Annotated in this window: 43 protein-coding genes and 1 tRNA gene (1 of these 44 running past the window's edge); 20 read left to right on the top strand and 24 right to left on the bottom strand. The window is 67.7% G+C overall.

The annotated features are described in order from the left end of the window. The 3 genes in view from AB0H61_RS33390 to AB0H61_RS33380 are tightly spaced (at most 19 nt apart) and all read left to right on the top strand, a layout consistent with a single transcriptional unit that may run on beyond the window. On the top strand, nt 1-620 hold the 3' portion of the coding sequence (locus AB0H61_RS33390) for an aminodeoxychorismate/anthranilate synthase component II (RefSeq protein ID WP_357311743.1). The gene continues 25 nt to the left of window position 1, outside the view; 620 of the gene's 645 nt are visible here — the last part of the coding sequence; its start codon lies off the left edge, out of view; the stop codon is at nt 618-620. Next, a complete protein-coding gene (locus AB0H61_RS33385) occupies nt 617-1,372 on the top strand; it encodes a RibD family protein (RefSeq protein ID WP_357311742.1) in 756 nt (251 codons plus the stop codon). Before AB0H61_RS33390 ends, AB0H61_RS33385 begins: the two co-directional genes overlap by 4 nt. Before the next feature lie 19 nt (nt 1,373-1,391). Beyond that, nucleotides 1,392-1,865: a deaminase gene (locus tag AB0H61_RS33380; RefSeq protein ID WP_357311741.1), complete on the top strand. Its 474-nt coding sequence runs from the start codon at nt 1,392-1,394 to the stop codon at nt 1,863-1,865. Between the two features lie 27 nt (nt 1,866-1,892). Here the strand turns inward: AB0H61_RS33380 and AB0H61_RS33375 are convergent, their stop codons facing one another. The 8 genes from AB0H61_RS33375 to AB0H61_RS33340 form a co-directional block, all read right to left on the bottom strand. Further along, nucleotides 1,893-2,312, bottom strand: a complete 420-nt coding sequence (locus AB0H61_RS33375) for a CBS domain-containing protein (protein ID WP_357311740.1) — start codon at nt 2,310-2,312, stop codon at nt 1,893-1,895. 101 nt (nt 2,313-2,413) lie between these two features. Continuing rightward, entirely contained in the window at nt 2,414-4,321 is a 1,908-nt protein-coding gene (pknB, locus tag AB0H61_RS33370; RefSeq protein ID WP_357311739.1) for a Stk1 family PASTA domain-containing Ser/Thr kinase, read from the bottom strand. Then, a complete protein-coding gene (locus AB0H61_RS33365; protein WP_357311738.1) occupies nt 4,318-5,829 on the bottom strand; it encodes a protein kinase in 1,512 nt (503 codons plus the stop codon). Before AB0H61_RS33365 ends, pknB begins: the two co-directional genes overlap by 4 nt. A gap of 37 nt (nt 5,830-5,866) precedes the next feature. Further along, nucleotides 5,867-7,333, bottom strand: a complete 1,467-nt coding sequence (locus AB0H61_RS33360) for a penicillin-binding protein 2 (RefSeq protein ID WP_357311737.1) — start codon at nt 7,331-7,333, stop codon at nt 5,867-5,869. Then, a complete protein-coding gene (locus tag AB0H61_RS33355; protein ID WP_357311736.1) occupies nt 7,330-8,802 on the bottom strand; it encodes an FtsW/RodA/SpoVE family cell cycle protein in 1,473 nt (490 codons plus the stop codon). Before AB0H61_RS33355 ends, AB0H61_RS33360 begins: the two co-directional genes overlap by 4 nt. Further along, a complete protein-coding gene (locus tag AB0H61_RS33350; RefSeq protein ID WP_357311735.1) occupies nt 8,802-10,319 on the bottom strand; it encodes a PP2C family serine/threonine-protein phosphatase in 1,518 nt (505 codons plus the stop codon). Before AB0H61_RS33350 ends, AB0H61_RS33355 begins: the two co-directional genes overlap by 1 nt. Beyond that, nucleotides 10,316-10,783 (bottom strand): FHA domain-containing protein, encoded by a 468-nt coding sequence (locus AB0H61_RS33345; protein WP_357311734.1) that lies wholly within the window; start codon nt 10,781-10,783, stop codon nt 10,316-10,318. The genes AB0H61_RS33350 and AB0H61_RS33345 overlap by 4 nt, the downstream gene beginning before the upstream one ends. Before the next feature lie 219 nt (nt 10,784-11,002). Next, nucleotides 11,003-12,412, bottom strand: a complete 1,410-nt coding sequence (locus tag AB0H61_RS33340) for a DUF3662 and FHA domain-containing protein (protein ID WP_357311733.1) — start codon at nt 12,410-12,412, stop codon at nt 11,003-11,005. Between the two features lie 247 nt (nt 12,413-12,659). On the opposite strand from AB0H61_RS33340, the gene AB0H61_RS33335 reads away from it, so the two are divergent. Further along, nucleotides 12,660-12,742 (top strand) — tRNA-Leu (locus tag AB0H61_RS33335). A gap of 141 nt (nt 12,743-12,883) precedes the next feature. Here the strand turns inward: AB0H61_RS33335 and AB0H61_RS33330 are convergent. Further along, nucleotides 12,884-13,204 carry a hypothetical protein gene (locus tag AB0H61_RS33330; RefSeq protein WP_357311732.1) on the bottom strand — a complete coding sequence of 107 codons (321 nt, stop codon included), beginning with the start codon at nt 13,202-13,204 and terminating at the stop codon, nt 12,884-12,886. A gap of 575 nt (nt 13,205-13,779) precedes the next feature. Here AB0H61_RS33330 and AB0H61_RS33325 point away from each other — a divergent pair. From AB0H61_RS33325 to AB0H61_RS33315, 3 genes are read left to right on the top strand one after another with little or no spacing between them, the layout of a single operon-like run. Then, on the top strand, nt 13,780-14,829 hold the full coding sequence (locus tag AB0H61_RS33325) for a helix-turn-helix domain-containing protein (protein ID WP_357311731.1): 1,050 nt from the start codon (nt 13,780-13,782) through the stop codon (nt 14,827-14,829). Next, the gene (locus tag AB0H61_RS33320; protein WP_357311730.1) at nt 14,826-16,322 is read left to right on the top strand and encodes an aminotransferase class I/II-fold pyridoxal phosphate-dependent enzyme; all 1,497 of its coding nucleotides are present in this window, start codon (nt 14,826-14,828) and stop codon (nt 16,320-16,322) included. The genes AB0H61_RS33325 and AB0H61_RS33320 overlap by 4 nt, the downstream gene beginning before the upstream one ends. Beyond that, complete coding sequence (locus AB0H61_RS33315; protein ID WP_357311729.1) at nt 16,319-17,293, top strand: hypothetical protein; 975 nt, start codon at nt 16,319-16,321, stop codon at nt 17,291-17,293. Before AB0H61_RS33320 ends, AB0H61_RS33315 begins: the two co-directional genes overlap by 4 nt. 74 nt (nt 17,294-17,367) lie before the next feature. Here the strand turns inward: AB0H61_RS33315 and AB0H61_RS33310 are convergent, their stop codons facing one another. Next, on the bottom strand, nt 17,368-18,564 hold the full coding sequence (locus AB0H61_RS33310) for an NADH:flavin oxidoreductase (RefSeq protein ID WP_357311728.1): 1,197 nt from the start codon (nt 18,562-18,564) through the stop codon (nt 17,368-17,370). A gap of 92 nt (nt 18,565-18,656) precedes the next feature. Between AB0H61_RS33310 and AB0H61_RS33305 the strand changes: the two genes are divergently transcribed. After that, on the top strand, nt 18,657-19,424 hold the full coding sequence (locus tag AB0H61_RS33305; protein ID WP_357311727.1) for an SDR family NAD(P)-dependent oxidoreductase: 768 nt from the start codon (nt 18,657-18,659) through the stop codon (nt 19,422-19,424). Here the strand turns inward: AB0H61_RS33305 and AB0H61_RS33300 are convergent, their stop codons facing one another. Next, nucleotides 19,425-20,057: a methyltransferase domain-containing protein gene (locus AB0H61_RS33300; protein ID WP_357311726.1), complete on the bottom strand. Its 633-nt coding sequence runs from the start codon at nt 20,055-20,057 to the stop codon at nt 19,425-19,427. Between the two features lie 157 nt (nt 20,058-20,214). Here AB0H61_RS33300 and AB0H61_RS33295 point away from each other — a divergent pair, with 157 nt between their 5' ends. Next, a complete protein-coding gene (locus AB0H61_RS33295; RefSeq protein WP_357311778.1) occupies nt 20,215-21,609 on the top strand; it encodes a hypothetical protein in 1,395 nt (464 codons plus the stop codon). 342 nt (nt 21,610-21,951) lie between these two features. Here AB0H61_RS33295 and AB0H61_RS33290 read toward each other — a convergent pair whose 3' ends face one another. Continuing rightward, the gene (locus AB0H61_RS33290; RefSeq protein ID WP_357311725.1) at nt 21,952-22,617 is read right to left on the bottom strand and encodes a TetR/AcrR family transcriptional regulator; all 666 of its coding nucleotides are present in this window, start codon (nt 22,615-22,617) and stop codon (nt 21,952-21,954) included. 91 nt (nt 22,618-22,708) lie between these two features. On the opposite strand from AB0H61_RS33290, the gene AB0H61_RS33285 reads away from it, so the two are divergent. After that, nucleotides 22,709-24,874, top strand: coding sequence for an MMPL family transporter (locus AB0H61_RS33285; protein WP_357311724.1), 2,166 nt, complete (start codon nt 22,709-22,711; stop codon nt 24,872-24,874). Nucleotides 24,875-25,592: 718 nt separating this feature from the next. On the opposite strand, the gene AB0H61_RS33280 is transcribed toward AB0H61_RS33285, so the two are convergent. After that, the gene (locus tag AB0H61_RS33280) at nt 25,593-26,645 is read right to left on the bottom strand and encodes a stage II sporulation protein M (protein WP_357311723.1); all 1,053 of its coding nucleotides are present in this window, start codon (nt 26,643-26,645) and stop codon (nt 25,593-25,595) included. A 42-nt stretch (nt 26,646-26,687) separates the two neighbouring features. Here AB0H61_RS33280 and AB0H61_RS33275 point away from each other — a divergent pair, with 42 nt between their 5' ends. Beyond that, a complete protein-coding gene (locus AB0H61_RS33275) occupies nt 26,688-27,464 on the top strand; it encodes an RDD family protein (protein WP_357311722.1) in 777 nt (258 codons plus the stop codon). Between the two features lie 113 nt (nt 27,465-27,577). Here AB0H61_RS33275 and AB0H61_RS33270 read toward each other — a convergent pair whose 3' ends face one another. From AB0H61_RS33270 to AB0H61_RS33250, 5 genes are all read right to left on the bottom strand, one after another. Beyond that, on the bottom strand, nt 27,578-28,873 hold the full coding sequence (locus tag AB0H61_RS33270) for a DUF58 domain-containing protein (RefSeq protein WP_357311721.1): 1,296 nt from the start codon (nt 28,871-28,873) through the stop codon (nt 27,578-27,580). 2 nt (nt 28,874-28,875) lie between these two features. Further along, nucleotides 28,876-29,859, bottom strand: a complete 984-nt coding sequence (locus AB0H61_RS33265; protein ID WP_357311720.1) for a MoxR family ATPase — start codon at nt 29,857-29,859, stop codon at nt 28,876-28,878. Between the two features lie 34 nt (nt 29,860-29,893). Further along, nucleotides 29,894-30,949: a DUF4129 domain-containing protein gene (locus AB0H61_RS33260; protein ID WP_357311719.1), complete on the bottom strand. Its 1,056-nt coding sequence runs from the start codon at nt 30,947-30,949 to the stop codon at nt 29,894-29,896. Then, nucleotides 30,946-31,737: a hypothetical protein gene (locus AB0H61_RS33255; protein WP_357311718.1), complete on the bottom strand. Its 792-nt coding sequence runs from the start codon at nt 31,735-31,737 to the stop codon at nt 30,946-30,948. The genes AB0H61_RS33260 and AB0H61_RS33255 overlap by 4 nt, the downstream gene beginning before the upstream one ends. Before the next feature lie 144 nt (nt 31,738-31,881). Further along, on the bottom strand, nt 31,882-32,427 hold the full coding sequence (locus tag AB0H61_RS33250) for a TetR/AcrR family transcriptional regulator (protein WP_357311717.1): 546 nt from the start codon (nt 32,425-32,427) through the stop codon (nt 31,882-31,884). Nucleotides 32,428-32,514: 87 nt separating this feature from the next. Between AB0H61_RS33250 and AB0H61_RS33245 the strand changes: the two genes are divergently transcribed. The 3 genes from AB0H61_RS33245 to AB0H61_RS33235 all read left to right on the top strand — a co-directional run bounded on the left by AB0H61_RS33245 (nt 32,515) and on the right by AB0H61_RS33235 (nt 38,165). Then, nucleotides 32,515-34,056 (top strand): MFS transporter, encoded by a 1,542-nt coding sequence (locus AB0H61_RS33245; protein WP_357311716.1) that lies wholly within the window; start codon nt 32,515-32,517, stop codon nt 34,054-34,056. 379 nt (nt 34,057-34,435) lie between these two features. Beyond that, the gene (locus tag AB0H61_RS33240) at nt 34,436-36,565 is read left to right on the top strand and encodes a hypothetical protein (RefSeq protein WP_357311715.1); all 2,130 of its coding nucleotides are present in this window, start codon (nt 34,436-34,438) and stop codon (nt 36,563-36,565) included. A 22-nt stretch (nt 36,566-36,587) separates the two neighbouring features. Beyond that, a complete protein-coding gene (locus AB0H61_RS33235; RefSeq protein WP_357311714.1) occupies nt 36,588-38,165 on the top strand; it encodes a hypothetical protein in 1,578 nt (525 codons plus the stop codon). A gap of 161 nt (nt 38,166-38,326) precedes the next feature. Here the strand turns inward: AB0H61_RS33235 and AB0H61_RS33230 are convergent, their stop codons facing one another. Beyond that, nucleotides 38,327-40,090 (bottom strand): DUF4407 domain-containing protein, encoded by a 1,764-nt coding sequence (locus AB0H61_RS33230; RefSeq protein WP_357311713.1) that lies wholly within the window; start codon nt 40,088-40,090, stop codon nt 38,327-38,329. Nucleotides 40,091-40,281: 191 nt separating this feature from the next. On the opposite strand from AB0H61_RS33230, the gene AB0H61_RS33225 reads away from it, so the two are divergent. The 4 genes from AB0H61_RS33225 (at nt 40,282) to AB0H61_RS33210 (ending at nt 49,319) form a co-directional block, all read left to right on the top strand. Beyond that, nucleotides 40,282-40,875 (top strand): chorismate mutase, encoded by a 594-nt coding sequence (locus AB0H61_RS33225; RefSeq protein WP_357311712.1) that lies wholly within the window; start codon nt 40,282-40,284, stop codon nt 40,873-40,875. A gap of 873 nt (nt 40,876-41,748) precedes the next feature. Then, entirely contained in the window at nt 41,749-46,401 is a 4,653-nt protein-coding gene (gltB, locus tag AB0H61_RS33220; RefSeq protein ID WP_357311711.1) for a glutamate synthase large subunit, read from the top strand. Between the two features lie 59 nt (nt 46,402-46,460). Further along, entirely contained in the window at nt 46,461-47,930 is a 1,470-nt protein-coding gene (locus tag AB0H61_RS33215) for a glutamate synthase subunit beta (RefSeq protein WP_357311710.1), read from the top strand. Nucleotides 47,931-48,422: 492 nt separating this feature from the next. Then, nucleotides 48,423-49,319 carry a cutinase family protein gene (locus AB0H61_RS33210; RefSeq protein ID WP_357311709.1) on the top strand — a complete coding sequence of 299 codons (897 nt, stop codon included), beginning with the start codon at nt 48,423-48,425 and terminating at the stop codon, nt 49,317-49,319. Between the two features lie 64 nt (nt 49,320-49,383). Here AB0H61_RS33210 and AB0H61_RS33205 read toward each other — a convergent pair whose 3' ends face one another. Further along, nucleotides 49,384-49,719: a hypothetical protein gene (locus AB0H61_RS33205; protein ID WP_357311708.1), complete on the bottom strand. Its 336-nt coding sequence runs from the start codon at nt 49,717-49,719 to the stop codon at nt 49,384-49,386. A gap of 118 nt (nt 49,720-49,837) precedes the next feature. Next, complete coding sequence (locus AB0H61_RS33200) at nt 49,838-50,461, bottom strand: histidine phosphatase family protein (protein ID WP_357311707.1); 624 nt, start codon at nt 50,459-50,461, stop codon at nt 49,838-49,840. Between the two features lie 153 nt (nt 50,462-50,614). Between AB0H61_RS33200 and AB0H61_RS33195 the strand changes: the two genes are divergently transcribed. Then, complete coding sequence (locus AB0H61_RS33195) at nt 50,615-51,193, top strand: Uma2 family endonuclease (RefSeq protein ID WP_357311706.1); 579 nt, start codon at nt 50,615-50,617, stop codon at nt 51,191-51,193. A gap of 31 nt (nt 51,194-51,224) precedes the next feature. On the opposite strand, the gene AB0H61_RS33190 is transcribed toward AB0H61_RS33195, so the two are convergent. Next, entirely contained in the window at nt 51,225-51,941 is a 717-nt protein-coding gene (locus AB0H61_RS33190) for a helix-turn-helix domain-containing protein (RefSeq protein WP_357311705.1), read from the bottom strand. A gap of 124 nt (nt 51,942-52,065) precedes the next feature. Here AB0H61_RS33190 and AB0H61_RS33185 point away from each other — a divergent pair, with 124 nt between their 5' ends. Then, nucleotides 52,066-53,577: an MFS transporter gene (locus tag AB0H61_RS33185; protein ID WP_357311704.1), complete on the top strand. Its 1,512-nt coding sequence runs from the start codon at nt 52,066-52,068 to the stop codon at nt 53,575-53,577. 79 nt (nt 53,578-53,656) lie between these two features. Here AB0H61_RS33185 and AB0H61_RS33180 read toward each other — a convergent pair whose 3' ends face one another. Further along, on the bottom strand, nt 53,657-54,112 hold the full coding sequence (locus tag AB0H61_RS33180) for a hypothetical protein (RefSeq protein WP_357311703.1): 456 nt from the start codon (nt 54,110-54,112) through the stop codon (nt 53,657-53,659). Nucleotides 54,113-54,175: 63 nt separating this feature from the next. Further along, on the bottom strand, nt 54,176-57,460 hold the full coding sequence (lysX, locus tag AB0H61_RS33175) for a bifunctional lysylphosphatidylglycerol synthetase/lysine--tRNA ligase LysX (protein WP_357311777.1): 3,285 nt from the start codon (nt 57,458-57,460) through the stop codon (nt 54,176-54,178). Between the last annotated feature and the right edge of the window lie 211 nt (nt 57,461-57,671).

Genomic DNA, 57,671 nt, shown 5'->3' with positions numbered 1-57,671 from the left:
ACGACAGCTTCGTGTTCAACCTGGTGCAGTATCTCGGCCAGCTGGGTGCCGAGGCCGTGGTCTGGCGCAACGACGACTCGCAGCTCGCGGACCTGGACGCCGTGGTCGCCGACTTCGACGGGATTCTGATCAGCCCCGGCCCCGGATCCCCGGATCGGGCCGGCGCCAGCATCGACCTGGTGCATGCCTGCGCCCGCTCGAGCACCCCGTTGCTCGGGGTGTGCCTGGGCCATCAGGCGATCGGCGAGGCATTCGGCGGCACCGTCACCCGGGCGCCGGAACTGCTGCACGGTAAGACCAGTTCGGTCTTCCACATCGGCTCCGGTGTCCTGGCCGGACTGCCGGATCCGTTCACCGCCACCCGGTACCACTCGCTCACCGTGCTCGAGGACACCCTGCCCGCGGAGATCGAGGTGATCGGGCGCACCGAGTCCGGCATCGTGATGGCCATGCGACACCGCAGCCTGCCCATCCACGGTGTGCAGTTCCATCCGGAGTCGGTGCTCACCCAGGGCGGGCACCGGATGCTGGCGAACTGGCTCGAGGTGTGCGGCGAACGGCCCTCCGAGGGACTGGTGGCGATGTTGGAGGCGGAGGTCGCTGCGCTGGTGTTGCAGTGACCGAGCGCCCCGGCGCGGGCTCGGTCGAGCCCGGCGGCGCACGGAAGCGTCCGTATGTGCTGCTCTCGGTGGCGGTGAGCCTGGACGGCTACATCGATGACGCGAGCGCGCAGCGGCTGCTGCTGTCCGACGACGCGGATTTCGATCGGGTCGACCGGATCCGCGCCGAATCCGACGCGATCCTGATCGGCGCCGAGACGCTGCGTCGCGACAACCCCCGGCTGCTGGTGAACAGTGCCGAGCGCCGGGCCGCGCGCGTCGCCGCGGGCAAGCCGGAGTATCCGCTGAAGGTGACCGTCACGGCCAGCGGCGACCTGGATCCCGATCACAACTTCTGGCACTACGGCGGCGCCAAGCTCGTCTACGCCACCGCCGAGGGCACCGAAAAGCTGGACGATTCGCTGGTCGGCCTCGCCGAGGTGGTCACGCTCGGTTCCGAACTCGACTTCGCGGCCATGCTGGATGACCTCGGTGAACGCGGTATCGACCGTCTCATGGTGGAAGGTGGGACCCGTATCCACACCGCCTTCCTGGCCGCCGACCTGGTCGACGAACTACAGGTCGCGGTGGCTCCGATCCTGGTCGGCGATCCGGCGGCGCCGCGTTTCGTCGGTCCGGCCGACTATCCCGGTGGCCCGCATCGCCGCCTGCACTTGGCCGAGGTATCCCAGGTCGGCGATATCGCCGTGCTGCGCTATCTGTCGAAGTTCGAATCGGTTAGGACCGTCGGTGGGCACATCGCAGGCGAATGACGCGAACCGGGAGGCACCCATGTCCGCTGACGATTCCGCGCAGGCAGCCGCCGACCGGCAGTTCATGCTGCGTGCGATAGATCTCGCGCGCCGGTGCCCCCCGAGCCCGACCGCGTTCTCGGTCGGCGCGGTGGTCGTGGCCGACGGTGTCGAGATCTCGACCGGATACTCGCGCGAGACCGACGAGAAGGTCCATGCCGAGGAGTCCGCGCTGAACAAGCTGGACGCGGACGATCCCCGGCTGACCTCGGCCACCATCTACAGCACGCTGGAACCCTGTTCGCAGCGCGCCACCGCGACCCGGCTGCCCTGCACCGATCGGATCCTGGCGGCCGGTATCGCGCGGGTCGTCATCGCCTGGCGGGAGCCGACCACCTTCGTGACCAACTGCGTGGGGGTGGAGAAGCTGCGGCAGCACGGCGTCACGGTGCTCGAGCTGCCGGAGCTCGCGGCCGAGGCCATGTCGATGAACCGGCATCTGGATCTGTCCTAGCACCAGGTGCCGGGAATCTTTTCCGAGCTACGGCCTTCCGTATACCGCCGTCACGAATTCGCCGAGCTGATTGTCGTTGAGATGCCGGGCCAGATCGGCCTCGCTGATCATCCCGACCAGGCGTTTGTCCTCGATCACCGGCATCCGCTTGATGCGGTGGCTCTCCATTTCATCGAGCACCTCGTCGATATCGGCGTCGGCGTCGATCCAGCGCGGCGTCGCTTCGCACAGTTCCTCGGCCCGGGTGGTCGCCGGCGGGCGGCCCTGGGCAATGCACTTCACCACAATGTCGCGGTCGGTGATGATCCCGCACATGCGCTCGTTCTCATCGGCGATGACCAGTGACCCGACGCCGAGTTCGGCCATCACGCGCGCGGCCTTCCCGACGGTCTCGTCCTTGGCTATCCACTGGGCGCCGGGCTTCATGATGTCCCTGGCAGTGGTCATAGGGGGCTACCTCCTCGTTCAGCAGTGCTGGTTTGGGATGAAGCAGCCCCAATTCTTCCGCTAAAACACCGACTGGTCTGTGTTTTGAGGTCTCGTCCCGATCACGGCGGACCCAGTACGGCCGTCGTAATCGTGATAATGGCGGTCTTCGAGATCGATGAGCCGGAGCCGGGCTGCTGCCCGATGATCCGGCCGACACTGCCGGTATCGAAGGTGCCCTGGGTGTTCTGGGTGATCTGGCTCGGGCTACCGGTCCAGCCCGCCTGGCGCAGCTTGTCCAACGCCTGCGACGGAGTCAGCCCGACCAGACTCGGCATGGTGATCTGGTCGCCGGAGGAGACCTGCACCGTCACCGTGGAACCCTTATCCGCCATGGTGCCCCCGGCCGGACTGGTGGAGATCACCTCGCCCTTCGGCTTCGAGGATGCGACCTCCTGAACGGAGATCTTGAATCCGGCGCTGTCCACCAGGTTCGGCTGGGCGACACTGATGTCCTGGCCGACCACATTGGGCACCCGGATCTGGTCCGGGCCCTTGCCGACGACCACCACGACGGGCTTGTCGATATCCACGCGGGAACCTGCGGGCGGCTCGGTGGCGATCACCTTGTCGGTGTCCTGCACGCTGGATTCGCGGCGCTCCACATTCGGATCCATCCGCAGCCCCATGGCGTTGAGCTTCTGCTCGGCCTCCTGCGCGGTCAGTCCGTCCAGCTTCGGCACCGGTATCTGGGCGGGCCCGGTGGAGACATGCATGGTGACGGTGCTGCCCTCATCGATCCGGGATCCGCCGAGCGGCTGGGTGGAAATGACATTGCCGGTGGCGATCTTGCTGTCCGCCTTCTGCTGGATGGCCACCGTGAAGCCGAGCCTCTGCAACGCGTCCTGCGCCTGCTGCTGTGATTTGTTCGAGAGATCGGGCACCGCAACCTGATCCGGTTTGCTGCCGGGTCCGATCAACACCCAGAACAGCGCGAAGGCCACCGCCACCGCGGCGACGGCGCCGAACACCATATACAGGGTGCGGCGTGGGCTACCGGGTTCGGTGGCCTCCTGCTCGGCGGTGTCGTCATTGCGTTCGACGGTGCGGAAGCTGCGCGGCGCGGGATCATTGGCGCCGAAGACGGTGGTGCGATCCTCATCGGTCATCACCATCGGCGCGCTCGGCTTCTGCCCACCGAGCACCCGGATCAGATCGGCGCGCATCTCGGCCGCGGTCTGATAGCGGTTGGCCGGATTCTTGCTCATCGCCTTGAGCACCACGGAGTCCAGCTCGCGCGGCACACCCGGGTGGACGTGCGAGGGCAGCCGCGGGTCCTCCCGGACATGCTGGTAGGCCACGGCGACCGGCGAATCACCGGTGAAAGGCGGTTCGCCGGTGAGGATCTCGAACAGCACGCAACCGACCGAATACACATCGGAGCGAGCGTCGACGGTCTCGCCACGGGCCTGTTCCGGTGAGAGGTATTGCGCGGTACCAATGACCGCCGCGGTCTGGGTCATCGGGTTGGAGCTGTCGGCGAGGGCTCTGGCGATGCCGAAGTCCATCACCTTCACCGCACCCGCCCGGTTGATCATGATGTTGGCGGGCTTCATATCGCGGTGCACGATCCCGGCCTTATGGCTGAAATCCAGTGCGGCGCAGACATCCGCGATGATCTCCATGGCGCGTCGTGGCGGCATCGGGCCCTTGCCGCGCACCAGATCGCGCAGCGTGTCGCCGTCCACATACTCCATCACGATGTATGGCAGCGGGCCACCGTCCACCTCGGCCTCGCCGGTGTCATAGACCGCGACGATGGCCGGGTGGTTGAGCGCCGCGGCGTTCTGCGCTTCACGCTTGAAGCGCAGGTAGAACGTGGGGTCACGGGCCAGGTCGGCGCGCAGCACCTTGATGGCCACATCGCGGCTCAGCCGTAGATCGCGGGCCTTGTGGACCTCGGACATGCCGCCGAATCCGATGATCTCGCCCAGCTCATAGCGGGAGGAGAGATTCTTCGGGGTCGTCATTGTTGTCCTTGCGACGTAGCGGGCGCGCTGCGAGTGACCGAGGGGCCTCGGGCACCGGGATTCTCCGAGAATGGTAAGTCGAGAGTCGGGAACCAGGTGTGGCCAGTGCTCGGACTCGTCGTCTTGGTCGTCTTGGTCGTGCTCGGAGCCGTGGTGGTCGGCGACGGCGTTGTCGTGGTGGGCTCGGGCGTGGTGGTCGGCGGTTCCGTCGTGGTCGGCGCCACGTACGTGGTCGGCGGCGGTACCGGCGCCTGGGGCCTGGTCGTGGTGGGCTCCGGAGGCGTGGTGGTCGGAGGCAACGTGGTCGGCGCGATCTGCGTGGTGACGGGCGAGCGCGATGGGTTGGGATTGGTGTCGCCACCGAACAGCAGCCAGATCGCCGCGCCGCCGAGCAGTACCGCCCCGATACCGAGGCCGGCCAACCACTTCTGAGTGTTGGTCCAGCCCTTGTCGTCCCCGTGCGGCGGTCCCGTCGGTGCCCCGTGGTTCATGGCGGTGGCCGCCACACCCGCGGCGCCGGCCGTGCCCGCGGGCGCGCCGTACCGCATGGTCGATCCGTCGTGCTGGCCCGTGGGCAGCACCACGGTCGGTCCCGGCGGCAGCACCCGGGTGGCGCCCTCGGTGAGCGGACCGGCCGTGGCCGCGCCCGCTCCCGCGCCCATCGGCGCCGGCGGACGGTGTCCGGCCCGCACCGCCGCCACGGCGTCGGCGAATTCGCCGCCGCTGGCGTAGCGCAGATTCGGATCCTTGCCCATGGTGATTTCGATCAGCTCGCGCACATTGGGCGGTAGATCCGCGGGCATCGGCGGCGGGGCGTCGCGCACATGTTTCATGGCGACCGTGATCGCGCCGTCCCCGCTGAACGGCCGCTGCCCGGCGAGGGCCTCGTAGCCGACCACGCCCAGCGAGTAGACGTCGCTCGCCGCGGTGGCGTCCTCGCCGACCGCCTGCTCAGGAGCGATGTACTGCGCGGTGCCCATCACCATGCCGGTCTTGGTGACCGGCGAGGCGTCCACCGCCTTGGCGATGCCGAAGTCGGTGATCTTCACCTGCCCGGTCGGCGTCACCAGGATATTGCCCGGCTTCACGTCGCGATGTACCACGCCCGCGGCGTGCGCCACCTCGAGCGCGCGACCGGTCTGCTCCAGCATGTCGAGGCCCTGCATCACCGAGAGCCGGTTCAGCCGGTTGAGCACCGTGTTCAGCGGTTCGCCCTGCACCAATTCCATGACCAGATAGGCGGTTTCCCCCGCCGACGGGTCGTAGGTCTCGCCGTAGTCGTAGATCCCGGCGATACCGGGATGGTTCAGCTGCGCGGTGGTCTTGGCCTCGGTGCGGAACCGATGCCGGAAGGTGGGATCGGCGGAGAACTCCGCCTTGAGGACCTTGACCGCCACCCGGCGGTCGAGCCGGGTGTCCAGCGCCTCCCAGACCTGACCCATGCCACCGGTGGCGATGAGCCGTTGCAGGCGATACCGGTCCGCGATCAGCGCTCCGTTGTTCAGCATCGGGGCCCCCGTACCTTCACTCGTACGTTCATATCGTTCAGCCCCCCTGCAGACCGGCGTCCAGCACTGCACGGGCGATGGGCGCGGCCACCGACCCGCCGGTCGCCGCCAGCGCCCGGTCGCCGCCGTTCTCCACGATCACCGCGATGGCGATCTTCGGATTCTGGGCGGGGGCGAAGGCGATGTACCAGGCGTGCGGTGGGGTGGTGCGCGGATTCGCGCCGTGCTCGGCGGTACCGGTCTTGGACGCGATGGTATAGCGGGACTTGCCTCCTCCGGCGGTGTTCTGCTCGGAGGCGATCATCATATTCGTCAGCGTCGATGCTACGTCGGCGCTGACGGCTTGGCCGACCGAAACGGGCTTGGTCTTGGAGAGCTCGCTCAGATCAGGTCCCTGTAGTTGGTCGACGAGATACGGCTCCATCCGGACGCCGCCGTTGGCGATCGTGGCCGCGATGACCGCGTTGTCCAGCGGGGTGAGGGCCACATCGCGCTGGCCGATGCTGCTCTGGCCGAGCGCGGCGTTATCGGAGATGGTGCCGACCGTACTCTCCGCCACCGGGATGGGAATACCGCGGTGCGGTCCAATGCCGAATGCGGCGGCCTCGTCCTTGAGATTCGCGGCGCCGACCCGGAGCCCGAGCTCGACGAATGCGGTGTTGCACGAGAACTTGAAGGCGTCGAACAGCGAGGCGGTCGGGCCGGAACCGCAGGTGGAGCCGTTGTAGTTCTCCAGGGTGGTGGTGGTGTCGGGCAGCGTGATGTTCGGCGCGGCGGTGAACTGGTCCTCCGGTGTCGCGACCCGATTGGCCAGCGCCGCGGCGGTGACCACCACCTTGAAGGTGGAGCCCGGCGGATAGGTCATCGAGACGGCGCGGTTGAGCATCGGCTTGTCCGGATCGCTGTTGAGGGTCTCCCACGCCTGGGTGGTCGCGGCGGCGTCGTGCCCGGTCAGCTGGTTCGGGTCGTAGCTCGGCGCCGAGACCATGGTGAGGATCTTGCCGGTGCTCGGCTCGATCGCCACCACGGATCCGGTGAAGCCCTTGGCGGTCAGCTGTTCGTAGGCGACCTGCTGCATCACCGGATTCAGGGTGGTCAGCACATTGCCGCCGCGCGGATCGCGGCCGGAGATCATATCGACCAGCCGCCGCCCGAACAGCTGACTGTCCGAGCCGTTGAGCACCGAATCCGCGGCGCGCTCCAGGCCGGTGCTGCCGTACTGGATCGAATAGAAGCCGGTGGCCGGTGCGTAGGCCTCGGGATCGGTCGGGTAGGTGCGCAGGTACTTGTAGCGGTCGTCGGTCGCGACCGAACTGGCCAGCACCGTGCCGCCCGCCGAGATCTGCCCGCGCTGGCGCGCGTACTCATCGAGCAGCACCCGCGAGTTGCGCGGGTCGGTGCGATAGTCGTCGGCCTTGATCACCTGTACGTAGGTGGCGTTGAGCAGGAGCGCGACGATCATCAGCATCACCGCCACCGCGACCCGGCGTAGTGGAGTGTTCATTCCTGCGGCCTCGTCTCCGAGCGACGCAACAGCTCAGTCGGGGCATCGGCAATGGGGGCCGGGTCTTTCTTGCGAACCGGGGCCGGGGCGCGGGCGGCGTCGGAGACCTTGATCAGCAACGCGAGCAGCGCGTAGTTGGCCAGCAGCGAGGAGCCGCCGTAGGACATGAAGGGGGTGGTCAGACCGGTCAGCGGGATCAGTTTGGTGACACCGCCGACGACGACGAAGAGCTGGATCGCGATGGTGAACGAAAGGCCGGCGGCGAGCAGCTTGCCGAAGCTGTCGCGCACGGCCAGCGCGGTGCGCAGCCCGCGCATCACGAAGACCAGGAACAGGATCAGCACCGCGGTCAGCCCGATCAGGCCGAGTTCCTCGCCGATGGTGGTGATGATGAAGTCGGTCTTGGCGAAGGGCACCTGGTTCGGTCGTCCGCTGCCGAGCCCGGTGCCCGCCAGCCCGCCGGTGGCGAGTCCGAACAGCGACTGCGAGATCTGGTAGCCGGTGTTGTTGTAATCCGCGAACGGGTCGAGCCAGGTGTCGGTACGCACCCGGACGTGGGAGAACGAGTTGTACGCGAAGATGAAGCCGATCGCGAGCAGTCCGCCGCCGATGATCAGCCAACCGACCCGCTCGGTCGCGATGTAGAGCATCACCAGCACCGTGCTGAAGATCAGCAGCGATGTGCCGAGATCCTTTTCGAAGACCAGCACCACAATGCAGACGACCCAGACCGCCAGGATCGGACCGAGGTCGCGGGCGCGCGGGAATTCCATGCCGAGCATATGCCTGCCCGCGGTGGTGAACAGATCGCGCTTGGCCACCAGCACCGATGCGAAGAAGATGATGAGCAGGATCTTGGCGAACTCGCCCGGCTGAACACTGAACCCGGGCAACCGGATCCAGATCTTCGAGCCGTTGGTCTCCGAGAACCGGTCCGGCAGCAATGCCGGAATCATCAGCGCGACAAGGCCGATCAGGCCTAATGTGTAGCTGTAGCGGGCCAGCGTGCGATAGTCGCGCAGCACGATCAGCACCGTGATGAAGACGACCATCCCCAGGCCGGTCCACATGATCTGCTGATTCGCGTCGGGGGAGGGGATCGACACCGAATTGAACTCGGCGTTCTGCGCGGCGCCGAGATCGAGCCGATGGATCAGCACCAGGCCGAGCCCGTTGAGGATGGCCACGATCGGTAGGAGAAGCGGATCGGCGAAGGGTGCGAAACGGCGCACCGCCAGATGTGCGATCCCGAAGAGGGCGAGGAAGGCGAAGCCGTACTTGGCGATATCCGAGGTGATCGACTGTTCCTGGCTGGCCTCGACAAGGAACAGGGAAACGGTCGTGATCAGTGCCGCGAAGGCCAGCAGGAGCAATTCGGCATTGCGTCTGGTGGACGGTGGCGGCGCGGGAGCGAATCCGCCCGGGGGACTGGGAAAGGCCCCAGCGGACGGCGGTGCCGGTGCGGACATCAGTCCGTCACCCGGCAGTTCTCCCCCGCGATCTGGGGGTTCGGCGACGCGGTCGACGTCGGCGCGGTGGGCTCCACCTTCGTCGGTGTCTTGACGTCGGTTCCCCTGTTGTCACCCGGAATCGGCTCGCTCGGCGGTGCGGGCGGCGGCGTTGTGGTCGGAGCCTCGGAAGCCGCGGGCTGCTGCCCCGGTTCGTTCGGCACCACTCCCGGCTGCGAACCCGGCTGTGTCGGCTGCGCCGGCTGTTCCTTCTGCGGACACACCGGCAGCAGTTCCTGCTTGGCGAGCAGCCGCATCTGATCCTCGGCCTTGCCGAGCGCGCCCGGCGGTAACGCCTTGACGACCTGATCGCGTCCCGTCTGCTTGAGATCGTTGACCCGCAGCATCTTGCACGAGGACGGCAACTGGGTTCCGGCCTTGAGAATGGTGAGCTCACCGGACTTGTTGACGCAGCCGATGGTGTCGACCTCGTGGATCGAATACCCGAGGATCGACCCCGGCAGCCCACGCAGAATCACGACCTGGCCGTTGTCCGCGCCGACGTAATAGTTGTTGCGGATCATCTTGTAGCCGACCAGCAGTCCGACGCCGACGGCGAGTACCAGCGCCACCGCGAGCAGGATCCACCGCAACTTATGCGATTTGCTCGGCGGGGGAGGCTCCGGTGCGGCGGCCCGGCGCGGCGGTGCGGCCCGCGGCGGGCGCATGGCGGCGGCCCGGCCCGCGGCGGTATTCGGCGGCGGGGTGTCCTCATCCTGACCGGAGGCGGCGCCCGCCACGATCGGGTGGCTCTGTCCGTAATCCAGATCGATGACGTCGGCCACCACTACGGTGACGTTGTCGGGTCCACCGCTGCGCAAGGCGAGCTCGATGAGCCGGTCGGCGCATTCGTCGGTGGTGCCCTCACGCATGGTGTTGGCGATGGTCTCGTCGCTGACCACATCGGACAGACCGTCGGAGCACAGCAGGTAGCGGTCGCCCGCCCTGGCCTCGCGCATGATGAGCGTCGGCTCGATCTCGTTGCCGGTGAGGGCCCGCATGATCAGCGAACGCTGCGGATGGGTGTGCGCCTGCTCGGGTGTGATCCGCCCCTCGTCGACCAGCGACTGCACAAAGGTGTCGTCCCTGGTGATCTGCGCGAGCTCACCGCCGCGCAGCAGGTAGGCGCGTGAATCGCCGATGTGCACGAGGCCGAGTTTCTTGCCCGCGAACAGGAAGGCGGTGAGCGTGGTGCCCATGCCGTCGAGTTCGGGCTCCTCCTCGACCTGATCGGCGATGGCGGCATTGCCCTCCCGGGTGGCCGCGTCGAGTTTGCCGAGAAGATCGTCGCCCGGTTCGTCGTCGTCGAGATGCGCCAGCGCGGCGATCATCAACTGGGACGCCACCTCGCCGGCGGCGTGGCCGCCCATGCCGTCGGCCAGTGCGAGCAGTCGCGCACCCGCGTAGACGGAATCCTCGTTATTGCCTCGGACGAGACCGCGGTCGCTGCGCGCTGCGTAGCGGAGAACAAGTGTCACGATCGCAGCTCGATCACTGTCTTGCCGACACGAACGGGAGTGCCGAGGGGAACACGGACGGCGGTGGTGACTTTCGCGCGATCGAGGTACGTGCCATTCGTCGACCCGAGGTCTTCGACGTACCAGTCGTCACCACGCGGGGAAAGTCGCGCATGTCTGGTGGAGGCGTAATCATCGGTGAGTACCAGCGTGGAATCGTCAGCCCGTCCGATCAGCACCGCTTGGGTGCCGAGCGAGATACGAGTGCCGGCGAGTGAACCTTGAGTCACCACAAGATATTTGGCGCCCTTCTGGCCTCGGCTGAAGGAAGGCAGCACCGCGGAACCGCGTGCGGCCCTGGGCTGGATCCGAACGCCGGATGCCGCGTAGATGTCGCTGCGCAAGGTCCGCATAACCGCCCATACGAACAGCCACAACAGCAATAGGAACCCCGCACGGGTCAGTTGCAGGATCAATCCCTGCACGGCGTTCCACCTCCTGTTCGACTGGATATACGTCGGTGCCGTAGGTGCGGTTCGACCCACCCCCACCGGCCTGCTGGTCTTGCCCGGCCCCGATGTGGCGCCGTGCGTGTTGGCAGCATCATAGGACCGTCAGTCGATTCCGATCACGATACGACCACAGAATCCCTGATTGCCATCATGACCGCGCCATGTTGTGACCTGCACCGCGAGCTTACGGGATCACACGATACGGATCAGGATCTCGGAATGCCCGGCGCGGATCACATCGCCGTCGGCGAGCTGCCAATCCTGCACCGGGGAGCCGTTGACCAGGGTGCCGTTGGTGGAGCCCAGATCCGAGAGCATCGCGGTCTGGCCGTCCCAGCGCACCTCGATGTGGCGGCGCGAAACACCGGTATCGGGCAGCCGGAAGTGCGCGTCCTGCCCGCGGCCGATGATGTTGCTGCCTTCCCGTAGCTGGTAAGTCCGGCCGCTGCCGTCGTCCAGTTGCAGGGTTGCCGAATAGCCCGAACCGGCCTGTGCGCCACCGGCATACGCGGCGGGGGCGGGTGCGGAATAGCCGGGCTGGGCCGCGCCGTAGCCTGGCTGTTGCGAGTAGGCCTGACCGTAGCCGCCCTGCTCCTCTTGGGCGTACCCGCCCTGATCGGGGTAGGGCTGCTCGCCGTAGCCGGGTTCGGCATAGCCCTGCTGGCCGTACCCCTGCTGCCCGTAGCCCTGCTGGCCGTAGCCGGGTTCGGCGTAACCCTGGTCACCGTAGCCGGGCTGCTGGCCGTAGCCTTGCTGGCCGTAGCCCTGCTCGCCGTAGCCGCCCGCCTGGCCGTAGCCCGGCTGCTGGCCGTAGCCCTGGTCCCCATAGCCTTGCTGACCGTAACCGCGATCGGCGTAACCGCCGCCCTGCTGGCCGTAGCCCGATTCCTGGTAGGCCTGCTGTCCGTAGCCGCCCTGGCCACCCTGCTGGTAGTCATAGCCGTTCTGGTAGTCGCCGTAACCCTGCTGCGAGTCCGGGGCCTGGTAGTCGGCGCCACCGGAATAGGGCGCAGCGCCACGGCCGTACTCATCGTGGTACGCACCGTTCTGCGGACCGGGCCGCCCCGCCGGCGGCGGTGCGTACCCGCGGTTGCGTGGATCGGACTCCGCGGGCTCACGGCTCGGGTCGTAGCCAGAGTTCTGCGTCATGGGGCCAGCTCCTGGTTGCGGGTTTGCAGGTCGTTGTGGCGGGGGTTCGGGGCTACGAGCAGATGATGCTCTACGGCCGACGTCGGGATCGACGCGGCCGCTCGTCCTGAACTGTCCGGTGTGCAGCGTAGGTGATGCCTCGAACGCTACGTGTACTTCGCCGTAGGTCTGCCACCCTTGATCGTGGATGAAGTCCTGGAGATGTTTGGCGAACGCCCGGGTCGTGAGGTCGTGGTCGGCGTCGAGCTGTTCGCGATCCGAAGAGTTGATAGTGATCACATAACTGTTCGGCGCGAGCAGATGGCCGCCGCCCAGATCCTGGATGTGATCGGTGGCCTCACGCTGCAGCGCCGCCTCCACCTCCCGGGGAACGACACTGCCGCCGAAGGCCCGAGCGAACACGTCGTCGACGGTGCCTCGAAGACGACGCTCGAACCGTGAAACGATGCCCATCTCGGCCTCCCTTCGGTGAGCGTTGTCTCGAGCCTCTACTCAATTCATAACAACGACACGCGCATATGGCGTGTCGTGTATCGACCACGTTCATTGCATGATATCCACGATCGTCCACACCTGTAACTCCTGGAAACCCCAGGAGGTTCCCCGTGTCGCCAGGAGGCATCACAGGCCCCATCGGACGGCCGGTCAGGGGCCGATTTCGTATCCGGAGCCACCCCGTGATACGGTCTTCGAGTCGCTCGGGCGAGTGGCGGAATGGCAGACGCGCTGGCTTCAGGTGCCAGTGTCCTTCGGGACGTGGGGGTTCAAGTCCCCCTTCGCCCACTTATAGACAAGAGGCCCGTACTTGCATGAGTACGGGCCTCTTGTCGTTCGACGTGTCTCGTACGCCGGGTGAGCGCAGCCCCTCTCCCCGCCGGACGGCCGCGCTCCGGCCGTACTTCCGGCTCCGGGTGGGCCGGAAGTTCAGGCGGTGAGGGCGGGCAGGGAGGGTGTGCTTTCTCGATGGTCGCGGTCGAGGATGCGGGCGTAGAGGCGGATGACGACATCGACCAGGTCGGTGCCGAGGTCGGCGGCGCGGAGGGCAGCCAGCTCCATGGCCAGGGTGGCGTCGGTGAGGTCGGGGTCACTGAGGATTTCGTCGAGCACCATTCCGCTCACGGCCTGTTCGCGGGTGAGGGTGGTGGTCGGCAGCCAGCTCAGGAACCAGCCGGTGCCTGGGATATGACGGGCGGTCTCGGGGGTGACGTCGCTGGTAATGAATAGGTCGGTTATCTCGAGTGCCATGGGTGCGCTCTATTCATTTGGGTTTTTAGTTGACGATTGATCGGGGCGGCGCCGCCGTCGCGCGTGCGAACGACACGGTGCTCGAAGGGCTTTCGGTGGTATCGGCGGACGTGGCCGCCGGCGGGTGCGGCGACCGGGGCCGGCGAGGTATCCGTATCCGGCACCTCCTCGGTCTCTCGGAGCCCCACGAGTCCGGCCGGTGCCGAGCGGCGCCTCGAACTCGGAATGTGTTGGGGCTGTTGAGAATAATGCTAAGGATCGCCACTTTGCGCTGTCAACTAAGCCGTGCTGCTATTTGATGATACTGAGTGGCATGATCGCTTCGATAAAGGCGATGTGCTTATGTAATAGCGCTGAAGTGTCCGAATTCGGCGTGGCGAAGCAACTTTGGAGCCCGCGAATGATTGAGCTGGGCGTATTTGATTGCGCAACGGCATGCTTCATATCCCGGCTGTCGCGGCGTCGAATGGGCACGCCGAATTCGGCGACGACGCAATTGCCACACTGTGATTAGAATGTCGCACCGTGACACTCGATCATCACTCGGGATCCGGAGACCGGGTGGGAGGCGCAGGATGGCTCGCATAGTCTCGGAGGGCGAACCGATCGGTGACCTGGTCCGCCGCCTCCGTGTCGAACGCGGATATACCCAGGCCACTCTCGCGGCGAAGGCGGGTTGTTCGCGCAGCCTGGTCCAGCAGATAGAGAACGGCACCCGTGTTCCACCCCTGCCGCTGCGGGAACGGTTGAGTTTGGCTCTGGGCGAAGAACTTCCGGTGGCGAGCGGCGCCGAGCCCGGGGCCGAAGCCGGTGCCTATACCGACCTGCGAATGCGATTCAACGTGCTGCTCGGCAAGGACCCCGACGTCATCGAGCGCGCACTCGGCATCGCGCAGAGCCTCATCGATGCGTCGGGCGCCCGGGAGGAGATCGAGCCGCTGCGCCTGATCGCCGACCGGCAATTGGATCGCGCCGAGGAGATCCTGGCGCAGATCCCGTCGCGCAGTGCGACGGTGTGGGAGTGGAATACCGTCAGCGACTGGCTGACGATTCTGGAGCAGGCGACTACCTCGGTACGCGCCATTCACACCGCCGACCTGGGCACCATCGGAGGCGATGTCGGCGACGACTACCACGCGGCGATCCTGCAACTCGCCGACAAGTCCCAGCCGCCGCCGATCGATGTGCGCCGGATGTATGTGCTGGACAATATCGCCGATGTCTGGCCGTACGACGAGAAGCTCTGGCGGCAGGCCAGGGCAGGGGTGGAAAGCGTGCTCGTCAAACGCGAACACGCCCGCAACGCGCAGAGCATGCTGGTGGTCGACGAACGCTACGTCGCGGTCGGTGAATACGACTATTCGCGTCAGGCCCGGGTCGCCACCCGGTTCTCCGTGCTGAAACACGATGTCGGGTTCGCGGTCCGTCGCTTCGAAAAACTCTACGAACTGCGCCGCGCGGGATCGGCGATCGTCGTCGACGATATCGTCGCCGCGCCGCCGCTCGCCGACTTCACCCACCTCAACGAGGGCAACTGCCGCAGCCTGTTCCGTGCCGCGCTGGAGCGGAACTGGCACCGGATGCCCGCGCCGGGGGAGTCGCCGGTGCGGGACGAGAAGTCGTGAGCCACGGCTTCCCCCAAGCCGATTCGCTCGATCTCGCGGCCGTGGTGAACCGCTCCGAGCTTCGGAAACGAGAAGTACGCGAGCAACTGGGGCCGGACCCGACGTTCGCGGGTACCGCGGGCCGGAGCTACCCGGGTTTCCTCGATGCCTATCACGGCGAGACCGGCGTGCCGATCGCCGCGGCCGCGGCCGACGCGCTCGACATCGCGTGGAAGGAGGTCGTGTACTCCGCCATACCCCCCGGGTACGGCAATCGGGAGTACGACAAGCGCCAACCGCCTTTGCTACAGAAACTGGCGGCCGCCGAACTCTTCGAGCGTCTGTCACATCCGATCGATGGCGAGCCCGGCGTTCGGGTCGGGCCCGAGGATGTCATCGTCTGTCCCTACTCGAGCACCATGCTGCTCGAAGAGGCGATCGCCACCCTGGCCGCCGACTGCCCCGGCGGGGCGATCGTATGTCCGGAGGGCTTCTATAAAAGCGCGCCCGTGCATATCCGCAAGTCCGGTTTGCGGATCGCGTTGTGTCCGGCGCTGCCGGACGATTCGTTCAAACTCGATCCGGCGGCGCTGGCCGAACTGCTCGCCGAGCTCGCGCGTGCGGGTGAGCTCGCCGGTGTGCTGCTCACCCTGCCGGGGAATCCTGTTGTCTGCGCCTACTCCACGGACGAGTTGAGGGAGATCGGCCGGATCCTGCTCGATAGCGGTGTCCGTGTCATCTGCGATATGGCATTCGACCGGCTGGTGCGCGACCACATCCCGCTCGCCGCGCTGCGGGTGCGGACCGGGCGCGGTGTGGAGTCGCTGTTCGATCGGGTACTGACCATCACCGGGAACTCGAAGGGCTACAACGCTTCCGGGCCCTTCAAGATCGGCGCGGCATGCTCGGGCGATACCGCCTGGCTGAATCGGATCCGGGCCCGGCTCACCATCGCGTTCCAGCGCGAGACCATCCATCTCGCCGGTGCGATCATCGAGCACACACCGGATCAGTATTTCGACGCCAACCTCGATGTCATGCTGAAGCAGCAGGCCCGCGCGGGCGCGCATATCGCCGCCATCAACGGTCGCGACGATATCGCCCGGCGATTCGGCGCCGATGTGTTGCGGCGGTCGGGCAGTCCGCAGGGCATGTTCCTCACGGTGATCTTCGATCGGGCGGTATCGGCGGCGGCCGGGATCGACAACACGCTACAGCTGGAGGATCTGCTGCTCGCGGTCGCCGGAATCGACAGTGTGGCATTGCTACGGACCGGTTCGGAACGGATCGGGGTGCGGCTCAATGTGCTCGCACCGCGCAACCCGGTCGGCCATCCGGCAATCGGAGACGGTGTTGCATCCGCACGGGACGACGCGGTGCTATTGGCCGAACTGTTCGATCGGCTGGAACAACTGATCCGCGATATCGGCGTCGGGCTCACCTACCGGGGTGCGCTCGCCGACCGCGGCCTCGCGCCGCTGCCCGGCCTCGCGGAACTCGGGGTGGGGCAGTGATCGCCGGGGTCCTGCGTGAGACCGCGTCCCGGGAGCAACGGGTCGCGCTCACCCCGGCCGATGCGGCGCGCCTGCTGACCGCGGGCATCCGGGTGGTCGTCGAGCGGGAGGCGGGGCGGTACGCCGGTTTCTCGGACGCGGACTATCACGCGGCGGGGGCGGTGATCGCCGCTGGCCGCTCGGAGGTTTTCGAAGGCTGCGACCTCGTCGCCTGGGTGAAACCGCCTGCCTTCGCATTGGATTCGATGCCGTTGCGCGCGGGTATGGTCCTGCTCGGATTCCAGGACCCGCTGCATCGACGGGCGGAGATCGCGGAGCTGCGTGCGCGCGGTATCGAATCCGTCGCATTCGAACACGTCCGGCGCGATCCGGGCAGCACCGATATCGACGCGCTCTCCGCCATGAGCCGCATCGCGGGCGGCATCGCGTATCGGGAAGGGCGCGCGTTACTGCCGCAGGACAGAACGGCACGCCCGATCCAGGCCATGGTGCTCGGCTGCGGTGAAGCGGGGCTGGCCGCTCTCGGTGCCGCCGGCACCTTCGGCGATAGGAAACCGATCGCGATCGGCAACCGCCGCGAGCACGAAGCGGCCGCCATTCGGTTCGGCGCCGGTTATTTCGTGCTGAACCCGGAGGGTGACCGGACCCTGGTCCTGGATCGGATCGCCGCGGCGTCGCCCGATCTCATCATCTGCACCGCCGTGCATCGCGGTGCGCAGGCGCCGCTATTGCTCGACGATGCGGCCCTCGACGCACTGGCGACCGGCGCGGTGGTCGTCGACCTGGTCGCCAAGGCGGGCGGCAATTGCAGTGCGGTACTACCCGACGCCACCGTCCAGCGCAATGGTGTCACCATTACGCACCGCTCGAATTACCCGTCCGACCAACCGCATTCGGCCAGTCGCGCCTTCGGCGCCGCTACCGCCGCCATGATCCGCCGCATCGTCGGCGACGCGTCCACCCGCGGCTGACGGCGAGTCGCACGTCGAGCCGGAAGGGCGTCCGGCACACCGGATTCAGCGGGGCGTGGCCGTCGAGAAGGGTCTCATCGCACGGCGGCGGCGGTGTCGGGGCTGGTCAGGACGCATCGGGTGCGCTCGTAGATGGTGGGCATGCAGAGGTTGCAATGGGTGCACGGCGAGGTCCGGACGGCGTCGGCGGTGAGCTGGTTGATCAGCTGCGGGTCGTAGAGCAGCGCCCGTGCCATGGCCACGAATTCGAAGCCGTTCATCATGGCGGTGTCGATGGCGGCGCGCGAGGCGATGCCGCCGAGCAGGATCAGCGGCATATCGAGTTCGGCGCGGAAACGCAGCGCGTCCTCCAGTAGGTAGGCGTCGTGGTAGGGGTAGGTGCGCAGGAATTTGCGGCCGATCATCCGAATGCCGAGACGTTGGAGCGGCGGGAACTGGGCGGCGAATTCGCGCAGCGGAACGTCGCCGCGGAACAGGTACATGGGGTTGAGCAGTGAGCTGCCGACGGTGAGTTCGAGCGCGTCGAGGTTGCCGTCCTCGGCGAGCCAGCGGGCCACCGCCAGGCTTTCCTCGCCGCGGAAGCCACCGCGGACGCCGTCGTCCATATTGAATTTCGCGAGCACCGCGATGGAGTCGCCGACCTCACGCCGCACCGCGTCGGCGGTCTGGCGGGCGAGCCTGGCGCGATTCTCCAGGCTGCCGCCGTAGCCGTCGGAACGCTTGTTCAGCAGCGGGCTGAGGAAGGAACTGATCAGGTAGTTGTGGCCGAAATGCAGTTCCACGGCGTCGAATCCGGCCTGGACCGCGAGCCGGGCGGCGGTGGCGTGTGCGTCGATGACGCGGCGCAGATCGGCTTCGGTGGCCGCGCGGGTAATGCGCATACCGAGCGGATTGAACTGCCGCCCCGGTGCCAGCGCGGGCACTCGGTTGGAGGCCGCGTTCGCGACCGGACCGGCGTGGCCGAGTTGCGCGGAGACGGCGCCGCCCGCGGTATGCACCGCATCGGTGAGTCGCTGTAGTCCGGGCAGCGCGTCGGGGCGCATCCAGATCTGGTGCCGGTCGGTGCGGCCCTCGGGGGCGACCGCGCAGTAGGCGACCGTGGTCAGCGCCGCGCCGCCTTCGGCGACTCCGCGGTGGAAGTCGATGAGTTCGTCGGTGACCAGCGCGTCGGGGGTGCGGCCCTCGAAGGTGGCCGCCTTGATGATCCGATTGCGCAACTGCACCGGCCCCAGCATGGCGGGGCGGAACGGGTCTGGAGTGTCCTGCGACATGAGGCCACACTAGAACGTGTTTCAGACAGGCGATGGGAAATTGCCGTCTGGAAACGGTTGATTCTCTGTGAGAACCTGTTCTACTTTTGGGCATGCGCAGATATGAGGGCCGCCGAGTATTGGTCACCGGAGCGGGATCGGGCATCGGACAGGGCATCGCCCTGCGACTACTCGACGAGGGGGCGCAGCTGGTCGCCGCCGATATCGACGCCCCGGGCCTGGCGGCCACCGCCGATAAGGTCGGTGACGCGGCCGAACGGCTGCGCACGGTCGAGGTGAATATCGCCGATCCGGCCTCGGTCGCCGCCGCGACCGCCGAGTCTCTGGAATTCCTCGGCGGCCTGGATGTCCTCGTGAACGCGGCGGGCATCCTGCGGCCGGGGCGCACCCACGAGATGCCGCTCGAGGTCTGGAACCAGGTGATCACGGTGAATCTGACCGGCACCTTCCTGATGACACAGAGCGCACTGCCCGCACTGGTGGATTCCGGGCACGGCGTCGTGGTGAACCTGTCCTCGACGGCGGCGTTCAGCGCCGCGCCCTATCTCGCGGCCTACGCGGCGTCGAAGGGCGGGGTGAATGCCTTCACCCACGCGATCGCGCTCGAATACGCCAAGCAGGGCTTGCGCGCGGTCAATATCGTGCCCGCGGGGATCACCAGCGGCATTACCACCAAGTCGATCCTGGACCAGCCGGAAGGCGTCGACTACAGCCTGTTCTCCCGGCTCACCGGCTGGTTGAACGACGGCGCGCTCGGTAGCCCGGAGGACATCGCGGGCGTGGTCGCCATGGTCGCCTCGGACGACGGCCGCTATATGACCGGCACCGAGATCCGGATCGACGGCGGCGCCCTGATGTAGTTACGCCGGTCGGGCGATCAACAGATGGTGCGGGATCGGTGGATTCGCGAGCTGCCGGTGTTCGACGGTGCACCCCGCGCGCTCGAGCGCGGCAATCACCTCGGGCACCGGCCGCAGGGTGAATCCGTAAGCGGTGAAAGGCATTTTCGCCATCGCGTCCGGATCACCGATGCCGATCACCAACCGGCCGCCGGGCCGGACCACCCGGGCGAGTTCGGCGCAGGCGGCATCGAGCTCCGGTACGAAGTACACGGTATTGACGGTGATGGCCGCGTCCAGGCTGTCGTCGTCGAGCGGCAGTCCGGTGAGCGAGCCCTCGGCGAGTCGCAGCTGCCCGGAATCGATGTCGCGGGCGAAGCGGGAGCGGCCCCTGGCGAGCATATCCCGCGAAATCTCGATGCCGTGCACGGTGCCCGCATCACCTGCCAGCAGCAGCGCCAGTCCGGCGCCACCACCGAAACCGATATCGGCGACATTCGCGCCCGGCGTGACCTCGGCGGCGTCTACCGCGCCCTCGATGGCTTGCTTATTGCCTCGATTGAGGATCAGCGCGACACCCTTGCCGAGCACGCCGTGCGGATTGCCGAGCTGACCCGCCAGTGTGGACAGCACGCGTGTCCGGAGACCGTTCATGGCGACCATGGTAGCCACCGCGAATTCGGCGCACCGTAGTTGTGAATATCGTTCCTGCCGTACCTGATCGAACGACGCACCACCGACCCGAAGGCCCCCGATGATTCGAAAGCCCCGGACCGCCCGGCCGCGCACCGCCACTCGATCGCTGGTGCTGATGGCAGCATGTGCCCTGGCCCTCGCATCCGCGGGATCGGCCGACGCGGCGCGATCGTGGGGCCCGCTGGCGCCGCCGAATCCCGCTCTCGGCCCGGTCGGCAGTTCGACCATGCACGGCGACGCCGGTTCATCGGACGCGACCCCACTGGCCGGACCGGGCGCGGGGCCGCGTGCGGTGTCCTCCTATCCGCTGGCGGCGGCCTGCCCGACGCTGCTACAGGGCGCGGACGGCCTGGTGGTGGCGTTGTGTACGGCGATCGCGGGCCAGGTCCCGACGGTGCACCTGCTCGACCCGGCCGCACCGGGCCCGCTCGGCCACTCGCTGGCCTTGCTGGAACTGGCCAAGGGCAGTCTGCTCGGCGGGGTGTACGCCTATCTGGACAATGCCGACCGGCTGGTGGCGGTGGACGGCGACCGTGCGCTCGTCCGCGTCACGCACCGCCGGGATGGGGGCGGCCGGTGGCGGCTGACGATCGAACACCGCACCGACCTGTCGGCGGCGATTCCGGTGGGCGACAACGTCACCGGACTGGTTCCCGATTGGGCGGGCAATGTCTGGTTCGCCACCGGCAATGGTGTGGTCGGCCTGGTGACGCCGGCGGGCGCGACCGCCACGCTGACGCTGCCCGCCGGTGAGCAGGTGGCCAACAGCATTTCATCGGCGCCGAGCGGACGCGTCGCCGTCGCGACGACACATGCGCTCTACGAATTCCGGGCCGACGTGTCGGGGCGACCCGAGCGGCTCTGGCGCGCGGCCTACGACCGCGGTCCGGCACGCAAGCCCGGTCAGCTCAGCTGGGGCACCGGTTCTACACCCACCTATTTCGGGCCGGGCAGCGGCGCGGAATTTCTGACCATCGTCGACAATGCCGCGGAGCCGGTCAAGGTGCTGGTATTCCGTTCCGGCAGTGGCGAATCGGTCTGCTCGCAATCGGTCCTCACCAAGGGCGGTGCGGGCAGCGAGAATTCGCCGATCGGCATCGGAGGCTCGGTATTCGTGGCGAGCACCTACGGCTACCCGTATCCGACGGTGCCGGAGGGTGCGGGTCCCGCGGTGCCGGCCACCGCGCCGTTCGTCGGTGGCATGACCCGGGTCGACGTGGATGACAGTGGCTGCCACACGGTCTGGGAGAATACGGTGCGCAGCGCCGCGGTACCGCATCTGTCCACCGCTGACGGCAATCTCTACACGGTGACCCGGGTCGGTCTGGATATCACCACTCCGCTGGACGGATATGCCTTCACCGTGGTGGATCCGGATACCGGTGAGGTGATATCGAATCTGCCGCTGCCTGGGACGATCGTGGCTGATCCGCTGCAGACCTCCGCGCTGATCGCCACCGGCCGCAGGGTGCTCCAGGGCACGATCACCGGGATTCTGCGCGTCGGCTGAATCCCGCTCGGAGCCTGTGGATATCAGGCGGTTTTCTGTGGATAACCCGATTCATGGGGACAGCCTCGGGTCAGGTTGTGGATAACTCGACGCACGACCATTGAAAGCCCTTGCGCCTCATCGGTTGTCCGCAGCGGCGTCCTGAAAGTCCGTTTCTTCGCGCGAAGATGCAGGTAGAACCGCTTTTTCGATTCGGGTGTGCGCACGGGGTGCGGTGTGGAAACCGCTGTGGATCCGCAGGATTCGGACATCCGGAGCGAGCGCGCCTCACCCTCATCCTCGCCTATAGGGTTATGCACAGGGCCTATGCATAGCTTCTGTGCACTACTGTGCGATCCACTCTTACCCGCCCGCATTCGGACCGGTGGCCAACCCGCGCTGCACCATGGCGAGCATGCGCCGGATCGCGCCTTCACGCTGTTCCTCGTCGAGGTCGGCCACCACACCCTCGATGATCAATGAGGCCATGCCGTGCACCGCGGACCAAGCGCCGAGCTCCGCATCCGGCCGATGCGCCGGATCGGTGTATCCGATGGCGACCAGCTCATCCAGTACATCGGACAGCAGGTCGAAGGCTGGGGAGCCCGAGGGGCCGGGATCGGTGGCCTTGGTGCCACAGAACGCGGTGCGGAACAGGCCGGGCTCGCGCGTTGCGAAGTTGATATAGCCCCGGCCCACCGCATTCAGCCGGGCGATCGCGTGCGCCTGCGGACCGAGGGTTTCCAATATCTCGGCCATCGCGCCGAACAGACTCTGCTGCGCCCGTTCCTGGGCGGCGCCGAGCAACTGCTCGTGGTTGGTGAAGTGCCGGTAGGCGGCGGTCGGCGTTACCCCGACCCGCCGCGCCGCCGCGCGCACGGTGACCGCGTCCGGACCGCCGGTTTCAGCCAGCTCGGCGGCCGCTCGCACCAGGGCATTGCGCAGGTCGCCGTGGTGATAGGGCCCTTCCCGCGTCGGCTTTCCGCTGGTCTCCGGCGGTTTCTCGGCTGCGGTTCCGGAATTCTTCATCACATCGATGTTGACACCCGAGCACATCCGGTGGCAAGTTAACACCCACAAAGTTTACGAGTGAAAACATTCGCCATCCGGAGGTCCCGCCATGTTCGAACAACTCGGCAGATTCGTAGTCCGCCGGGCACGCTGGCTTCTCATCGCCAGCGTGCTCGCGCTGATCGCGGGCGGCGCGCTCGGCGTGACCGCCTTCAGCAAGATGCAGGCGGGCGGGCAGGACGATCCGAACGCCGAATCCAGCGCCGCGACTACCCAATTGGCGGAGAAGTTCGGTGCGGACACCGACTATGTGTTCCTGATCCGGGCGAAGGACGGCAGCGTCGACGCGGAGGCCACCGCCGCCTTCGGCCGCGACTTCGCGCGTAAGCTCGCCGCCGACAGCAGACTCGCCAATGTGGTCTCGTACTGGGACACCGGATCCCCGGCGATGCGTTCCACCGACGGCACCGCCGCCGTGGTGCTCGCGGGCAACGCCGATACCGACCCGGCGAAACAGGATGCCCTGGCCGCGGAGATCGTCGACGCCTACCGCACCGACGGGACCGCGGCACAGGTCCAGATCGGTGGCAACGCCGCGACCTTCGGGGCCGTCACCGAGCAGATCGGCAAGGACCTCGGGCTCGCCGAGGGCATCGCGGTACCGCTGATCATGGTGCTGCTGGTGCTGGCCTTCGGGAATGTGGTCGCGGCCCTGCTGACCCTGGTGGTCGGCGGCATCGCTGTTCTCGGCACATTCGCCGAGCTGTCCGTCCTTGGCTCGGTCACCGACGTCTCGGTGTATGCGGTCAACCTGACCACCGCGCTCGGCCTCGGCCTGGCCGTCGACTACGGCCTGCTCATGCTGAGCCGTTTCCGGGAGCGACGCGCGGCGGGTGCGACACCGGACGAGTCGGTTGCCACCGCCGTATCGACGGCGGGCCGAACCATCGTGTTCAGCGCGGCGACCGTGATCGCGGCTCTCTCCTCGCTGATGATCTTCCCGCAGTACTTCCTGCGCTCCTTCGCCTACGCGGGTATCGGGGTCGTCGCCATCGCCGCGCTGGCCGCGGTGCTCACGCTGCCCGCGCTGATGGCGGTGCTCGGCGCTCGGGTCGACGCGTGGAAGGTGCCGGGCGTGCGCGGGATCCGCGGTGATTCGACGCCGTTCTGGGCCGGGGTGGCCGATTTCGCGATGCGCAGGCCCGCGCTGGCCGGGGTGCCGGTGGTCGTGGTGCTGCTACTGGCCGCGGCGCCGCTGCTGAATGTCCAGTTCGGCACCCCCGACGATCGGGTACTGCCGACCAGCACCGAGGTGCGCCGGGTGGGCGACGCGATGCGGACGGAATTCGGCGGCGGCGATGTGAACGCGCTGTCGGTGGTCACCACCTCGGGTGTGGCCGCGGGCCCGCTGGCCGACTACGCCAGCGCGCTCTCGCGTGTGGCGCATGTCACCCAGGTCGATTCCAGCGTGGGCACTTTCATCGGAGGCGAACAGCGGGCCACCTCGCCCGCCGATGCCCGATTCGCCCGGCCGGACGCGCAGCGGTTGACCGTGCTGACGGACCTGGACCGTGACTCCACGGCCGCCCGCGAGCTGGTCGATCGGGTGCGCGCGGTGCCGGCACCGACCGGTACCGGTGCGCTGGTCGGTGGTCAGGTCGCGGAACTGCGCGACAGTCTGGCCTCGATCGGCGATCGGTTGCCGATCGCGGTCGGGTGGATCGTATTGACCACCTTCGTCCTGCTGTTCCTGTTCACCGGCAGCATCGTGCAGCCGCTGCGGGCATTGCTGTCGAATGCGCTGAGCCTGGCCGCCACGCTGGGGCTGATGGTGTTCATCTTCCAGGACGGGCACCTGTCGGGACTGCTCGGATTCACCCCGGCGCCGCTGGACGTGTCGATGCTGCTGCTGCTGTTCTGCATCACCTTCGGACTCTCCATGGATTACGAGGTATTCGTAATCAGCCGGATCAAGGAATTGCACGACCGAGGAGCCTCGACCACGGTGGCCGTCACCGAGGGGCTGGCTCGCACCGGCCGCCTGGTCACCACGGCGGCGGCGCTGATCTCGATCAGCTTCCTCGCCTTCGTCACCAGTGATGTCCGGTTCATCCAGTTCTTCGGTCTGGGTGCGGGGTTGGCAATCTTGATCGACGCGACGCTGGTGCGCGGCGTGCTGGTGCCGGTGGCGATGCGGCTGCTCGGCCGGGCCGCGTGGTTCGCGCCACAGCCGCTGCGGCTGGTGCATGCCCGGCTCGGGCTCGCCGAGGCCTGATCGCGACGAAGGTCACAGTGTCCGGCCGGAATTCTGGTAATCCCGGCCGGGCCCGCGTTCCGGGTGCGCGCACCGGCGCCTATTCGCTTGTCGCGGTCGTTATTCGGACCGGTTCGGGGCGGTGCGAAGGGGCGGTGAGGCGAAGATCACAGGGCCGAACATGGTTGCGGTTATGGTGCTGACGGAGGCCCGGTCGAGTGGGTACGTGGCGGCAATTCTGCAACTGGTTATCTCCGATCTTGACCGAATGTGAGTATGTCCAGTGCGCATGTGACCGTGCTTAACTCTGGTTTATTACGCAGTAAACAAACCTGAAGTTGCTTTCTGTTCATACAATGTCCAGCTACCTCGATTAGTGGCCGAGAAGTCCCAGGTAGTCGGCCTGTGGAGGTTGCATACCGAGAGTTCCGAACGGTCGGTGGCAAATCGTTCGGCGCGTGATTGAACCGTTCGGTGCATCCCCGCGACGGATGTTCCGGACCGTTGATTCGAGGCTCCGGAATGCCCCGAAATCGGGTCCCGGAATGTCAGCCAAAAGTTAGCTGGAAGAGTGAAAAACCATCCACTCACCTGAGTTTGCTGGCGCGCTGCTTTATACGCTTGACACCGGCGAGGAGGGTTGCACGGGCATAACGATTGTGTACAGTTGACGGTAACGCTGGCCGCAGCTGAGCACGACTCGCTGCGGCCAGCGGAACTCAAATGGGGGAGCTCGATATCAATCCGTGACTCGGCGTTGCTGCCGATTGTCCGGAGTCCTTTCACGCACGGTGTGCTCGGCGTTATCTGCCCATACTCTTCCGATTCCCACGATCGCTACCGCGTCCTGCTCCAGCGCCGCCCGGCGGCCGACGCCGAACACGTAGAAGAGGAACAGCGCCTCCGCCGCGAATCCGATCGCGATGCGCAGCGGCGCGGGCAGCGGACTCGGAGTCACGAAACCCTCCAGCAGACCGGAGACGAACAGCACCGCCACCAGGCCGAGGGCGATGGTCGCGGTGGCCCGCCCCTGCCTGGCCACCGCCTCCAGCCTGCTCAGCCTGCCCGGGTCGACGAGCGTCCAGCCCAGCTTGATACCGGCGCCGCCCGCCACAAAAACCGCGGTCAGCTCCAGGGTTCCGTGCGGCAGGATGAAACCGAAGAACGAATCCAGCCGCCCCGCCTCCGCCATCAACCCGGCCGTGACCCCGACATTGAGCGCGTTCATGAACAGCAGGTACACCACGGGCAGGATCAACACCCCGGTGAACAGGGCGATCGCCGACACCCACGCGTTATTGGTCCACACCTGGGCGGCGAAGGCGTCGTTCGGATGCTCGGTGTAGTACGTCTCGAACTGGCCGCCCGGTGCGGTGAGATCACGGTTGTCGTTCGGAATACCGAAGAGGTCGCGGGCCGTTCCGGACCCGCGCACCCATTCCGCCAGTCCGGCCGAGACCGCGATGAACAGCCCCGCCACCGTCGCCCACCAGGGCCAGGCCCGGTACATCGCGGTGGGGAAGCGGTGCGTGAAGAAGCGCCCGACTTCCGCCCACGCGTCGGCCTTGGTGCTGAGCACCCGGCCGCGGGCGCGCGTCAACAATGCGCTCAGCCCCGCGATCAGTTGCGGGTCCGGACTGTGCGATTGCAGCCGGGCCAGCTGCTGGGAGGTCCGGCGGTACAGCACGATCAGCTCATCGGCCTCGGCGCCGGTCAGCTTGCCTCGCTTGGCCAGATGATCCAGCCGCTCCCAGGACCGCCGGTGTGCCAAGCTGTAAGCGTCCACATCCATTCGGTTGCCTCCCTAACCGCCGGTCGAAAGAATGCTATCGACATGGCTGAATTCACCACCGGCGAAGCGGTCGCGCTCGAACTGCCGATCGCCCGGATTCCCACGCGGGCCACCGCATTCATCATCGACGTGCTTGCTCAGCTGGTGGTGCTGACCATCCTGCTGTTCGTGACCGAACTGGTGCTGCTGTCGGTGGACCCCGACGAGGCCTGGGTGGACGCGATCACCCTGGTGATCGTTATCGCGGTGCTGGTCGGCTACCCGGTGACCTGGGAGACGCTGACCCGTGGCCGCACCCTGGGCAAGCTCGCGCTCGGACTGCGGGTGGTGCGCGCCGACGGCGGACCCGTCGACTTCCGGCACGCGCTCACCCGTGGCCTGTCCGGCGCGATCGTCGACTTCTGGCTGCTCGGGAGTTTCGGCGCGGTCGCGGTCGTCACATCGATATGCTCGCCGAACGCCCGGCGCGTCGGCGATGTGCTCGCGGGCACCGTGGTCGTACACGCGCAGGCGTCGTTGCCGATACCCGCCCTGGTCGTGCCGCCGCCGTGGCTCGCGGGCTGGGTGACCCGGTTGGATCTCTCCGGCATACCCGAGGATCTGGCGCTCGCCGTCCGGCAGTACCTGACCCGCATCCGCACCCTGACGCCCGCCGCCCAGGCGGGGCTCGGCAACGCACTCGTCACGGCCGTCTGCGCGCGGCTGGGGGCGTCGCCGCCCAAGGGGTATCCGCCGGTGCAGGTGCTCGGCGCCATCGTCGCGGAACGCCAGCGGCGGGCACTGACGCCACCGGCGCCGGGTCTGGTTCGCACGGGCTGAACCGCGCGCGCGGGCACCGGCGGATCGCGGGTCCGCCGCGACCTCGCGCGACAGTGACCAGTTGCGCGGGGCTCCGCGGAAACCGGCGGTGGGCAAGGCCGTTCGCGGCCGCGTCACATCGTGCCGGACAGTTTCAGCTCCAGATACTCGTCGGCCAGGGCCTCCGGGAGGTGGTCGGGGGCGGCGGCCACCACCGCGATGCCCCGCCGCCGCAGCGACTCCTGGACCAGTGCGCGTTCGGCGAGCACGGATTCGGCGGCGGCTGCTGCGTATAGGTCGCCCAGGGTGTCGCGGCGGGCCGCGGCGGCGGCGATCTCGGGATCGGTGACCGAGACGATCAGGACCCGATGTCGCTGTGCCAGCACGGGCAGCACCGGAAGCAGGTTCTCCTCGACGGCGGCACCGTCGAGACTGGTGAACCAGACCACCAGGCTGCGGCGGCGGGCCCGCTGCAGGGCCGCACGGACCAGGCCCGCGCTGTCGGTGTCGACCAGCGCCGGAATTACCCCCGCCATGGCGTGCATCAGGGTGAGTTGCAGGCGATTTCCGCCGATACCGCGCACCTCGGTGCGTACCTGCCGGTCGTAGGCGAGCAGATCCACCGAATCGCCCGCGGCGGAGGCGAGCCCGCCGAGTAGCAGCGCGGCCTCGATACTCGCGTCGAGGCGAGTGCCCGCGCCGACCCTGCCCGCGCTGATCCGGCCGGTATCCAGCAGCATCAGCACATGGCGGTTGCGCTCCGGGCGCCAAGTGCGCACCAGCACGTCGGCCGCGCGGGCGGTGGCGCGCCAGTCGATGGCACGCACGTCGTCACCCGCGACGTATTCGCGGAACGAATCGAACTCACTGCCCTGGCCGCGCATATTCGCGACATTGCGGCCCTCGAGATGTTGCAGCCGTTTCACTTTCGAGCGCAGCAGTCGCTCGCTGCGGAAGGGCGGGAGCGCCCGCACCCGGGCGGATACCGTGCGCCGGGTCTGCCTGCCCGCGAGGCCGAGCGGGCCGACCAGCCGCAGGGTCACCGGGCCCGCGACCCGATCGCCGCGATAGGTCGGCGTCAGCGTGGTGCGCAGCCGGACCTTGGTATTGGGCGCCACTGCGAGCCGGTGCGTGCGGTTTCCGGTGCGGGCGCTGTCGGGCCAGTCGTCCCACAGGTATCCGCTCGCGATCCTGGTTCCGGTGTTCACCACCGTGAGCTCGACCTCCGCGGTGCGGCCGAGCCGGACCACCGTGATGGGCTCCCTCGAGAGAGTGAGATCTCTGGCGCGGGCGACCGATCCCATATCGAACAGCACCGCCGCGCACAGCAGGCCGGTGACGATGGCGACCCCGACCCAGCTGTACCACGCGACGGCGACCACCACCCCGGCCACCGTCGCGGCGGCGGCCAACCGACCGGTGACGACCACGGCTACACCGGAACCGGAACCGAGAGCAGCAGCGCGGACATGACACCCTCGGTGGTCACGCCGTCCAGCTCGGCCTCCGGCTTCAGGTGCAGTCGATGCCGGAGCACCGCTGTCGCAACGAATTTCACGTCATCGGGGGTGACGAATCCGCGCCCGTTGAGCCAGGCGAAGGCTCGCGAGGCCGCCATCAGCGCGGTCGCGCCGCGGGTCGAGGCGCCATGCTGGACGGCGGGGGAGCTGCGGGTGGCCCGGCAGATATCGACCGTGTAGGCCAGCACCTCCGGACTGATCGTCACCTGTGCGATGGCCGTGCGTCCCGCGGCGATATGGGCCGGTCCGGCCACCGGTCGCAGTCCGGCCGCGGCCAGATCGCGCGGATCGAAACCGGCGGCGTGGCGTTGCAGGATGCGGAATTCGTCATCGCGCCCTGGCAATTGGATATCGACCTTGAACAGGAACCGGTCCAACTGCGCCTCCGGCAGCGGATAGGTGCCCTCCTGCTCGATCGGATTCTGGGTGGCGATCACCACGAACGGATCGGGCAGCGGACGCGGCTTGCCGTCCACCGAGACCTGGCGCTCCTCCATCGATTCCAGCAGTGCCGATTGGGTTTTCGGCGGCGTGCGGTTGATCTCGTCGGCCAGCAGCAGGTTGGTGAAGACGGGCCCGTGCCGGAAGGTGAACTCGGCCGAATGCGGATCGTAGATCTGCGAGCCGGTGACATCACCCGGCATCAGGTCCGGGGTGAACTGGACCCGGGTGTGCTCCAGATCCAGTGCGGTGGCCAGCGCCCGCACCAGCAGCGTCTTGGCCACCCCGGGCACACCTTCGAGCAGCACGTGGCCGCGGCACAGCAGGGCGAGCACGAGGTACATGATCGCGTTGTCGTTGCCGACCACCGCCTTGCCGATTTCGGTGCGCAATGCGCCGAAGGCCGCGCCCGCCTCCTCGGCGGTCGGGGTGCGGTTGGTGTCGGTCTGGGTCATCGGGCCCTCCTGTATGTGCCGTTCGGGGCGTGCCTCATCCCTTGGCCTCGATCCACTCGAGTTGTGCGGCAACGAGTTGCACAGTGTTCGCATCGGGCACCGGACCGTATAGCGCGGTGCCGATGGCGGTCGCGTCGATACCGGTACGCGCGGCGATGGCGGCGACCAACTGATCGGGCGGCGCGTCGGCGGCCACCCCGAGTGACGGGCGCAGCCGCCGCAGGGTCGCCGCCCGCAGTTTTGCCGCGACGTGCTCGTGGTCCTTGGACTTGCGGTACAGCGCGGCCTGGCCCGCCAGCAGCTCGTTGGCCGCGACCTCGACCGGCCGTGGCTCGCCGACCAGGGCGCCCCGGCGGCGCGCGCGCCACCACACCAGCAGTGCGGTGGCGATCAGGAACTGCAATCCGCCGAAGGCGACCGGCGCGGGCAGCCGTTCGAAAATCGAATCCTCGCCCTCGCCGAACAGTGGGCCGTGGTCGCCGCAGCCGGAGTCATCCGGCGGGAAGTTCTGCGGATTCTTGGGCGGCGCGGGTGCGATCGGTGCGCTCAATGCCTGGATCAGCGCCCACATCAGCAGTACCGCGACGATGGATCCGATGATCGCGGCCCAGAACTTCGGATTCCGCAGCAGCTCCGGCAGGGGCGGCAGTTCGCGTCGCTTGCGTGGCGCGGTCTCCGCGACCTCGACCTCGAGCGGCTCCGGCTTGGGCGGTGGGGCGGAATCGGAGAACCGGTCCGCGTACTCCAGCCTGCGGTATTCGTCCTCGGTCGCGCGGCGGCCGCCGTAGACGACCTCGTCGAAACTACGCGCGGTGGGCTGAAGTTCGGCGGCCAGGTCCCGCGGCAGCGCGGTGGAGGCGTCGTCCACCGTCTCGTCGGCGGTCCGGGAGCGCCGGACCTCCAGCACCCCGCCCTGCTCCAGCCCGCGCAGCATGGCACGGAAGCGTTCGCGCAGCGCGCGGTCGAAGTCGCGGTGCTCGGCGGCGCTGTCGGCCGCGGCCCGGTGATCGGCGGCCGGGCCGAGACGCGGGGTCTGCGGGGTGTCGGCCGGATCCTCCGGAGTACGCCAGAACTCGAACTCGTCGCTCACCGTGCCTCCGGAATCCGAATGTCCAGACCCTCCCGGCGACACCGCAGATCGACATAGCTCACGACGCGCGAACTCGCCTCGACGACCTCGCCGAAGGCGATCAGCAGCAGTACCGCCGAGGTGACCAGCACGATCACCGGCCAGCGGTGGGTTCCGGTGAAGTCGACGAGAAATAGCGGGATACCGAGCAGCGGCACGGCCAGTAGCGCGAACAGTGCGCGCTGAGCCATCCACAACCCCGCCATCGACCATTCCGAGCCCGCGGCAAGCAGTTTCGCGCGGTGAACCGCGGGCGCGTGTCCGATCCGCTCGGCGAATATGGCGGGCACCGCGACGAACCGTTTGGCCCGCAGCCACCCGAGCCAGGGCAGCGCCGCGGGCGCGGTGATGATCAGCACGCAGCTCACGACGATCACCCCGAGCCCCACGAGGGTGAACAGCAGTTGGAACACCAGCAGCGGCAGCGCCCGGTCCCGCAGCCTGCCCAGCGCGGCGCGCCAGCCGACGCGGTGACCCGATACCGTCGCCAGCCCGATCGCGACGGTGGTCCCGCGCAGTGCGTAGCGCAGCAACCAGGCACAGACGGCGGTCGATCCGATGGCGCCCCACCAGGTCGCGGTATCGGAGCCGTCGGTCAGACCGGAGAGGCTCGCGGTGAGTACGACGACAATGGTCTCGGCGATGAACAGCCCGGCCAGGCTCAGCCCGGCCAGGGTGGTGATATTCGCCTGGATCAGCGCGAACGGCACATCGAGCCGTTCGCGGAAGGTGAGCGGGCGGATCGGCACCGTCGTTCCAGGGGACCCTGGTACCGGATCTTTCCCCGCCCCGACGGCACCTGCCTCGGCGGCTGGTAACACGCGGCCGAGTCTAGAGCGTGCCGCGTCGGTTGGCGGTGTATCGCAGCTCAGGCGGGTCGGCGGGTCGGCTGGTCAGCGGCCGAGCAACCGGTCGACCACCCGCCGGTACCTGGCCGGGTCGATGGGCGGCAGGCCGAGCAGCGCGCGCAGATAGACGCCGTCGCCGACCAGTCGCACGATATCGGCCTGCACGGGGTCCTCGATCTCGCCGTCCAGACCGACCGACCAGGCCGCCATCATCTCGGTGAGCGCCTGCTGCACCTCGTCGTCGGTTTCCGCGGCGGACGCGTCGATGGTGCGCATGGTCGCCAGCATGGAGCGGTAGAGCGCCAGTTCGACCGCGTCCGCGGCGTTATCGGGGTTGGGCGTCTGCAGGTACCACTCCGATACCGAGGTGCCTCGAGTCGTCGCGTCCTGCAACTGATGTTCGGCGCGTTCGGTGAGGCGGCGGACCAGGCCGGCGAGCAGGGCGTCCTTGCTCTTGAAGTGATAGAGCAGCCCGCCCTTGGAGACGCCCGCGTGCGCGGCCACATTCTCCAATGTCACCTGTGACATGCCCTTTTCCAGTAGCAGGGATTCGAGCGCGTCGAGGATGCGGTCACGGGTGGTTGCGGTCACACGGCGACTATACCGGCTGGACGGTAAAGTCTGCTACTGTACCGTCTGGACGGTAAGAAACCTCGCGACGAAAGTCGAGAAAGACTTATGACCTCATCCACCCAGGCCCGGACCACCGGGCTCGAAACGACCGCCCCGCCCCGTGCCACCCTGCGCGATTGGGCAGGCCTCGCCGTGCTCGCGCTGGCACTGCTCCTGCTCGCCGTCGACGCCACGGTGCTCGACCTGGCGGTGCCCGCGATCAGCGCCGATCTCGCGCCGACCACCCCGCAGCTGCTGTGGATCATCGACGTCTACTCGTTCGTGCTCGCCGGTCTGCTGGTGGTGATGGGCAATCTGGGCGACCGGATCGGCAGGCGCAGGCTGCTGCTGATCGGCGCCGTCGGATTCGGCCTCGCCTCGGCCGTGGCGGCCTGGTCGGTCAGCCCCGAGATGCTGATCGCGGCCCGCGTGCTGCAGGGCATCGCGGGTGCGACCCTGATGCCCGCCACCCTGGGCCTGATTCGCTCGATGTTCCTCGATCCGCGTCAGCGCACCGTCGCGATCGCGGTCTGGAGCGCAATGGCGGGCGGTGGCGCCGCGGCCGGTCCGCTGCTGGGCGGCTGGCTGCTCGAGCACTACTGGTGGGGCTCGGTCTTCCTGGTGAACCTGCCGGTCATGCTGGTGCTGGTGGCGCTGGGCCCGGTACTGATCCCGGAATCGCGGGACCCGAATCCGGGTCGCTTCGACCTGGCGAGCGCGGCGCTATCGATGCTGGCGCTGGTGCCGGTGGTGTACGCAGTGAAGGAAGTCGCCTCGCACGGCCCGAACCCGCGTCTGGGCGTGATCGGCGCGGTGGGCATCCTCGCCGGTGTGCTGTTCGTGCGCAGGCAGCGTCGCCTGGACAGTCCGATGCTGGACCTGAAGTTGTTCGCGCTGCCCGGGTTCCGCACCGCCGTGCTGACCAACCTGCTCGCGGTCTTCGCGCTGGCCGGTGTGCTGTTCTTCGGATCGCAATACCTGCAGCTGGTACTCGGCCGCACGCCGATGCAGGCCGGTCTGGTATTGCTGCCCGGCCTGGCGTCGACCGTATTCGCTTCGCTCGCCGCGGCCTGGCTGGTGCGGCGCCTGCGGCCCGGCCTGGTACTCGCGGGTGCGCTGACCGTCGCGGCCCTCGGCTCGGTCCTGTTCCTGTCGCTGAGCCCGGACGCCGTGACCAGCACGACGCCGTTCGTTCTCGGCTTCCTGTGTCTCGGCGCGGGTGTCGGTATCGCGCTGACGGTGTCCTCGGACCTGGTCGTCAGCTCCGCCCCGGCGGAGCGGGCCGGTGCGGCGGCGGCGGTCTCCGAAACCGCCTACGAGACCGGTATCGCGCTCGGCGTCGCACTGCTCGGTAGCGTCGTCATGGCGATCTTCCGCAATGGGCTCGACCTGTCCCAGATTCCCGGCGAACACGCGGGCGCGGCCTCGGAATCCCTCGCGGCCGCCACCGGATTCGCGCGGGAGCTGCCGGAGCACGCGGCGCGGGCATTCCTCGCCTCGGTGCACGAGTCGTTCGTGTCGGGCATGCACCTGGCCGCGTTCGGCACCGCATCGGTTCTGATGATCGCCGCGGTGATCGCCTTCCGGCTGCGCACCGCACGAACATAGGTCGCCGCGGGTTCGCGCTCATCCCATCCGGGCCGAGCGTGGGCCCGCTCGGCTCGGGGCCGGAGCGCCATGGTGTGGTTCCGAGCGTCGCGAGCGATACTGGAATGAGCAACGTGGTGATGTCAGCAGTGTTGCTCGCTAGATCGGATCGCGATGAGATCCCCGCAGGAGGGTCGCACCTCAGGGGCGAAGACCGAAGGTTCCGTATCCGCCTCGCCGGTGTCCAGTCGGCGGCGGGCCAGGGGATTGTGCGCTCTGCTCGGGCTACTACCGGTGGTCCCGCTGTTGGCGTGGGCGTACGGGAGGTCGGTGCCCACACCCTCGGATTGGTCGGGGGGCTGAGATGCGCGCCGGCGGATCCCAGGCATCCGTTCCCACCGTGGGCGAGGTCGCGCGGCGGTTTCCCGAATGGCTGCGCACACATCCGTTCGCGGCGCTGATCAGCGCCGTGGTCGGCGGTGCTTTCGGCTATGTGTGGAATGTGTGGCTGATCGCCGTGCGCTATGGAGGAGATTCGAAGGTGCCCGGAGGTGCCCCGGCCACCGGCGATGGCAACCTCCTCGCGGGTGCCCTGTTCTGGAGTGTGGCGGGCGTCGTGATCTTCGGCATCGGCAGCTACTGGTACACGGTCGGCACCCGGCGCTTCTTCGGCGACCTGCGTGGGCTACCCGGCGCCCTCGCGGCGCTGATCAGCGGTGACCGGGCGGCCCGGGTCCATCTGCTGTGGGGCGCGGCGGTCGGCATGCTTGCCGCGGTGGTCCTGGCACCCTCATTGAGCGCGGTCCTGGCGATCGGACTGCTGGTCGCGGCGCCCGGCGTGCTCGGCAGCATCCTGGCGAATTTCGTCGGACGGGTCTGGTCGAAACCGGTCGGGACGTTTGCACCCACCCGTCGCCACACGGTTACCGGTGTCACCGGGATGGCGGTCGGCCTGCTCGGCGCGGCTGCCGCGCTGCTGGTCGCGGCCGTCATTCCCAGTGTCATAGTCGAACTGATCCTGGTCCTGGTGCTGGCCGGAGCCGCCCTGGTGGTCAGCCGGATCGGCAAGCCCCCGGCGGCCACCATGCTGCTGCTCACCGCGATTCCCGTTCTGGCCTGGCTGATCAACCCGGTCGTTGCCTTCGCCGAGGACGGCGGATGGCAGGAATGCCGAGATCTGGGCGAACCCTGGTTCAGTTGTCCTGGTACCCCCGCCGTACTGGCCCACGCGGGGGTAGGCGGCGTGGCATCCGCCGTGGGCGCGCTCGCCGGTACCTTCCTCGGCGCTATCGCCGGTACCTCGGGCAACGGCGGCCCAGGCGCGGGCCCACAGCAGACACCACCCCCGGATCCGCGGGGCAGCGACCAAGCCGCCATGAACAACTGGATCCAGCAACTCCTGCGTGACCCCGCCTTCCAACGGTGGCGGGCCAACTACCCCGGCTACCCCGATCCGCCCAGCAATGTGGAATTCAACGCCTATATGAAGTGGCGGCACGCCCAAGGCTTGCCGGACCCACCGTTGGTGTTTCCTCTGGTGACGCCCGCGGGCAATGTGGTCGACACCCGGGTCATCTCCAGCGACGATGCCCGCCGCACGCTATGGGCCGCCACCCACCCGCCCAACCAGCCGTACGATCCGAACGCGCCCCTGCCCGCTCCCACCGGGGACTTCCCGCCCGGCATCAGGGGCGGCGAATTCACTACGCGCCCCGATGGCACGATCGACCCCGACAAGCCCATCTCCCTCACGGTGGACTGGCATCATCCCGCCACCCCGCCGACCGATCAGTGGCTCACCCCACCCGAGAAGGGATTCGACCCCGTCACACTCGCCTCGACGCTGCAGCAGAACTTCGGCATGCGCACCCAGACCGTCACCGATCCGGAGGGTCGAACCTATGTGAAGATCCCGGACAACCTGCCCCCGAACGTTGCCGGTTCGACCTACGGCACCAAGGTCATCAGCGGCCAGACAGTCTTCGACCCCGACAGTCCCATCCGTATCTCGCACTGGCCGACGCCAACGCCAACCCCGACGCCGCCGCCGTCGGCCTCCGCATCAACCCCACCCCCGACGCCAAAGGCCCCGGTGGTCGAGGACCCCACAGCTGCCCGCCTTGCGCAACTGCGTGAGCAGGCCGGACTCACTCGGGCGACACATGACACCTACGCCCGAAACGGGCAGATATACGGGGCACTCGCCTCGATCGGCTCGGCAATCGGTGTCCTCGCCGATGCCGGTGTCAACATCATCGGCAATTTCACGCCCGTGGGTGGGACGGCGGTGCACTCCGGTTACGCGACGGTCGAGGCCATCGCAGGCGGCATTGCGGAAGATAAGAGCGGGGGAGTAGTAGCGGCGAACGTCATCGCAGACAACACAATGAACGTGGAGTTCGGGCAGCTCCCGGGCGGCGAGCGGACGGCCACCACGGTTGCCAAGATCGGAAACGGTGTCGGTAACACGTTGGTCGGCGCTGCCAAATCTTGGCTTTCGACTGAGGGCGAGCAGAACAACCGAGGGTGAGCAGAACAAAGGAAGTGTCGACATGACAGTTGACCTCGAGCTCGACGCAGCGGCGTTCGACACACTGGGCGCGCTGGTGGACGTCCCGCGCAGTCCCGTCTCACCGTGGCTGGGTACCGATTCGACGATCACCGATACCGCGCGTGCCCGGTTGGCCGAGCTCGGCGTCGTCGACGACACCGGGACTACGAGAAACCTGCAACCCACCTTGGCGGCGCTCGCGGCGGCGACGGCCACGACCACGGTCCGGTTCGTCGGCGCCGGTGTTCTTGTCGAATATGTCGCATGGGTTTCGGCCGATCACGGTCCCGTCGGACTGTCGGCCACCGCGGAGCAGGGTGTATTCCGCCTCGAGGATCCGGCACCCACCGAGCGGGTGACCGAATTCCTGACCGGGCTGGTCGGACGAAGCCCGTTGCGCGGACTGGATCTGGTCGTGGATGTGTCGATAGAGGACGGTCTGGTCCTCGCCGCACTCATCGACATACAGCGCCGCCGGATCCTCTCCGGCCAGGCCGAGGCCGATCAACCGGTGGCTTTCGAGGAGCTGCGAGCCACGCTCGACAAGCCGCCCGCGATGGGATTCTCACTGGTCGACGCGATCAGTCGGCTGTGCGATGTCGAGGCTTCCCGAGCCGGGACCGGGATGACCGATTCCCTTGCGCGACTGGCCGAGCGGGGGTTCGTGGACGTGGACTCCGAGGCCGTCCGTCCGGCCGGTCCATGCGCCCCGCTCGCCCTGCATTTCTCTGCGATCACCTCGATCCTGGAGCTGGTGAACGCGCACGACGACGGTCGCGGCGGCATGTACCGGCTCGGTTTCACCTGCCTGGAGTCGGGCGTCAGTGATCTCATGACGATCGAATGGATCGAACGCGGAATTCACCTGGAAACCGTGAGCGCTGACACCGTCGTCGGTTATCTCGACCATTTCCTCCGCCGACCCGACTCCGCTGTCCAGGCCGCCGCGGCGACAGGCGAGGAGCCCGAGGAGGTACAAACGCGGCCGGTGAGTCCCCAAGGAATCAGCGCAGCCGGTCCGTCGGACGCGGACTCGATCGGGGCGGAGCCCGAGACCGTCACCCCGACACCACCCTGGCGGCCGACACATGTGGTGCCGGCCCGGGGAATGCAGGCGTGGGCGGTGCCCGGTGGGCCAGCGGTCGCCCGGCTCGATCCGGGGGTCGAACTCCAAATCCTCGGACACAGCGGCGGCTGGGCACATATCGTCTGCTCCAACGGGTGGTCGGCCTGGGTGGATGGACGAGCGATGGAGGAGCTACCCACCGGTGCTCCGATGGCGCCGCCGTCGCGGCCGTGGCAGGTCCACCCGGCTGACCGGCCCGCACGGGATCGGCCCGTGCCCGGTGCCGTCCAGTGGGGCGGTGAGCAGCCGATGTGGCGGCCTACCCACGTGGTGCCCGCAAGCGGGATGCTCGCCTGGGCGACCCCCGACCCCAAGCGGGCCCCCGTTGCCCGGCTCGATGCGGGAATCGAACTCCAACTGCTCGAACGCACCGGCGACTGGGCGCATATCGTCTGCTCGAACGGATGGTCGGCCTGGGTGAACGGGACCGCCATCGAACCACGACCCCGCTGACACCCACCTCCGACCCGGATATCGACCGGCTGGGGCGAGCTAGGTGACGCTCGCCGCGCGCTTCCACATCATGGTGCCGAATACCGACGACGGCGCAGGGCGATTCGTTCCGATCGGTCCCCGATCTCGTCGAAGTAGCCGCCCTCGACCTCGGTATGTGCTCAGTGGGCGGGCGGGAGTTCGCGCGGGCCGCGGTGGGCGGGTAGCTCGGACTGGTGACGCGCGGCGAGTTCGTCGCGGTGGGCGCCGGGCGGCAGGTTGTAATCGCGGGGTGCCGCGGCCGGGGGGAGTGCGGCGTAGCGCGGGTCGGCGTAGTCCGCGTCGACCACGGTCGCGGCGACCCGCTGGGCGTGCCAGGCTTCCGGCGAGCCCGGCGGCAGCTGGTAGCCGACCGGGGTCTGGGTGACGCTCGGGCCGTGCGAATCCTGCGTGTCGACGGTGACCTTGCGGGTCCGGCGCAGCGTGAAGGTGATCTCCTCGACCTCTTCGAAGGCCTGCCTTGCGGTGCGCAGCGGATGGGTGGCGGTATCGATGGCATTGGCGACGAACGAGGGCACCAGCGGGCGGATCCAGCGCGCGGCGGTGTCGGTGAACGGCACCTGGCCGATGATCGGGAGTTCCAGGCCGCCCTTGGGTGCTGGCGTCTGCGCGCCGACGGACGGTGCGAGCGCGCCCGCGGTGGTGGCCGGTGCGAGCGCGTCGGCGCGGACGGTGGCGGGCAGGTTCGGTGTCACGATCCCCTCCTGGGACACGGTGCTGTCCTTTCGGTCGGCCGCGGGCAGTTCGGCGCGGTGTTGATTGTCGAGCCGCCGAGGCTCGGTGACCCCGAGCTCCAGCCCGCCGATGGCGGCGATGATGCGGGTGCGCTGCCGCTCCCGATCGATGGCGGTATCGGCCTCGACGGCGAGCCGCGTGGCGGTTAGTTCTTGTTCGGCCCGCAGGCTCTCCGCCTCCGCGCGCACCTCGGCCCGCTTGAGCGCGATGGCGGTGTCGGCGTCCCGTTCGGCGCGGTCCTGTACGGCGCGGTAGGCGGCGTGACGGTCGAACGAGGTCTCGCCACGCCACCAGCGCAGAATCAGCGGCAGCAGCGCGAGCAGCACGAACGTCAGGATGATGAGTGCCCGCAGGAACAGCGCGCCGGCCGCGCCGGAGGTGTAGTCGTTCATGGCCAGCCAGCGCGCGCCGAGGCCGCGGTCGGCGTCGGCGAAGGCGGCGGACCGGGCTGCCGTGAGGGCCCTGTCGTCATCGGCGACCCGCCGGTCGGCGGCGTCCACCCGGCCCTGCGCGTCGGCGAGCTGACCGCGCGCGTCGGCGAGCATCTCGTTGGCGGTCTGTGCCTCGGGGCCGCGGCCGGGCACGCCGGTAATGCGGGTTTGCGGGCATTCGGGGGTCGGGTTGAACTCGCAGCGCGCGATGACCAGCGCCCGGTCGATATCGGCCTGGGCCTTGGTGATGGCCTGGTCCAGCGTCGTCCGGTCGGCGCGGGCGGCCTCCGATTCGGTGCGGGCGGCGACCACGCCGGGCGCGGATTCGACACCACGTTGAGCCTTGTCGTCGAGCAGCCGGTCGATGGTGCCGCCGAAGAGCACGGTGCTCGCGAGTTCGGCGATCAGCACACCGGCCAGGACGGCCACGCCGATCCGGGCGCCCAGTCCTAGCCGGTCCGGCGTGCGGCCGGGTTTGGCGGTGGCGAGGGCGCGACCCACCGCGCCGGTGAGCAAGCCGACGACCAGCGCGAGGGCGGCAATGCCTACCGCGGGCCACTCCCCGACGGCGGCCAGGGCGAGGGCGGTGACCACACCGGCCACCGTCGCGAACAGCGCGACGACGGCCCCGGTGACGGCGTAACCCGCCCGCTCATGGTCGTAGCTGACTTCGTCGGTCTGACCCCCGCCGAGCCAGGTGAAAATGCCGGTGACGGTCATGGGATCTCACATCCTCTACGTCCCAGTCAGGTGGCGTGCGTGGCGAAACTGTCACGGATTCGTTGTCACAGCGTGACAGGCCGAGCCCCGACACACCGAGTGCGGGCGGGTGGATGTGGCCAGGCTCACACCTCGGTGCGCAAACGCCTACTCTGACATGGTGATTCGTTATCGAGTCAGAAGGGCGGGGAATGCGCGTTCTGGTCCTGGCGGTGCTGGCGGTGGCGTTGGTCGTGTGCTCACCCGATAGCGTGCGCGCGGCGCCCGCCGTCGAATTCGGTGGCCGGGGTCCGCTGGATCGGCTGGTGCGACTGGTGGCCGACCGTCTCGGCTCGGCGGACGCGGTGGCCGCGGCCAAGTGGGCCGAGGTCGCGAACGACGGACGCGAGCCGATGATCGACGACCCGGAGCGCGAGGCCGAGGTCTACGACGCCATGGCTCGCCTCGGATCCGGGCGCGGACTTCCGGAGCAGTGGGTCAGGCAGGTGTTCTTCGGCCAGATCGAGGCCAGCAAGATGGTGCAGCGCGGCCTGGTGGTGCGCTGGCGTTTCGATCCGGCGAGCGCGCCGAGCGGTCCGCCGAAGCTGGCCGTGGTCCGGCCCGGGATCGATCGCCTCAACGCCGACATCATCGACCAGTTGGCCGCGCATCGCGACGAACTGTCCGCGCCGGACTGTATGGAGCGGCTCGCGACCAGTGTGTTCGGCTTGCTGGCAGCGGGCTACGCCGATCCGCTGCACCAGGCGGCGCTGGTGCGGGCTGTCACCGCACTGTGTCTGCCCTGACCGGTGTGTGTCGCGACCGTATCCCCAGGGTGCGGCACGGGATGCCCCCCAAGCGATATCGCGCGGCGGCGCGTCGCGGGGCGACGCGAATGATGTGGCGAAGGACACTTCGCCGCCGTTTGCTGAATATGTGCTGAAGGCCACACAATGAAAAAGAACCCGGACGGTCGGATCACATCGCGTGCTTGTCACACCCCTGTCGGAAATATCTCACTCGTCCAGTTCCGAAGTTAGCCGTGGCCCAAGGGGTTTGCCCGTGCCGGACCCTGGGAAATCCTCTTCGACGCAGGTGAGCGCCAGTTCTCCCGGCGTGCCGCGCACCTGCCGAAGACGGTCTCCGCACCCATCGCCGCTGCTGGCACGGGGTGCCAGGGGATCGATTCCGGCGCGTTCGCTGCTTTACACTGGACGACGCGCACAAGTGGAGGACGGAAAGAATTGGCCCTGCTAGGCCAGGTTATTAGTACGACCTAAGTTGGTTGGGCCCCGGACCTGACTTATCGTTTGCTCTTACGCCGAACACAAAAATGCTCGGCACCATCGCCCGCTCGGGCTCACCACGCAGGTGTCCAGAGTAGTGGGCGAGCACCCGCACGGAGGTAAGGAACACGTAAGCGTTCCGTTATCTCCGAGCACCCACTACGTAACAGACAGCGGGTGGACAACTGGAGACGTGACTGCACCCAGCGGTGCGAGCATCAGGCTCGGAGGAGGTAGCTTGCGTAACCCCCGTAGAGCCGGGGAGCACCGCGAATCCAATACCGAGACCATCAGCGCGGCTGGTTTCCGGAATGTACGGGCGCAGTCTTGACGGAGGCGTTCGAACGAAAGGCCATTTTTTCTTCGAAGGCCGACTTTCTTGAAGGCAGAGGCATGACGCAACTTCCTGGCCACAGGTCACCTGGACCCATCGGGCTCTACGACCCGGCGAACGAACACGACGCCTGCGGTGTCGCATTCGTCGTCGACATGCACGGTCGCCGCAGCCGTGACATCGTCGACAAGGCTATTACGGCTCTGTTGAACCTGGAGCACCGCGGTGCCGCGGGTGCCGAACCGAATTCCGGTGACGGCGCTGGCATCCTGCTCCAGATTCCGGACCGCTTCTTCCGCGCCATCGTGGACTTCGAGCTGCCTGCCGAGGGGTCCTACGCGTCGGGTATCGCCTTCCTGCCGCAGGCCCGTCGTGAGGCCGCTCGCGCCGCCTATGGCGTCGAGAAGATCGTCAAGGAAGAGGGTCTCGAGGTCCTCGGCTGGCGCGAGGTGCCGATCGATGAGTCGTCGCTGGGCGCGCTGGCCCGCGACGCAATGCCCACTTTCCGCCAGATCTTCATCGCCTCGCCCAAGAACGGCGCCGAGCAGCTCTCCGGCATGGACCTGGAGCGTCGCGCCTACGTCATCCGCAAGCGGGTCGAGCACGAGCTCGGCAAGGCGGGCCCTGGTGAGGGCGCGGTCGGCAAGGAATCGGTGTACTTCCCGAGCCTGTCCGGCCAGACCTTCGTCTACAAGGGCATGTTCACCACCCCGCAGCTGCGCGCGTTCTACCTGGACCTGCAGGACGACCGGGTGGAGTCCGCCCTCGGCATCGTGCACTCCCGGTTCTCCACCAACACCTTCCCGTCGTGGCCGCTGGCGCATCCGTTCCGCCGGGTGGCGCACAACGGTGAGATCAACACCGTCACCGGTAACGAGAACTGGATGCGGGCGCGCGAGGCGCTGCTGCGCTCCGACGTCTTCGGCATCGACGAGGCGGGCAACAACCGGCTGCACAAGATCTTCCCCGTCTGTACCCCGGGGGCGAGCGATACGGCCCGCTTCGACGAGGTGCTGGAACTGCTGCACCTCGGCGGCCGCAGCCTGCCCCACGCGGTGCTGATGATGATTCCCGAGGCCTGGGAACGCAACGAGACCATGGACCCGCAGCGGCGGGCGTTCTACCGCTACCACTCGATGCTGATGGAGCCGTGGGACGGCCCGGCATCGGTGTGCTTCTCCGACGGCACCGTCGTCGGCGCCGTGCTCGATCGCAACGGCCTGCGCCCCAGCCGCATCTGGGTTACCGATGACGGCCTGGTCGTGATGGCGTCGGAGGTCGGTGTCCTCGACATCGATCCGGCCAAGGTGGTCCAGAAGGTCCGGCTGCAGCCCGGCCGCATGTTCCTGGTCGACACCTCGCAGGGCCGCATCGTCGGCGACGAGGAGCTCAAGTCGCAGCTGGCCGGCGAGCACCCGTACCAGGAGTGGCTCGACGCGGGCGTGACCAAGCTGGCCGACCTGCCCGACCGCCCGCATGTGCACATGTCGCACGACCGCGTGCTGATCCGTCAGCAGATCTTCGGATACACCAACGAAGAGCTGAGCCTGCTGATCTCGCCGATGGCGAAGGCCGGCCTCGAGGCGCTCGGCTCGATGGGTACCGACACCCCGATCGCGGTGCTTTCCGCGCGACCCCGGCTGCTCTTCGACTACTTCTCCCAGCTCTTCGCGCAGGTCACCAACCCGCCGCTGGACGCGATCCGCGAAGAAGTGGTCACCAGCCTGCGCCGGGCCATCGGCCCGGAAGCCGATCTGCTGCACCCGAGCCCGGAGTCCTGCAAGCAGATCACCATTCCGCAGCCGATCCTGGACAACGACGAGCTGGCCAAGCTCGTGCACATCAACGACGACGGCTCGCATCCGGAGCTGCGTTCGGTGGTCGTGCGCGGTCTGTACCCGGTGAAGAAGGGTGGCAAGGGCCTGCGCAAGGCGCTCGAGGCCATCAACATCCAGATCTCGGCCGCGATCGACGGCGGCGCGCGGGTCATCGTGCTGTCCGACCGCGAGTCCAACGAGAAGCTGGCGCCGATTCCGTCGCTGCTGCTGACCTCCTCGGTGCACCACCACCTGGTGCGCGAGCGCACCCGCACCATGGTCGGCCTGGTCGTGGAGGCCGGTGACGCCCGCGAGGTGCACCACATGGCCATGCTGGTCGGCTTCGGCGCGGCCGCGATCAACCCGTACATGGCCTTCGAGACCATCGAGGACATGCTCGAGCGCGGCGCGCTGGAAATGCCGGGCAGCACCGGCGATCTGGCCGCCGACTACCGCAAGGCGGTCGCGAACTACAACAAGGCCGCGGGCAAGGGTGTGCTGAAGGTGATGTCCAAGATGGGCATCTCCACCATCGCCTCCTACACCGGCGCGCAGCTGTTCCAGGTGATCGGCCTGTCCCAGGAGCTGGTGGACGAATACTTCACGGGTCTGCGTTCGCACCTGGACGGCATCGGCCTGGACGAGATCGCCGACGACGTGGCGGCGCGGCACCGGGTCGCCTTCCTGGAGAACCGCAACGAGCGCGCGCACCGCGAGCTCGAGGTCGGCGGCGAGTACCAGTGGCGGCGCGAGGGTGAGTACCACCTGTTCAACCCGGACACCGTATTCAAGCTGCAGCACGCGACCCGCACCGGCCAGTACTCGATCTTCAAGGACTACACCAAGCTGGTCGACGACCAGTCCGAGCGGCTGGCCTCGCTGCGCGGCCTGTTCAAGTTCAAGACCGGTGAGCGCGCGCCGATCTCGATCGACGAGGTCGAGCCCGCCAGCGAGATCGTCAAGCGGTTCTCGACCGGCGCGATGAGCTACGGCTCCATCTCGGCCGAGGCGCATGAAACCCTCGCGATCGCGATGAACCGTCTCGGCGGTCGCTCGAACTCCGGTGAGGGCGGCGAGCACCCGGCCCGCTTCGAGGTCGAGGAGAACGGTGACTGGCGTCGTTCGGCGATCAAGCAGGTCGCTTCGGGTCGTTTCGGTGTCACCGCCCACTACCTGACCAACTGCTCCGATATCCAGATCAAGATGGCGCAGGGCGCCAAGCCCGGTGAGGGTGGTCAGCTGCCCGCGCACAAGGTGTACCCGTGGGTCGCCGAGGTCCGGCACTCGACGCCGGGCGTCGGCCTGATCTCGCCGCCGCCGCACCACGACATCTACTCGATCGAGGATCTCGCGCAGCTGATCCACGATCTGAAGAACGCGAACCCGCAGGCTCGGATTCACGTGAAACTTGTCGCGGAGCCCGGCGTCGGCACCGTCGCCGCGGGTGTCTCCAAGGCGCACGCGGACGTGGTGCTGATCTCGGGTCACGACGGTGGCACCGGCGCCTCGCCGCTGACCTCGCTGAAGCATGCGGGCGGTCCCTGGGAGCTCGGCCTGGCCGAGACTCAGCAGACGTTGCTGCTCAACGGACTTCGCGACCGCATCGTCGTGCAGGTCGACGGTCAGATGAAGACCGGCCGCGACGTGATGATCGCCGCGCTGCTCGGCGCCGAGGAATACGGCTTCGCGACCGCGCCGCTGGTGGTCTCCGGCTGCATTATGATGCGGGTCTGCCACCTCGACACCTGCCCCGTCGGTGTCGCGACGCAGAACCCCGTGCTGCGCGAACGTTTCACCGGTAAGCCGGAATTCGTCGAGAACTTCATGCTGTTCGTCGCCGAAGAGGTCCGGGAACTGCTGGCGCAGCTGGGCTTCCGCACGCTGGACGAGGCCATCGGCCGGGTCGACATGCTCGACACCACCAAGGCCAAGCAGCACTGGAAGGCCAGCAAGCTGGACCTGTCGCCGATCCTGGACGACGTCGAGACGGCGTTCATGTACCAGGACCGTCGCTGCACCAAGGCCCAGGACCACGGCCTGGACAAGGCGCTGGACCAGCAGCTGATCGCGCAGAGCACCGATGCGCTCGAGCGTGGCCAGGCGGTGAAGTTCGAAACCAAGATCACGAACGTCAACCGCACCGTCGGCACCATGCTGGGCCACGAGGTGACCAAGCTCTACGGTGGCGCGGGCCTGCCCGACGACACCATCGACATCACCTTCACCGGCTCCGCGGGCAACAGCTTCGGCGCCTTCGTACCCGCCGGCATCACGCTGCGGGTCCACGGTGACGCGAACGACTACGTCGGCAAGGGCCTTTCGGGTGGCCACCTGGTGGTCCGCCCGTCGCTGAACGCACCGGCCGACTTCGTGGCGGAACAGAACATCATCGCGGGCAACGTGATCCTGTTCGGCGCCACCAGCGGTCAGGCGTTCATCAACGGCGTGGTCGGCGAGCGATTCGCCGTGCGCAACTCGGGCGCGACCGCGGTGGTCGAAGGCGTGGGCGACCACGGCTGCGAGTACATGACCGGTGGCCGCGTCGTCATCCTGGGTGAGACCGGACGTAACTTCGGCGCCGGCATGTCCGGTGGTCTGGCATTCGTCTACAACCCGAACGGCACCTTCGCCGACCTGGTCAACCCGGAGCAGAACGACGCGATCGAGGCGCTGGCCGGTGACGATTTCACCTGGCTGCACCACATCATCACCCAGCATCGCGACCAGACGGGTTCGGCTGTCGCCGAACGCATCCTGAGTGACTGGTCGCAGCAGGTGAACCATTTCGTGAAGGTTATGCCACGCGAATACAAGAAGGTCTTGCTCGCTATCTCCGAGGCTGAGAAGAGTGGCAAGGACGTGGACGAGGCGATCATGGAGGCGGCTCGTGGATAACGTGAGACGCGTTCGAAACCTGTGTCCGATGTTGAGAGGCGAGAGTACGGAGGCCGCTCGTGGCTGACCCGCAAGGATTTCTGAAGCACACATCGCGGGAACTGCCGACGCGCCGTCCGGTCCCGCTGCGGCTCATGGACTGGAAAGAGGTCTACGAGGAGGGTTTCGAACACAAGACCCTCCAGCGTCAGGCCAGCCGCTGCATGGACTGCGGTATCCCGTTCTGCCACAACGGCTGTCCGCTGGGCAACCTCATCCCCGAGTGGAACGATCTGGTCTACAAGGGTCAGTGGCGCGACGGCATCGACCGGCTGCACGCGACCAACAACTTCCCGGAGTTCACCGGGCGGCTGTGCCCGGCGCCGTGTGAGGCGTCCTGCGTGCTCGGGATCAACCAGGATCCGGTGACCATCAAGCAGGTCGAGGTCGAGCTCATCGAGAACGCCTTCGACGAGGGCTGGGTGACCCCGGTCTACCCGACCCGCCTGACCGGCAAGAAGATCGCCGTCGTCGGTTCCGGTCCCGCCGGTCTCGCCGCCGCTCAGCAGCTGACCCGGGCCGGTCATACCGTGACCGTCTTCGAGCGCGCCGACCGCATCGGCGGCCTGCTGCGCTACGGCATTCCGGAATTCAAGATGGAGAAGCGCTTCATCGATCGCCGACTGGCGCAGATGGAGGCCGAGGGCACCATCTTCAAGGCCGGTGTGAACGTCGGTGTCGACATCACCGCCGAGCAGCTGCGCGAGCAGTTCGACGCGGTGGTGCTGGCCGGTGGCGCCACCCTCGCCCGTGATCTGCCGATCCCGGGTCGTGAACTGAACGGCATCCACCAGGCGATGGAGTTCCTGCCCTGGGCCAACCGGGTGCAGCTGGGCGACGATGTCACCGACGCCGAGGGCCTGCCGCCGATCCACGCCAAGGGCAAGAAGGTCGTCATCATCGGTGGCGGCGACACCGGCGCCGACTGCCTGGGCACCTCGCACCGGCAGGGCGCCGAGAGCATCCACCAGTTCGAGATCATGCCGCGTCCGCCGGAGGAGCGTGCCTCTTCCACCCCGTGGCCGACCTACCCGCTCATGTACCGGGTGTCCTCGGCGCACGAGGAGGGCGGCGAGCGGGTGTTCTCCGTGAACACCGAGCGTTTCGTCGGCGCGGACGGCAAGGTCACCGGCCTGGAGGCGCACGAGGTCAAGATGGTCAACGGCCGCTTCGAGAAGGTCGAGGGCACCGAGTTCACCCTCGAGGCCGATCTGGTGCTGCTGGCCATGGGTTTCGTCGGTCCCGAAAAGCCGGGTCTGCTGGAGGATCTCGGCGTCGGCTACGACCAGCGCGGCAATGTCCAGCGTGACAAGAACTGGGCGACCAACGTCCCCGGTGTATTCGTCGCGGGCGATATGGGCCGCGGTCAGTCGCTGATCGTCTGGGCCATCGCCGAGGGTCGTGCCGCCGCGGCCGCCGTCGACAACTTCCTGGAGGGTGAGACCGCGCTCCCCGCGCCCATCACCCCCACGATGGTCGCTCAGCGCTGATCCGAAACTCGAAGGCGCCCGTGGACATTGTGTCCGCGGGCGCCTTTGTTATGTCGCAATAGTTGGGCAAACCGTCATTGCGGACTACCGGGGCGCGGTTGTCCGCCGTGGGCCGTTGGTGGAGATGTGCGCGTGATCCGGACGCGCCCCGATCACGGTCATTCGCATGGGCGCATCGGCCGCCGGGAACGCGTACCCGGGCCTTCGGAAGTTGATCTCGGGCAAGGCCGCTCGCTGCGCGGAAGCTCCGATTCGAGAGGACCGACGGAAATCGGACGGATGCGGCGAGTTCGAATGGCGCACAGGCAGTCATGGCTCTATTGTGATCAACGGCGAGCTGCGGGATTCGGGATGTAGTCCGGTTGTGCACGTCATATCGGCGGGTAGTTCAGTTAACCCGTTGTGCACTGGAACGACATCCGCCGAGTTCAGCATGGTCAGCGGCAACTTGTCGGGGATTGCCCCGCGGGGCAAAGTTTGAACTGGAGCAGTATGCGGTTGAAGAAGGTTGTCGCGGCCCTGGGTGCGTCCGCGGCGATTGCGTCCGGCCTGGTATTCGGCGGCGGCTCCGCGGCGGCGGACGGCTGCCCGAGCCTCTATGTGGTGGCGATCCCCGGAACCTGGGAGACCGGCCACGACAAGAAGCCGCAGCCCGGCATGCTGTCCGGTGTCACACGCGGCCTACCGTCTTCCGTGGACGTCGATTACGTGACCTATGCCGCCACCGCGTTCCCGTGGGAAGGCGATGTGTACGGCGCGTCGAAGAAGGAAGCCACCGATAAGGCGCGCGGGCTGGCGACCTCGATGCTCCAGCGTTGCGGTGCAACCAAAGTCGCGCTCGTCGGCTACAGCCAGGGCGCGGATGCCGCGGGTGACCTGGCCGCCGAGATCGGCACCGGTGTGGGTGCGATCAGCCCGGATCGCGTGGCGGGCGTCGGCCTGATCTCCGATCCGCGTCGTTCGCCCACCGATGTGCAGGTCGGCCCGACCGCCGCGGGCGCGGGCGCCGGTGGACCGCGGGTCGGCGGATTCGGCTGGCTCAGCGATCGGACCCGCACCATCTGCGCGGTCGACGATCTCTACTGCGCCACGGCCACCGATGATTTCGTGACCCGTTTCGCCGGATTCCTCGCGCAGAGTTCGGAAGCCAACCCCGCCAATATCTGGCGCTACCAGATCGAGGCCGGCGCCATCATCAACGACCTGATGTCGGCCGGCGGCGTGCCGATCCTGCAATCGCAGCTCACCGAATCGGCGAATCAGCAGCGGGCCAAGGATCTGGAGCAGTTCTACCGTTCGCAGGCGCACACCGTGTACGGCAGCTACTCGGTCGGCGGCGGGCAGACCGCCATCACCTGGATGCACAACTGGATTGCGGGCATGGCCTGATCCCAGCGCATACCGACGCGGGCCCACCTCCCGGTAGTGGAGGTGGGCCCGCGTCGTATCCGGACTAGCTGCTGCCCGCGGAACCGCTCGGTGGCCGGACGTGCTCGAGGAACAGCCGCGGCCCGTCCGGACCCGGATGTCCGCCGGGGCCGCGGAATTCGACTCGCGGCCCGTCGGGTCCGTGCCCGCCCGGGAATCCGCCGGGACCATCGCGGTGCGGGCGGTCGGCGATCTCGGCGCCGGACGCGTCGGTGGTTGTCACCTGGACGTCGGCGCTCGGCTCGGGGGCCTGCGCGGACGCCGTGACCGCGAGGGCACTCAGCGGGACGGTGACCAGTGCGCCCGCCACGGCGACCCGGGCGATCCGGCGCCGGAAGGGTGTCGATGTCTTGGAGAGCAACGGAGTTCCTTTCTCTCGGAGGGTGAGTCGCTGATGCGGCGGCTCACCGGTTCCATCGAAGGTTCCGTCGCTGGGATGCCGGTGCGATCCGGCTGGTAATCCGCTGGGGGTGTCCGGTCTACTTCCCGGATTCCGCGGCGATATTGCGCGGCAGCAGATCCCAGACATGCCCGTTCTCGTTGACGGTAGCCGCGGTGCGCCGCCCGGTGCGGGAGAACAGGATTCGGGTGACCGAGCAGTAGTCGATCGGGAAGGTCAGCGGGCGCGCCAGTCCGAGCACCTCCTGCAACAGCACATTGATCACGCCGCCGTGCGCGAACGCGACCACCGTATCGGCAGGATCGGTCGTCGCGGCGATCTCGGTGACGGCGTCGCGTACGCGCGTGACGAAGGCGGGTCCGTCGATCTGCTCGGGCAGGTACCCGGCCTTGATCCGCTCGTAGACCGCCTGGAATTCCACCTTGGCGTCCTCGATCGGAATATAGGCGGGCAGATCGCGATCGTATTCGGCGAGGTCGTCGACGATCTCGACCGGTAGCCCCAGCTTGGCCGCGGTCGGCGCGGCCGTTTCCCGCGCCCGCCGCTGCGGACTGCTCAGCACCCGCGCGATCCGATGCTGACTCAACGCGGCGGGCACTCGCTCGGCCTGCTCCCGCCCGATCCCGGACAGCTCGGGATCAGCGGGACCATCCCCATTCACGATCCGAAGGGGCTGAGCATGGCGAACGAGAATCAACTGCACCCCGCCCACTCTGCCCCATCCGCGACGTGGCGTTGCGGCAGGTATCGGCAAGCCCGCCCGATTACGCCCCGGCCTCACGCTGCAGCGGGCACGTTGCTTTGAATCAAAACTATTGATTCCAGTACTGGCGACTGTGGTGACATACTCGACGCTATGACCGTCGAACCTTTTCCGCAGTGGCTGCGCCCACCGCCGGGTGGTTTCGTCGCCGAGGATCTGGACCGCCTGCCCGACCTTCCCCCGCACACCGAGTTGATCGACGGGAGTCTTGTCTTCGTGAGCCCGCAGGCGGAGTTCCATATGCTGGTTATTTCCCTGCTGGAGAACGCGCTCCGTCGCTGTGCACCCGCCACGATGCGGGTGCGGCGGGAGATGACGGTGACGCTCGGTCGAAATCAACGACCGGAGCCTGATGTGCTTGTGCTGCGTGCTAGTGGATCAAGTGATCCCGAGCGGACATCGTTCGCCGCCGATGACGTGGTGTTGGCAGTTGAGGTGGTCTCCACCGAATCACGCACTCGGGACCGGGAACGCAAGCCCCAGCTCTACGCCAACGCGGGTATCGCGCACTTCTGGCGGGTCGAGAATGTCGACGGTCGCCCCGTGATCTACGTCTATGAGCTCGATCCGGCCACAAAGGTGTACGCGCTCACCGGAATCCATCACGATCGGCTGGGATTGAGCGTTCCCTTCACGATCGATATCGATCTCACCGACATCGATCGGCTGTAGGCCGCCGACGGATTCGGCGGCCCGGCGACCGTCAGAGCCGTGGTGTGGCTCCCGACGCGCACTCGGGCGGCAGGTCGAAGTAGTTGGCGAAATTTTCGGCGGCGGTTATGTCGCCGGAGATCGTCAGATCGCCCGCGGCGGCGACCTCGGCCAGGGGGTGGCCGTCGAAGGTGACGGCGACCAGGGCGGGGACGCTGGTGTGCAGGGTGGTCGCGGCGGTGCCGGTGGTGCCGCGGGTGATGGTGAAGGTTCCGTCCGCCACCACGGCGTGGAATTCGTCTGCGCCGGAGCTGGATTCGGTGAGATACAGGTCGTAGTCGGCGTGCACCCCGGTGGCCGCGGCCGGGTTGAAGAAGCTGCGCAGGGAGACGACCAGGGAGTCGGTGGTCAGGTCGGCGCAGCGGTAGGGGCCGCGGGGAGCCTTGGCGCCCCAGCGGTTGAGGGCCAGGATCACCGTTTCGAGTTCTCGGCCCCAGTCGGTGAGGTCGTAGACGGCGGTGCTGACCGGCGGCGGCAGTTTGCGGCGGCGCACGATACCCGCCCGCTCGAGTTCGTCCAGCCGCTGCGAGAGCACATTGGGGCTGATGGCGGGCAGTCCGGCGCGCAGATCGGTGAATCGCTTCGGGCCGAGCAGTAGATCTCGGACCACCAGCAGGGTCCAGCGTTCGCCCACCAGATCCAGTGCTCTGGCCGCTCCGCACGCGTCCTGATAGCTGCGTTTGGTGCGGTGCTCCGGTGCCACTGTCATGAACTACAGCATATCAGTGGATTGTGCAACTGAATTAGATGGTTGTTTTTTTAGGACTAAACCTTGATAGCGTGCCCCGGTAACACCTGATGGTGGGATGACTTGTCGGTGAAAGGTGCGGGTGGTGGTCGAAGCAGGACAAAGACTGAAACAGGCGGGGACCGGTAATCCATGGGTCGCGCTCTACGTGCTCTGTGGCGGCATGCTGATGATCGTGCTCGACGCCACGATCGTGAATGTCGCGCTCACGGATATCCAGCTGGACTTGGACTTCACCGCGTCCGGCCTGGCCTGGGTGGTGAACGGATACCTGATCTCCTTCGGCGGCCTGCTCATGCTGGTCGGCCGCCTCGGTGACCTGATCGGCCGCAGGACCATGTTCCTGTCCGGGCTCGTCGTCTTCACCGTGGCGTCGGTATTGTGCGGCGCCGCAATCAATTCGGTGACCCTCATCGCGGCCCGCTTCCTGCAGGGCATCGGTGGTGCGATGACCTCCGCGGTGATCCTCGGCATGATCTTCGCGATGTTCCCGGATCCGAAGGACCAGGCCAAAGCGATCGGCCGCTACGCGTTCGTCGCGTCCGCGGGTGGTGCCATCGGCCTGCTGCTCGGCGGCGTCCTCACCGCGCTGGACTGGCGGTTGATCTTCCTGGTCAACCTGCCGATCGGCCTGATCGTCGGGGTGGCCGCGCTGAAGGTACTCGACAACGATCGGGGTATCGGCCTGAAGGAGGGCGCGGATGTGCCGGGCGCGGTGCTGATCACCGCGGCGCTGATGCTCGGGGTCTACACCATCGTGAAGCCCGCGGCCGAGTACGGCTGGACCGATCCGGTCACCCTCGGCCTCGGCGCGGTCTCGCTGCTGCTGCTCGCCGCCTTCGTGCTGCGTGAGGCGACGGCGGCCTCGCCGCTGATGCCGCTGCGCATCTTCGGTTCGCGAAATCTGTCCGGCGCCAATGTGGTTCAGGTACTGACCGTGGCGGGCATGTTCGGCATGTTCTTCATGGGCTCGCTGTACCTGAAGCAGGTGCTCGGCTACGGAGCGATGGCGCTCGGACTGGCCTTCTTCCCGGTCGCCGCGATCATGGGTGTGCTGTCGGTGCAGTTCTCCGAGCATCTGGTGATGAAGTTCGGGGCGCGCACGGTGTTGATCCCCGGCCTGTCACTGATTCTGGCGGCCCTGCTCTGGCTGACCCAGGCGCCGGTGGACGGCACCTACTGGATCCACATCTTCGGACCGATGGTGTTCTTCGGCACGGGTGCCGGACTGGCCTTCCCGGCCCTGATGAACCTGGCGATGTCCGGGGTGGAGCCGCAGGAGGCGGGGCTGGCCTCGGGTCTGGCCAACACCACCATGCAGGTCGGTGGCGCGCTCGGGCTCGCCGTCCTGGCCACCCTGGCCGCGAGCCGGACCGAGCATCTGCTCGCCGCGGGCAAGGCCGCGAACGAGGCGTTGACCAGCGGATTCCAGCTGGCCTTCTGGGTCGGCGCCGCACTGGTGGTGGCCGCGCTGGTGGTCGCGGCGACGGTGCTGAAGTCGGTGCCCGCGCAACCGCACGGGCACGACGCCGACGAGGTGGACGCCGATGAGCTGCTGCTCGAGGCGGAGGTCGCGTCGGAGCGCACCGGCATCTGAGTTCGGTCGGTAGCGCCGGAACCGGTACACACAGGGAAACGGCCCGGATCACACTGTGATCCGGGCCGTTTGCCGTGGCTCAGGGTTGGCCGTAGGGCGGCTGGCCCGGCTGGCCGTAGGGCGGCTGGCCCGGCTGGCCGTAGGGCGGCTGGCCCGGCTGGCCGTAGGGCGGCTGGCCCGGCTGGCCATAGGGCGGCTGACCCGGCTGGCCGTAAGGCGGCTGGCCGTAGGGCGGTTGGCCGTTCGGCGGCTGCTGGTTGTCCTTCTTGCGCTTGGTGAAGTAGACGACGCCGACGACGATAAGCACGACGATGAGCAGGCAGCAGATTCCCGCAAAGATCAAGCCGCCCTTGCTGCTCTTCTTCTTTTTCTTCGCGGCGAGCTCCAACGCCGAATTCCAGGTGTCCGAGGACGCCCAGACGTCTGGACTGGCCCACACCGAATGATCCAGCAGACTCACGTTGGTGAGCAGGTCGAGGTACATATCCATCCCCATTTCGAAGGTATCGGCCTCCTCCCGGAGCCGAGCTATCAAGATTATCGGGTCGGCCGCGCGCGTGTTAACCGGTCCGTGATGCAATCTTTCATTCTGAGATCCTCAGCGCGGCTTCACAAGTGGGAAGGGCAGCGTTTCGCGGATGCTGCGCCCGGTGATCAGCATGACGATGCGGTCGACGCCCATTCCGAGCCCGCCGGTCGGCGGCATGGCGTGTTCGAGTGCTTGCAGGAAGTCCTCATCCAGTTCCATCGCCTCCGGATCACCGTTGGCCGCCAGCATGGACTGCTCGGTGAGCCTGCGCCGCTGTTCGATCGGATCGGTGAGTTCGCTGTAGGCGGTGCCGAGTTCGACGCCCCACGCGACCAGATCCCAGCGTTCGGTCACCCCCGGGATGCTGCGGTGCGCGCGGGTCAGCGGAGAGACCGAGGTCGGGAAGTTGATGTAGAAGGTCGGCTCCTCGGTCCGCGATTCCACCAGATGCTCGTACATCTCCAGTACCACCATCCCGGCATCCCAGCCGTGCTGATACGGCACCCCGGCCTTATCGCAGAGCTCGCGCAGCTCCTCCACTGCGGTCTCCGGGGTGATCTCGTCGCCGATCGCCTCGGAGACGGCGCCGTGCACCGTCTTCACCGCCCACTCACCGGAGATGTCGACCCGTTCGAAGGTGCCGTCCCCATCGGGACGCAACGCGACCATCGCACCGTTCGCGGCCAGCGCCGCGTTCTGGATCAGATGGCGGCAGGTATGCATCATCCGCTCGTAGTCGCTGTGCGCCTCATAGGCCTCGAGGATGGTGAATTCCGGATTGTGGCTGAAGTCCACGCCCTCGTTGCGGAAGGTCCGGCCCATCTCGAAAACCTTCTCCATGCCGCCGACGCACAGCCGCTTGAGGTACAGCTCGGGCGCGATGCGCAGATATAGGTCCAGATCGTAGGCGTTGATGTGAGTGATGAACGGGGTGGCGTTCGCGCCGCCGTGCACCTGCTGCAGGATCGGGGTCTCCACCTCGAGGTATCCCCAGGAGTTCAGCGAATCCCGCAGCGAACGCACGACCGCGCTGCGCTTGGCCAGCACCTCGCGGGCCTCTGGGTTGATCGCCATATCGATGTAGCGCTGGCGCACCTTGGCCTCGGGGTCCGCCAAGCCCTTCCACTTGTCCGGCAGCGGGTGCAGGCATTTGCCGTTCATCCGCCAGTCCGCGGCCAGTAGCGACAGCTCGCCACGGCGGCTGAGCCCGATCTGGCCGCTCACCTCGATCAGATCGCCGAGGTCGAAGTACTCGCCGAATTCGGCGCTGCGTTCGGCGCCGACCCGGTCCCGGTCGATAACCAGCTGGATATCGTCGGTCCAGTCCCTGACCACCGCGAAGATCACCCCGCCGTAGTCGCGGATGCGTAGCAACCTGCCGCAGACCCGGACCGTGGTGCCGCGTGGCGAGCGCCGCGCGGCGGCCACGGTATGGGTCGGCGGATAGGCGACCGGATAGGCGTCCACACCTGCGGTGGTCATCCGGTCCAGTTTGTCCATGCGCACCCGCACCTGCTCGGGGCGGCGCGGAAGCAGCTCGGCCAGTTCGCCTTCCGGTAGATCGGGCGGGGTGCCATCGGCGTGCAGGCCGGTGAGGCCGGCGGGCACCGCGCTGTGCAGGCCGGTATGTATCGCGGTTTCGGGTTCCTTGCCGAAGCGCGGTAGGAAGCCCTCGGCGAGTCCGCTGGCCATCGCGACCCGGGGCAGCTGCCTGCGCTCCTCGAACAGGAAGAAGCGTGGCACCCAGTGCGGCTGGTACTTCACATTGGACCGGTACAGCGCCTCCAGCTGCCACCAGCGCGAAAAGAACAGCAGCACACCGCGCCACAGTCGCAGCACCGGACCGGCGCCGATCCGCCCGCCCTCCTCGAACACCGAGCGGAATACCGCGAAATTCAGCGAAACCTTGGTGACCGCATGGTGTTCCGAGGTGAGCGCGAGCTGGGAGATCATCAGCTCCATCACGCCGTTGGGGCCCTGCGGATCGCGGCGCATCAATTCCAGCGACACACCGGTCCGACCCCACGGCACCAGCGAGAGCATGCCGAGCACCCGGTCGCGTCCGTTGACCGCCTCGACCAGCAGGCAGTCGCCGTCCAGTGGGTCGCCCAGCCTGCCGAGCGCCATCGAGAAGCCGCGCTCGGTCTCGGTGTCGCGCCACGCGTCCGCCCGGGCGATGATCTGCCGGAACTCCTCGGCGGGAATATCGCGGTGGCGCCGGATGCGCACCGTCATGCCGTTCTTGCGCAACCGGTTCGCGGCCTGGCGCACCTGTTTCATCTCGGGCCCGGCCAGTGAGAAGGTGCGGGTGTCGAGGATCGCCTCGTCGCCGAGGCGCAGCGCGGACAGTCCCGCCCGCCGGAAGGCCTGGGCGCCGAGTTCGCTGGCGCCCATTACCGCCGGCGCCCAGCCGAATCGGTCGGCTAGTCGCAGCCAGGCATCGATCGCCTGCGGCCAGGCCTCGCGGACGCCGACCGGGTCGCCGCTGGCGAGGCAGACGCCGAACTCGACCCGGTAGGTGATCGCGGCCTTGCCGCTCGGGGCGAAGACCACCGCCTTATCGCGCCGGGTCGCGAAGTAGCCGAGCGAATCCTCCACGTCGGAGCGATCGAGCAGACCGCGGATCGCCGATTCGTCGGTGCCGGTCATCGCATTCTCCGCGCGCTGGGAACGCAGCAGCACGATCACCGCGGCCAGCAGGGCGATGGCGCCGAAAAGGCCGAGCAGGAAGTTGACGATCGGGCGCGGATGGCCGTCGAAATGTTCGTTGTCCACCAGCACGACGGCCGTCACCCGGTAGACCGCCCACCCGGGGCGCTGCCAGCCGCCCGGCAGCGTGCCGGGGAACAGTTCGACCAGAGCCCAGCCGATCAGGCAGCCCACCGCCAGGCCGCCGACGAGCACCCCCAGCGCCTTCCAGCCCGCCCCGCGCCGCACCCGCGTGTAGAACTCACGCCACGCCGCGATCAGCACCCCGATCGCGGCCAGATGCACGAACATGGCGACCAGCGCGTTGATATTGCCCTCATCCGCGAACTCCAGCGAATTCGCCACGGCGAAGAGCCCGAGATAACCGACCAACAGCCACCAGGCGATCCGTTTGCGGCTGGCGAGAGCCCCGGCGAGCAGGCCGACGATGAGCGCCCACATCAGGTTGGTGTCGGGCGCGTCGAAGTAGTAGTCGTCGATATACCGCCGCGGCACCTGGGTGAGGTATCGCAGGGCGGGCGAGAGGCTCCACAGGAAGCAGAGCACCGCGAAGACACCCAGAATCGTCGCGGTGATGTGCGGGACCTCGGACAGCCTGCCGTGCCCGCGATGCGGGACCGGCGGGGCGGGTCTATCCGGCTGAATCTCGGTGTCCGTACGATGACCGGCTTGCGTGGGAGTCACCGGACCAGTCTGTACGGTGCCGTGTTTGATTGCAGCGACTGCGTCGCTGCGTGTTCGGTGTTGTTGGCTGTGTTGTTGGCCGCGCGGGCGCGGCGTGTTCGCGGCCCTTGATGTCTCGCTGCCGAGCGGCCGAGACTTGCGACTTCGTCGCGTGCGCTTCGGCCGCTCGGCA

This window comes from Nocardia sp. NPDC050710 (assembly GCF_040654375.1).
Lineage (GTDB): Bacteria > Actinomycetota > Actinomycetes > Mycobacteriales > Mycobacteriaceae > Nocardia.
This window is presented reverse-complemented; position numbering and strand designations above follow the sequence as displayed.

Excerpts from the sequence above, each read along its gene's own strand:
- AB0H61_RS33225 (WP_357311712.1), top strand. The coding sequence starts at position 40,282 with ATGCGCGTTCTGGTCCTGGCGGTGCTGGCGGTGGCGTTGGTCGTGTGC.
- gltB (WP_357311711.1), top strand. The coding sequence starts at position 41,749 with ATGACGCAACTTCCTGGCCACAGGTCACCTGGACCCATCGGGCTCTAC.
- AB0H61_RS33195 (WP_357311706.1), top strand. The coding sequence starts at position 50,615 with ATGACCGTCGAACCTTTTCCGCAGTGGCTGCGCCCACCGCCGGGTGGT.
- AB0H61_RS33310 (WP_357311728.1), bottom strand. The coding sequence starts at position 18,564 with ATGTCGCAGGACACTCCAGACCCGTTCCGCCCCGCCATGCTGGGGCCG.
- AB0H61_RS33210 (WP_357311709.1), top strand. The coding sequence starts at position 48,423 with ATGCGGTTGAAGAAGGTTGTCGCGGCCCTGGGTGCGTCCGCGGCGATT.
- AB0H61_RS33290 (WP_357311725.1), bottom strand. The coding sequence starts at position 22,617 with ATGAAGAATTCCGGAACCGCAGCCGAGAAACCGCCGGAGACCAGCGGA.
- AB0H61_RS33295 (WP_357311778.1), top strand. The coding sequence starts at position 20,215 with ATGGCAGCATGTGCCCTGGCCCTCGCATCCGCGGGATCGGCCGACGCG.
- AB0H61_RS33190 (WP_357311705.1), bottom strand. The coding sequence starts at position 51,941 with ATGACAGTGGCACCGGAGCACCGCACCAAACGCAGCTATCAGGACGCG.
- AB0H61_RS33375 (WP_357311740.1), bottom strand. The coding sequence starts at position 2,312 with ATGACCACTGCCAGGGACATCATGAAGCCCGGCGCCCAGTGGATAGCC.
- AB0H61_RS33380 (WP_357311741.1), top strand. The coding sequence starts at position 1,392 with ATGTCCGCTGACGATTCCGCGCAGGCAGCCGCCGACCGGCAGTTCATG.
- AB0H61_RS33300 (WP_357311726.1), bottom strand. The coding sequence starts at position 20,057 with ATGAACGGTCTCCGGACACGCGTGCTGTCCACACTGGCGGGTCAGCTC.
- AB0H61_RS33265 (WP_357311720.1), bottom strand. The coding sequence starts at position 29,859 with ATGACCCAGACCGACACCAACCGCACCCCGACCGCCGAGGAGGCGGGC.
- AB0H61_RS33235 (WP_357311714.1), top strand. The coding sequence starts at position 36,588 with ATGACAGTTGACCTCGAGCTCGACGCAGCGGCGTTCGACACACTGGGC.
- AB0H61_RS33230 (WP_357311713.1), bottom strand. The coding sequence starts at position 40,090 with ATGACCGTCACCGGCATTTTCACCTGGCTCGGCGGGGGTCAGACCGAC.
- AB0H61_RS33365 (WP_357311738.1), bottom strand. The coding sequence starts at position 5,829 with ATGCTGAACAACGGAGCGCTGATCGCGGACCGGTATCGCCTGCAACGG.
- AB0H61_RS33280 (WP_357311723.1), bottom strand. The coding sequence starts at position 26,645 with ATGGATGTGGACGCTTACAGCTTGGCACACCGGCGGTCCTGGGAGCGG.
- pknB (WP_357311739.1), bottom strand. The coding sequence starts at position 4,321 with ATGACGACCCCGAAGAATCTCTCCTCCCGCTATGAGCTGGGCGAGATC.
- AB0H61_RS33275 (WP_357311722.1), top strand. The coding sequence starts at position 26,688 with ATGGCTGAATTCACCACCGGCGAAGCGGTCGCGCTCGAACTGCCGATC.
- AB0H61_RS33330 (WP_357311732.1), bottom strand. The coding sequence starts at position 13,204 with ATGGCACTCGAGATAACCGACCTATTCATTACCAGCGACGTCACCCCC.
- AB0H61_RS33245 (WP_357311716.1), top strand. The coding sequence starts at position 32,515 with ATGACCTCATCCACCCAGGCCCGGACCACCGGGCTCGAAACGACCGCC.
- AB0H61_RS33340 (WP_357311733.1), bottom strand. The coding sequence starts at position 12,412 with ATGGGCATCGTTTCACGGTTCGAGCGTCGTCTTCGAGGCACCGTCGAC.
- AB0H61_RS33360 (WP_357311737.1), bottom strand. The coding sequence starts at position 7,333 with ATGAACACTCCACTACGCCGGGTCGCGGTGGCGGTGATGCTGATGATC.
- AB0H61_RS33355 (WP_357311736.1), bottom strand. The coding sequence starts at position 8,802 with ATGTCCGCACCGGCACCGCCGTCCGCTGGGGCCTTTCCCAGTCCCCCG.
- AB0H61_RS33285 (WP_357311724.1), top strand. The coding sequence starts at position 22,709 with ATGTTCGAACAACTCGGCAGATTCGTAGTCCGCCGGGCACGCTGGCTT.
- AB0H61_RS33305 (WP_357311727.1), top strand. The coding sequence starts at position 18,657 with ATGCGCAGATATGAGGGCCGCCGAGTATTGGTCACCGGAGCGGGATCG.
- AB0H61_RS33325 (WP_357311731.1), top strand. The coding sequence starts at position 13,780 with ATGGCTCGCATAGTCTCGGAGGGCGAACCGATCGGTGACCTGGTCCGC.